This window comes from Georgenia sp. AZ-5 (assembly GCF_043952095.1).
Classification (GTDB): domain Bacteria; phylum Actinomycetota; class Actinomycetes; order Actinomycetales; family Actinomycetaceae; genus Georgenia.
Genome location: NZ_JBINOU010000001.1, coordinates 1,972,494 through 2,029,409 on the forward strand (window position 1 = coordinate 1,972,494; position 56,916 = coordinate 2,029,409).

Consider the following 56,916-nt stretch of genomic DNA (forward strand, 5'->3'; position numbering starts at 1 on the left):
CGCCGAGGGCTCGTCGAGCAGCAGCACCTCGGGGTCCATCATGAGCGCCCGGCCCATGGCGACCATCTGCCGCTCGCCCCCCGAGAGCGAGCCGGCCCGCTGCTTCCGGCGGTCGCCGAGGGTGGGAAAGATCTCCACGATCGCCTCGAACCGCTCCGCGAACCGCCTGGGGGACTGGAAAATCCCCATCTGCAGGTTCTCCTCGATCGTCAGGCTCGGGAAGACGTTGTTGTTCTGCGGCACGAAGCCGATGCCTCGCCGCACGAGGGAGTCCGCGCGGTGGTTCGTGATGTCCTCGCCGCCGAGCGTCACGGTGCCGGAGCGCACGGTGACGAGCCCGAACAGCGCCTTGAGCAGCGTGGACTTGCCCGCGCCGTTGGGCCCGATGATGCCGACCAGCTCGCCGGGGTGCAGCGCGAGGCTGCAGCCGCGCAGGATGTTCACGCCCGGCAGGTAGCCGGCGACGAGGTCGTCGGCGAGGAGCAGCGGCTCGCCGGCCGGGGCGCCCGCGTGCGGGTCGGTCTGGCTGACCGTGGTGCTCATCGGGGTGCCTCCTCAGTCTTCGAGCAGCGCGTCGGCGCCGAGGTCGGTGTCGTGGTGCGCGCCGAGGTAGGCGTCGACGACCGCCTGCTCGTGCATGACCGTGTGGGCGGGCCCCTCCGCGACGATGCGGCCCTCCGACATGACGACGACCCAGTCCGAGACGTGGCGGACCATGTGCATGTCGTGCTCGATGAACAGGACCGTCATGCCCTCGTCGCGAAGCTGCTTGATGTGACCGAGCAGGGACTGTTTCAGGGCGGGGTTCACGCCCGCCATGGGCTCGTCGAGCATGAGCATCCTGGGGTCGGTCATGAGGGCCCGCGCCATCTCGAGGAGCTTGCGCTGGCCGCCCGACAGACTGCCCGCGTAGTCGTCCTTCTTGGCGTCGAGCTTGAAGCGCTCGAGCAGGGTCATCGCCTTGTCGGTGATCTCCTGCTCGCGCCGCCGCCACAGCGCGGGCACCAGCGCGGTGGCGAACCGCTCGCCCTGCTGCCCGGTCGCGCCCAGCCGCATGTTCTCCAGGACGGTCATGCGGTTGAGGGCCTTGGTGAGCTGGAAGGTGCGGACCATGCCCGCGCGGGCGGCCCGGGCGGCGCTGAGCTTGTCGGCGGGCTGCCCGTCGAACGTCCAGCGCCCGGATTCGGCCTTGTCGAAGCCGGTGAGCAGGTTGAAGAGGGTGGTCTTGCCGGCACCGTTGGGCCCGATGAGGGCCGTGATGGCGTGGCGCGGGATCTCCAGGTGTGCGACGTCGACGGCCTTGATGCCGCCGAAGCTGCGGGTGACGTCGTCGGCCACGAGGATCGGGTCGGCCTTTGCCGCGCCGGGCAGGTGCTCGGCGTTCTCGAGGCGCGGGGCAGGCGCGACCCCCGCGGCGGGCGTGGTGTCAACGGGCATCGATCGCCAGCTCCTTCTTGTCGCCCATGATGCCTTGCGGCCGGAAGATGATGAGCAGCATTAGCGTCACGCCGACGACGATCCAGCCGAAGGCCTCGATCTCACCCACCGTCATGACTTCTGGCGGGACGGCCACCCGCATGACGGACTTGATGAGCATGAGGCTGGCCCAGAAGATCATCGAGCCGAGGATGGGCCCGAAGACCGTGGCGGCGCCGCCCAGCAGCAGGATGGTCCACACCCAGAAGGTGGTGGGCCGGCCCAGCGCGTCCGGCTGCACCGCGCGTGGCAGCACGAACAGGATCCCGGCCAGCGCGCCCAGCACGCCGCCGAGCACGAGGGCCTGCATCTTGTAGGAGAAGACGTTCTTGCCCAGCGCGCGTACCGCGTCCTCGTCCTCGCGGATGCCCTTGAGCACCCGGCCCCAGGGGCTCTTCATGAGCCGCCACACCAGCAGGCAGGCCAGCGCGACCAGCGCCCAGGCGACGAGGCGCAACCACCAGCTGTTGGAGGTGTTGAGGGCGTAGGTGAAGGGCCCGAGGGTGAAGTTGCCGTCGGGGAAGGGGGAGGCGCCGGAGAAGGTGTGCTTGAAGGAGTTGCCGAGCAGGCCGTTGGAGGCGCCGGTCAGGTCCGTGAGCGCCGTTGACCGCCCCACCAGGCGCACGATCTCCGCGGCCGCGATGGTCACGATGGCCAGGTAGTCCCCGCGCAGCTTGAGCGTGGGGACGCCAAGGATGACGGCGAAGACGACGGCGCAGGCGATCGCCACGGCGACCGCGGCCCACAGGGGCCAGCCCGCGATGGTGGAGATCGCGAAGCCGTAGGCGCCCAGCAGCATGAACCCCGCCTGGCCCATGTTGAGCAGCCCGGTCAGGCCGAAGTGCACGTTCAGGCCGATGGCGGCCAGCGCGAACGCGGCGGTCGTGGGCGCGAAGAGCTCCCCGGCGACGTTCGTGAGCAGGTTCGACAAGTCCATGTGAGCCCTTCCGCTAACCCACGCGCTCGGCCCGGCCGAGGATGCCCTGCGGCCGCAGCAGCAGCACGAGGATGAGGATCACCAGCGCCGCGGCGTACCGCATGTCGCTCGGGATGAACAGCGTCGACAGCTCGACGACGAGGCCGATGACGAGGGAGCCGACCAGCGCGCCGAACGCGGTGCCCAGGCCACCGAGCGTCACGGCGGCGAACATCAGCAGGAGCAGGGCGGTGCCCATGTTCCAGCGGGTGGCGCTCAGGTACAGGCCGAGCAGCACCCCGCCCAGCGCGGCCAGGCCGGTCCCGGCCGTCCACACCAGCCGGATGATCCGGTCCACGCCGATGCCCGACGCGGCGGCGAGCGCGGCGTTGTCCGACACCGCCCGGGTGGCCCGGCCCACCCGGGTGCCGGTGAGGAAGTACGCGACGCCGATCAGCACGAGGCTCGCGATGACCACCGAGACGGCGGACTGCAGCGTCAGCCGGACCGGTCCCAGCTCGACGATCTGCGGGTTGGAGGTGACGATGCGGAGCACGCCGCCGCCGGCGAAGAGGTTGAAGGCGTACTGCAGCGCCAGGGCGAGGCCGATGGTGACGATGATCTGCTGGGTCAGGCCGATCCCCCGCCGGCGCAGCGGCCCCCAGATCGCGCGGTCCTGCAGGTAGCCCGAGACGAGGCCGGCGACGACGGCGAGGCCCCCCGCGACGGGCAGCGACAGTCCCATGGGCTGGGCGAAGAGGTATGCCAGCAGCGCGCCCAGGGTCACCTGCTCGCCGTGGGCGAAGTTGCTCAGCCCGGTGGTGCCGTAGATGAGGGACAGGCCGACGGACGCGAGCGCCAGCAACAGCCCGAAAATCAGGCCGCTGACGACGAGCTGGGCCACGCGCTCGCCGGTGGACGCGCCGGCCGCGGCGGCGCTCTCGGCGGACACCACCGCCTCCCCGCCACCCGCCTCCGGCTCCGCACCGCCGGCGTCCGCGCCGGTGCCCTCCCCCGCGGGGGTGGTGCCGGCCGGCGACGGCGCCGCCCCCGTCGGCGCCCCCAGCGGGAACAGGGCGCCCGCGCTGCTGCCCAGCTCCACCGTCACGGTGCGCGGGTTGTTGGCCGGGTCCCGGAGCCTCTCCCCGGCGGGCAGGGTCGCCTCGTCCAGGGTCACGGTGTACTCCCCGGCGGCGGTCATTGCGGCGGCCCACCGTCCGGCGTCGTCGGTCGTCGCCCGCACCGTGCCGCCCGGACCCTCCACCGTCAGGACCACGCCGACGGCGGGCTGCCCGGCGGCGGTCCGAATCGTGCCGCCCAGGCACGCCGTGGCCTCACCTGGCGTGCAGGCCCCCTGGGCTGCCGCCCCGGCCGGGCCGGCAGCCCAGGGCGCGAGGACGAGGAGCGCGGCGGCGAGCGCCGCCACGAGGACCGCTGTCGCGCCGCGCCGGGCGCGGGCGGGGGTGGCACCGGATGTCACCGGGAGCCTCCGTCCTTTCGGCTGCTCGTCGCACCCGCGGCCTCACGGGGCGCCGGAGTGGTCCTGAGCCTAGAGGACGAAAGGTTGCCAGAGTGTGACCGTCGCCACACCTTTACGGCTTCGTTATCGGGGCGTGACCCTCGTCAGCCCGTGCGCGCCTCGAGCAGCATGCAGGTCAGGCGCGCCGTGCAGACGCGTCGCCCGTCGTCGTCGACGATGACGATCTCGTAGCTCGCCGTGCGGCGGCCCTCGTGCAGCGCCGTCGCCGTCGCGGTGACCCACCCGGCGGTCGCGCTGCGGTGGTGCGTGGCGTTGAGCTCCGTGCCCAGGGGCACGCGGTCCGGGCCGGCGTGGATGGTCGCGGCCATGGAGCCGGCGGTCTCGGCGAGCGCGGCGGACGCGCCGCCGTGCAGCAGCCCGAACGGCTGGGTGTTGCCGGCAACGGGCATGCGGGCGACCACCCTGCCGGGCACCGTCTCGACCAGCTCGATGCCCAGGCGCTCGGCGAGGGTGCCGTGCAGGGCGCCCTGGAGGGTGTGGAGGAGGTCCGTGTCGATCATGTGCCTAGCATCTCAGGCCTGGGCCGGGTCTCCCGGTCCCGGGTCGGTGCCGGACCCCTCGCGCCGGCGGCGCTCCGCGGTAGTCTCCAGCTCCTGGAAGACCGTCACGGTCAGGCCGGCCGGCCCGGCCACGCGCGCGTTCAGCGACCGCCACGGCGTCGGCGTGGGCGGGGCGATCCCGGCGGCGCCCGCGCGCAGCAGGTCGGCCGTCACCGTCGCGGCGTCGTCCACCTCGAGGGCGAGCCGGATGGCCGGGCCCTCGCCAGACCCGGTCTCGAGCTGGTCCACCACGCGGCGGTGCAGCGGGTTCGCCAGCTCCAGCGTGGCGCGGCCGGCGTCCAGGATCGCGACGCGCTCGTCGTCGTCGCCGCGGTAGGCGAGCTCCTCGGGCATGCCCAGCACGTCCCGGAAGAACGTCAGTGCCGCGTCGTAGTCCTCGGCCTCGACGACGAGCCGGAGCTGCCGGACCCGTGGGCCCTGTGATCCCTGCGGCGACATGGGGTTCCTCCCCGGAGCTGGACCGGTCACGGCGCGCCCGTCGAGCGTGGACGGACGCCGGCGACGTCGCTCTCGCGACGGGCGACGTCGGCGACGTCGATGATGCCCGCTACGGGGCGTGCGGGCGAGGCCGCACGCCGCCGGCTCCGCCGTCTTCGCCGTTGTGGGCGGGGCAACTTAGGGTGTCCCCGTGACCCAGCCCCCGCGTCTCCTCCTGATCGACGGCCACTCGATGGCCTTCCGCGCCTTCTACGCCCTGCCCGTGGAGAACTTCTCCACCAGGACCGGTCAGGTCACGAACGCGGTGTACGGGTTCCTCTCCATGCTCATCAAGCTCCTCGCCGAGGAGCAGCCGACCCACCTCGCGGTGGCCTTCGACGTCTCCGACCAGACCTTCCGCACCGAGGAGTACGCGGAGTACAAGGGCACCCGCGACGCCACGCCGCAGCCGTTCAAGGGCCAGGTGCCGCTGATCCAGGAGATCCTGCACGCTATGAACGTGCCGGTCCTGGAGAAGGAGAACTACGAGGCCGACGACATCCTCGCCACGCTGTCCACCCAGGCGTCGTCCGCCGGGCTGGAGGTGCTCATCTGCTCCGGCGACCGTGACACGTTCCAGCTCGTCGACGAGCAGGTGACCGTGCTGTACCCGATCCGGGGCGTCTCGACGCTGACCCGCATGACCCCCGAGGCGGTGCTGGAGAAGTACGGCGTCGGCCCGGCGCGGTACCCCGACCTCGCGGCGCTGGTGGGGGAGACCAGCGACAACCTGCCCGGCGTGCCCGGGGTGGGGCCGAAGACCGCGGCGAAGTGGGTCAACCAGTACGACGGCCTGGACAACGTCGTCGCGAACGCCGACCTGATCGGTGGCAAGGCCGGCCAGAGCCTGCGCGACAACCTCGACCAGGTGCTCCGCAACCGGCGGCTGAACCGCCTGCTGACCGATCTCGAGCTCTCCGTGGGCGTGGACGACCTCGCCCGCCGCCCGCTGGACCGCGAGGAGATCCACCGGGTCTTCGACGCGCTCGAGTTCGACACCCTCCGCCAGCGGCTCTTCGAGACCCTGCCCGAGGAGGCCCCGGCGCCCGAGGAGGGCATCGAGGTCGAGGTGGTGGACGTCGCCGGGCTCGGCGGCGGCCTGCTGGCCTGGCTCGACGCCCGGCGCGGCCGGCTCCTCGGGGTGGACGTGACCGGCACGGCCGTGCAGGGCACCGGCGACGCGTGGGCGCTCGCGGTCGCGGACGACGAGGGGCACGCGGTGTCCATGGACCTGACCGCGCTCGGCGAGGAGGACGAGTCGGCCCTCGCCGCCTGGCTCGCCGACCCGGACGCCGCCAAGGCGCTGCACGAGGCGAAGAACGCCTGGCACGCCCTGGACGGGCGGGGCCTGCGGCTGGAGGGGGTCACCTTCGACACGGCGCTCGCCGCCTACCTGTGCTACCCGGACCAGCGCCGGTACGCCCTGCCGGACCTCAGCGTGCGCCACCTCAAGCGCGAGCTGCGCGACGACGACGAGAGCGACGGGCAGGGCGTGCTCAGCCTCGAGGGCGAGAGCGCCGACACCCGCGGCGGCGTCCGTGCCAGCGCGGTGGTGGAGCTGGCCGGCGTGCTCCAGGCCGAGCTGGCCGACCGCGGCGCGGGCGAGCTCTTGGGCGGGCTGGAGCTGCCGGTCCAGCGCGTGCTGGAGCGGATGGAGAAGGCCGGCATCGCGGCCGACGTGGCGAACCTGCGCGAGCTGCAGGCGGGCTTCGACCACGCCGTCGAGCGGGCGGCGTCGCTGGCCTTCGAGGCCATCGGGCACGAGGTGAACCTCTCGAGCCCCAAGCAGCTGCAGGAGGTGCTGTTCAGCGAGCTGGACATGCCCAGGACCAAGAAGACCAAGACGGGCTACACCACCGACGCCGACGCCCTGGCGGACCTGTACGCCAAGACGGAGCACCCGTTCCTCCAGCACCTGCTGGAGCACCGCGACCAGATCCGGCTGCGCCAGACCGCCGAGGGCCTGCTGCGCGCGGTCTCCGCCGACGGGCGCATCCACACCACGTTCCACCAGACCATCGCCGCGACCGGCCGGCTGAGCTCGACCGACCCGAACCTGCAGAACATCCCGGTGCGCACCGAGGACGGCCTGCGCGTGCGCGAGGGGTTCGTCGTGGGGGAGGGCTACGAGTGCCTGCTCACGGCCGACTACTCGCAGATCGAGATGCGGATCATGGCGCACCTGTCGGACGACGCCGGGCTCATCGAGGCCTTCCGCTCCGGGGAGGACCTGCACTCCTTCGTCGCGTCCCGGGTGTTCGACGTGCCCACCGACCAGGTCACCCCGGCCCAGCGCAGCAAGATCAAGGCGATGAGCTACGGCCTCGCGTACGGGCTGAGCGCCTTCGGCCTGTCCCGCCAGCTCAAGATCGACGTCTCCGAGGCCAAGGCGCTGATGGAGGGCTACTTCCAGCGGTTCGGTGGCGTCCGCGACTACCTCCACGGCGTCGTCGACGAGGCCCGCCGGACCGGCTACACCCAGACGATCATGGGCCGGCGGCGGTACCTGCCGGACCTCACGAGCGACAACCGGCAGCGCCGCGACATGGCCGAGCGGATGGCGCTCAACGCGCCGATCCAGGGCTCCGCGGCGGACATCATCAAGGTGGCCATGGTCGACACCGCCAACGCGCTGGACGACGCCGGCCTGCGCTCGCGGATCCTGCTGCAGGTGCACGACGAGCTCGTCCTCGAGGTGGCGCCCGGCGAGCGGGAGCGGGTCGAGGCGCTCGTGCGCGAGCGGATGGGCGGTGCGGCGGACCTGAAGGTGCCGCTGGACGTCTCGGTCGGCACGGGCCGCTCCTGGCGCGACGCCGCCCACTAGCGATCCTTGGTCACCAGCCGAATCCGGCTGGAGACCAGGGATGGGTCGCCCGGCGGGCTGGCCGAGGGCAGCTGGCTGGATCGACGCCGTCGGCGCGGACGGGGTCGAGTACAGCGCGCGAGCTGGCTCGGCGTGCGCGGCCCGACGACGGGCTCGACCGGGTGGGACCGCTCGAACCGGGGGAGACGGCGACCGTCGCCCCTGTGCCACGCCGTGCCGGCCGCGCCGTTGACGGCGGCCGCCTGTGGCGTCCGGGCCTTGGGGAGGGCGCGTGGACCGCGTTCCGGTCACAATCGCATAACGGCAGGTCACGGCCCCGGCCCAGACACCAATAAATCGGGCGTGCACCAGATGCAACTTTTGGCAACCGGTTGTCCCCCCGCTCGGGCCCTGGCGTACTGGTCCACACGTGCGAGCCAACGGAGTACTCGCACGATCCGGCCGTCCCCGCGGCCTCAAGCGAAGGATTGACGATGAAGTCACGCACTCTGGTAGCGGCCGTCGCCACAGGTGCTCTCCTCCTCACCGCCTGCCAGTCCGGGGGGGCCGACCCCGAGGAGAGCTCTGACACGCCCGGCCTTCAGCAAGGCGCCAAGGGCGACACGCTGCGCCTCGGGATCGTCCAGGAGCCGCTCTCGTGGGACCCCGCGCAGGCGCACGTCGGCCACACCCTCCAGCCGTACCAGCTGGCGTACGACACGCTGCTGCTGCGTGAGCCGGACGGGACGCTCTCCCCGATGCTCGCCACGACGTGGGAGTACACGAACGAGGACAACACGGTGCTGAGCCTTGAGCTGAACACCGACGTCACGTTCTCGGACGGCGAGGCCTTCAACGCGGAGGCCGTGAAGGCGAACATCGAGCACTTCAAGGCGGACAACGGCCGGCAGGCGTCCCAGGCCGCTGCGATCGAGTCCGTGACCGCGGTCGACGAGGACACGGTCGAGATCAACCTCTCGCGTCCGGACCCCGCGCTCGAGTACTACCTCAGCCAGGCGCTCGGCCTGATGGGTTCGCCTGCCGCCATCGGCACGGACGAGGTCGACCGGGTGCCGGTCGGGACCGGCCCGTACGAGATGGTCCCGGACGAGTCGGTCGTCGGCTCCCAGTACGTCTTCACCGCGAAGGACGGCTACTGGAACGAGGACCTGCAGGACTGGAACCGCATCGAGCTCCGTTTCCTGGCGGATGTCACCGCCCGGGTGAACGCCATCGTCTCGGGTGAGATCGACGCGGTGCTCCTGGACGGCCCGACGATGGAGCAGGCGCAGGGCGCGGGGCTGGAGCGCCTCGACTACACGACGGACTGGATGGGCGTGCTGCTGCTCGACCGTGCCGGCCAGGTGAACGAGGCTCTCGGCGACGTGCGGGTGCGCCAGGCGATCAACTACGCCTTCGATCGCGAGGCCCTCCTGCAGGAGCTGCTGCAGGGCAACGGCGAGATCACGAGCCAGGTGTTCGGTCCGGAGACGGCCGGGTACGACCCCGAGCTCGACACGTACTACACGTACGACCCGGAGCGGGCCAAGGCGCTCCTGGCCGAGGCGGGCTACGAGGACGGCCTCACCATCGAGATGCCGGTCCTCACGCCGGGCGCGGAGACGATCATGACCTTCGTCCAGCAGCAGCTCGCCGACGTCGGCATCACGGTCACGCTGACCTCGGTCCCCGGCGCCGACTTCCAGGGCGAGCTCGGCCAGGGCAAGTTCGCGGCCGCGTGGTTCAGCCTCTTCCAGGGCCCGGACTGGGTCGCCGTGTCGCAGATGATCCTCCCGGACGTGCTGTACAACCCGTTCGACTCCAGCACCCCGGAGGTGCAGGGCTGGATCGAGGCGATCCGTGCCGGTGGCGACGACGGCGACGCCGCCGCGAAGGGGCTCAACCGGTTCCTCGTCGAGGAGGCGTGGTTCGCGCCGTGGTTCCGCCCGAGCCAGATCTACTTCTACAACCCGGACGTCGTGCAGCCGGAGCCGCAGGTCCAGATGGCCGTTCCGTCCATCTACAACTACCACCCGGTCGGCTGAGCGCGATCGTGTCGTGAGCCGGGGGCGGGTCTTGTCCCGCCCCCGGCGCCGCCTCCCCACCCGTAGGAGCTGTTTCATGCTCATGCACATCGCTCGGCGACTCGTCTCGGGGGTCGTCGTCCTGATCGTCGTGGCCTCGCTGGCCTTCGTCCTGCTCTTCATCGGCTCGAGCAACATCGCCCGCAACATCCTGGGCGACCAGGCGACCGAGGAGGCCGTGGCGCTCAAGGCCGCCGAGCTCGGCCTCGACCAGCCGATCCTCAGCCGGCTGGGCGACTGGATGCTCAACGCGGTCCAGGGCGAGCTCGGGCGCTCGTGGTTCAGCAACCAGGACGTGTTCGAGGCGATCCTCAGCCGCCTCCCCATCACGCTCGTCATGGTCTTCGCGTCAATCACGCTCATCGCCGTCGCCGCGACGGTGCTCGGTATGGTCGCCGCGGTGCGGCGCGGCTGGGTCGACCGTGTCGTCCAGGTCGGCGCCGTCCTCGGCAGCTCGCTGCCGGGCTTCATCATCGGCGTCTTCCTCGTGACGATCTTCGCGGTCCAGCTCGGCTGGTTCGACGCCGTCTCGCGCATCCGGCCCGGGGCGGGGGCCTGGGTGTGGGTGAGCTCCCTCACCCTCCCGGTCGTCGCGCTGCTCATCAACGGCGTAGCCGGCACCGCGCAGCAGATCCGTAGCGCGTTCATCAAGCAGCTCGAGCAGGACTACGTCCGCACGCTGCGCAGCCGGGGGATCCCCGAGCGGGAGATCCTCTTCAAGCACGTGCTGCGCTCCGCTGCTCCCGCGGGCCTTACGGTCCTGAGCCTGCAGTTCATCGGGCTGCTCGGTGGTGTCGTGATCATCGAGAGCATCTTCGCGATCCCCGGCATGGGCAAGCTCGCGGTCGACGCGACCACGCAGTCCGACCTGCCGCTCGTCATGGGGGTCGTCATCTACACGGTGATCATCGTGATCATCGTGAACCTGCTCGTCGACATCCTGAACGGATGGCTCAACCCGAAGGTGCGTGTCTCATGACGGAGGTCACCGCGTCCGTGGGGCAGGCCCCGCCGGCAGCCGCCGTGCTGCGGTCCTCGCCCTGGCGCCGTCTTCTCAAGAACCCCATGGGCCTGACGGCGATCGTCATCCTCGCCGGCACGGTCCTGGCAGCGGTCCTCGCCCCGCTGCTCGCCCCGCACGACCCTACGTTCGCGAACCTCTCGACCGTCCTGCTGACGCCCGGCGGGGACTACCCGCTCGGGACGGACAGCGCCGGCCGGGACATCCTGTCCCGCCTGCTGTTCGGTGCCCGCGTCACGCTGGTCTCCGCCGCCATCTGTGCGGCGGTGGCGATTGCGATCGGCCTGCCGTCCGGCCTGGTCGCCGGCTACTACGGCGGCAAGTTCGACGGTCTGGCGAGCTGGGCGACGAACGTCCTGCTGGCTCTCCCGGGCTTCATCGTCCTGCTGGCCGTGCGCGCGGCCGTCGGGCCCTCGACGTGGATCGCGATGATCGTCTTCGGACTGCTCGTGAGCCCGGGGTACTTCCGGCTCACTCGCACCGCCGTCCAGTCGGTCCGCAACGAGCTGTACGTCGACGCGGCGCGCGTGTCGGGCCTCTCCGACGCGCGCATCATCGGCCGGCACGTGCTCACCGTGGTCCGGGCGCCGATCATCATCCAGACCGCCGGCGTCTGCGGCGTCGCGATCGCCATCCAGTCCGCCCTCGAGTTCCTCGGCCTCGGTGACCCGACCGTCCCGACCTGGGGCGTCATGGTGAGCGACGGCTTCCGGTCGATCTACCGCGAGCCGCTGAACCTTCTGTGGCCCACGCTGGCGATCTCGATCGTCATCGGCGGCTTCGTCCTCCTCGGCAACGCCCTGCGCGACTCGCTCGAGGACCTCGAGGTCATCAAGGAGAAGAAGCCGGCGAAGGCGGCCCCCTCGGTCCAGCTGTCACACCGCGCCGAGGTCGAGGCCGCCGAGGCCGCGGCCCAGCCGCACCTGCTCTCCGTGAAGGACCTGCGGATCGCGTACCCGCAGGCGGGGGGCGTGCGCAAGACGGTCGTGGACGGCGTGAGCTTCCACGTGGACCGCAACGAGGTCGTCGGCCTCGTTGGCGAGTCGGGCTCGGGCAAGACGCAGACCGCGTTCGCGATCCTCGGGCTTCTGCCCGCCAACGCGATCGTCGCGAGCGGCTCCATCGTGTTCGACGGCGTCCAGACCGTCCGCACCGGCGAGGGGAAGATCGACCAGGAGGTGCTGACCCAGCTGCGCGGGAAGCGGATCTCGTACATCCCCCAGGAGCCGATGAGCAACCTGGACCCCGCCTTCACGGTCGGCGCCCAGCTGGTCCGGCCGATGGTCAAGGTGCTGGGCATCTCCAAGGAGGAGGCACGCAAGCGGGCGTACGACCTGCTCGCGAGCGTCGGCATCCCGGACCCGAACCGCACCCTCGCGGCCTACCCCCACGAGATCTCGGGCGGTATGGCGCAGCGCGTGCTCATCGCGGGCGCGATCTCCTGCGAGCCGGACCTGATCATCGCCGACGAGCCGACCACGGCCCTCGACGTGACCGTCCAGGCGGAGGTGCTCGACGTCCTCCGCAACCTGCAGGCCCGGCTCGGCATGGGCATCATCGTCGTGACGCACAACTTCGGCGTCGTGGCCGACATCTGCGACCGGGTGCTCGTCATGCAGGCCGGCAAGATCGTCGAGGCCGGCGACGTCCGGGAGATCCTCCGGACGCCCGAGCACCCGTACACCTGGATGCTGCTGTCCTCCATGCTGGAAGGGAAGGAACCCATGACCCGGCTCCTCACGGACGACGACACCGCGGCGGTAGCACCGTGACCGCGGGGTACGCGCCGGTCCCGACGACGACCCGCCGCAAGGACCTCCTCACGGTCGAGGACCTGGTCGTCGAGTATCCGGGCAAGGGCCTGTTCGCCAAGCCGTTCCGCGTCCTCCACGGCGTCTCCGTGGAGATCGCCGAGGGCGAGACGCTCGGCCTCGTGGGTGAGTCCGGCTCCGGCAAGACGACCCTGGGGCGCGCGGTCCTGGGCCTGGCGCCCGTGACCGGCGGCACGATCACCTTCCAGGGCAAGGACATCAGCCACGCGTCGCGCAAGCAGCGTCGTGAGCTGAGCCAGGACCTGCAGGTGGTCTTCCAGGACCCGTACACGTCGCTCAACCCGTCCATGACGGTGGGGGACATCCTGGCGGAGCCGCTCGGCATCCAGGGGATCTCCGGCCAGCAGGCGCGTCGGCGCGTGCAGGAGCTCCTCGACCGCGTAGGCATGCCGCTGGACGCCATGGGCCGCCTGCCGCGTGAGTTCTCGGGTGGTCAGCGTCAGCGCATCGCCATCGCGCGGGCGCTCGCGCTCAAGCCGCGGCTCATCGTCTGCGACGAGCCGGTCAGCGCGCTCGACCTCTCGACGCAGGCCCGCGTGCTCGACCTGCTCCTGGAGATCCAGGCGCAGACGGGTGTCTCGTACCTGTTCGTGTCGCACGACCTCGACGTCGTCCGCCACGTCAGCCACCGCGTCGCGGTGATGTACGAGGGCCAGCTCGTCGAGCAGGGCGACGCACGCCAGGTCACCCAGGAGCCGAGGCACCCGTACACGCAGCGTCTGCTGCTGGCCTCCCCGGTGCCCGACCCGGACCGCCAGGCGGCGCGCCGGGAGGCGCGCCGTGAGCTCGCGGAGCAGCACGCGACCGTCACCGCCTGACCTGGCTCAGCCGCCCGACCGGTGCGTGACGAAGATGGCCGTGCCAGGCAGCAGGGCGCCGCGCTCGGGCCCCCACCCGCCCCACACCGCCCTGTTGTCCGGCGGCCACTCCGGCTCCACGAGGTCGTCGACCACGAGGCCGGCACCGACGACCTCGCGCACGTGGTCGCCCAGGGTGCGGTGGTACTCGGCGTAGACGGGCGCGCCGGTGTCGTCGGTCTCCACGTACGGCGTGCGGTCGAAGTAGGAGCGCACCACGGTCAGCCCCTGGCGGGTGGGGTTGTCAGGGAAGGCCCACCGCACCGGATGCGTCACCGAGAACACCCACCGTCCCCCGGGGCGCAGTACGCGGGCGACCTCGGCGTGCACGCGGCCGGCGTCGGGCACGAAGGGGATGGCACCGAAGGAAGTGAAGGCGACGTCGAAGGACGCGTCCGCGAAGGGCAGCCGCCGGGCGTCGGCGAGCACGGTGGGCACCACGATGCCGGTGCGGGCATCAAGTTCGACGGCGAGGGCGAGCATCCCGGGCGCGACGTCGGTGGCCACGACCGGCACGCCCTGCCCGCGCAGCCACCGCGCGCACTGCGCGGCGCCACAGCCCAGCTCCAGGACGCGCCGCGCGCGCAGGGCGCCCGGGTTCCCGAGCAGCTGGGCGTCCCGCTCGCGCAGGCCCTCCGGGCACCAGCAGAAGTCCGCGTCACCGAGGAACGCGCCGTGCTCGGCCAGGTAGGCGCCCGCCTCCGCGGACCACCAGGCGGCGTTCGCGCGGGCGGCGGCCGCGCCATCAACCTGCTCGAAGCCGGCCCGGGTCGGCCCGGTCGAGGGCGGTGGAGGGGCCGGGAGCCTGGAGTCGGTCGGCGCGGTCGGCACGCGTGCGTCGTGGTTCGTCACGGCACCACTCTGCCTCTGGTCGCGTGTGCGATGTGCAATGGCTGGACCTCGGCCCTGCATGAGAACGCCGTAGACAGACAGGTGTGAGGGCTGCCTCACGCACTCGGATGGCGGTGTCTCGGGGCCTCACTCCCATGGCGCGGTCGACCGTCGACCCCTGGGGCGGCGTTGCCCAGCGTGGGCGCGAGCGGCTGTTCGACGATGAAGGCGAGCAGCACCGCCGCGAGCAGCGCGAGCGGTGCGATGAGCAGGAGCACCGGGGGCAGCGCCTCGGTGTAGGACGCCACCACAGCCTCCCGGGCGCGCTCGGGCAGGTCGGCGACCATGGCTGGGGTGAGCGAGCCCGGCTGGGAGCCCGGCAGCCGCTCGCCGAGCAGGGTGACGACGCGGGAGGCGAAGACGCTGCCCACGACGGCCGCCCCCACCGACGCTCCGACTTGACGGAAGTAGTTGTGCCCGGCCGTCACCGTCCCGACCAGGGCGTGCGGGAAGGCATTCTGCGCCACGAGCACGAGGATCTGCATGCCCGGGCCGAGGCCGGCGCCGAGGAGGCCGAGCTCGGCGCTGATGACCCACACGGGCGTGGCCGGCGTCGTCGCCGACAGCAGGGCGAGCGCCCCGGCGACTGCCACGGTGCTGACCACGGTCAGGGTGCGGTACCGGCCGGTCCGAGCCACCAGGTGCCCGGCGGCCATCGATGTCACCAGGAGCATGCCCATCATGGGCACCATGAGCAGGCCAGCGACGCTTGCGCTGGCCCCGGTCGCCATCTGGAGGTAGGTGGGCATGTAGCCGAGCGTGCCGAACATGGCGACGTGGGTGAGCAGCCCGCCGAGGGTGGTGAGGACGAAGTTGCGGTTGCGGAACAGGTGCGGCGGGAGGACGGGCTCGGCGGCGCGCCGCTCGACCATGACGAACAGCACCGCGGCGATGAGGGTGGCCGCGGCGGTCGCGAGCAGCGTGGTGGAGTTCCACGCGTACGTGGTGCCGCCCCAGGTGCCGACCAGCACGGCGCCGGTGGTCGCCGCGGTGAGGAGCGCCATGCCGAGATAGTCCACGTGGACCCGGGTGCGCGCCCGTGCGGGTACCCGCACGAGGACGAACGCCGCGAGGACCGCCACCGCGCCCAGCGGGAGGTTGACCCAGAACGCCCAGCGCCATCCGGGTCCTTCGGTGAACCACCCGCCCAGGAGTGGCCCGGCAACCGAGGAGACGGCAAAGACACTGCCCATGATGCCCATGTACTTGCCGCGGTCCCGTGCGGGGACGACGTCGGCGAGCAATGCCTGGGAGAGGATCATCAGGCCGCCGCCACCGAGCCCCTGCACGACCCGCGCCACGATCATCGCGTCCATCCCGGTGGCCAGCGCTCCGATGACCGAGCCGGCCATGAACAGGACGATCGCGGCGACGAGGAGGCCCTTGCGCCCGATGGCGTCGCCGAGCCGGCCGTACACGGGCATGGCGACGGTCGAGGCGAGGATGAAGGCGGTGACCGCCCACTGCATCCGGTCGACGCCGTCAAGCTCGCCGACCATGGTGGGCAGTGCCGTCGCCAGGACGGTCTGGTTCAGCGCCGAGAGCAGCATGGCGAGCATGAGCCCGACCATGAGAAGCGGCAGGTTGGTGCGCTGCCGCGCCGCGTCACCGGCGCGCGGCGCGGCGGCGGTCACAACAGGTCTTCGTAGCCGAGCGCGACGAGGTTGTCGCGGGAGATCTTCAGGCAGTCGTACGGGTCGCGGCCGTACTGCTGGTCCTGCTCGATGAGCAGGTACTCGGCGCCGGAGGTCAGCGCCTGGTCGATGATCTCGGTCCACTCGAGGTTGCCCTCGCCGACCTCGCCGAACTGCACCACCGCGGCAAACGCCTGCATGAACGTGGCGTAGTCCCCGGTCTGGAGTGCCTCGAAAGCGGCCGGCTCGATCTCGCCGATGCGGTAGTCCTTCAGGTGCACGAGGTCCACCAGGCCGGAGTACTTCTCCAGCGTGCGGACGGGGTCCTTGCCGCCGCGCTGGACCCAGTGCACGTCGATCTCCAGCCGCATCGTGGGGGCCTCGGCCCGGATGATGTCGAGCAGGGTGCTGCCCCCGCGCTTGGCGAACTCGACGTGGTGGTTGTGGTAGTAGAGGCTGATGCCCTCGGCGGCGAGGCGGGTGGAGACCGTCTCGGCCTGGCGGCAGAAGTCGAGCAACGCCTCGTGTGACGCCAATGCGGAGAACGGCATCATCCCGATGCGCAGCCGGGTGGCGCCCAGGTTCCGGGCGTCGTCGACGATCTTGTCGAAGTCGTCCAGCAGGGAGTCGTTCGGCCCGCCGTCCAGACTGGCGGACAGGGCGCCGAAGTCGGTGCCGAGCTCGTCCTTGGCGCGGCGCATCTCCGCCACGTTCTCCGGGGTCATGGCGATCTGCGAGACCTCGACGGCGTTGAAGCCGGAGTCCTTGAGGCGCCGGAGCACCTCGTACGGGCCGGTCTCCTCGACCTTGTTCTTCAGCATCATCATCTGGACGCCGATCCTGGGCATGGGAACTCCTTCGTTGGGTGGATATGGCCGGCTTCGTACGGGCCCCGGTGGCGATGGGTGGATGTCAGCGTGCGGGGGTGGCGAGCCGGGGCTGGTCGACGCCGCTCTGGGCGTAGACGTCCTTGAGGATGCGCAGGGACTTCATCGCCTCACGCGGGGTGATCCAGAACGGGGCCTCGTCGCCGAGCCGGGCGTAGAAGTCCCGGATGAGCATCTCGTGGGAGACGCCCCAGTAGGAGCGACCGCCCGAGGGGGCGCGACGCTCGGGGACGACCTCGACGCGGCCGTCCGGGTGGGTGACGGTGAGGTCGCCGCGAATGGACAGGCTCCCTCGCTCGGCGGTGACGTCGATCGTGACGGGGGCGTGGACGACGTTGGCGAGGGAGGCGTAGACGATGCTGCGGGCTCCGCCGTGGTGGGTCAGGAGCATCTCGGCGGTGTCCTCGACCTCGATGACGTCCCCGTAGAGGCGGGTGGCCGCGTGGCCGCTGACCTCAACGACGTCGCCGACGAGCCACTGCACCAGGTCAAGTGTGTGGATGGCCTGGTTGATCAGCAGTCCGCCGCCGGCGGTTCTCCACTTCCCGCGCCATGGCTTGGCGCGGTAGTAGTCCGGGGTGCGGGTCCACATCACGGTCGCGGTGGCCCCCAGGACGGCGCCGAGCTGGCCCGAGTCGATGAGCTGGCGGGCGGCCTGTGATGTGGCGTTGTATCGGTTCTGGAAGCACACGCCGATGCGCGCGGAACTGTGCTCGGCGGCCTCGACGAGGCGCTGGGCGTCCTCGAGGGTGTGCGCGAGCGGCTTCTCGATCAGCACGTGCACGCCTGCGTCGAGGAGGTCCAGCGCCACGGGCACGTGCTGATGGTGCGGGGTGCAGACATGGGCGACGTCGGGGCGCACCGCAGCGAGCATCTCGTGGTGGTCGGCGAAGCCTGGCACGCCGTACCTCTCGACGGCGGCGGCGCGGGGCGCGGGGTCGGTGTCGACTACTGCGACGAGGTCGATCCCCTCGATGGCGTCGACAGCCTCGAAGTGGACGGTCGAGACGTCTCCGCCCCCGATCACTGCTGCTGTGGTCATGTCTTCTCCTTCAGGCGAGGACCGGCGCGAGGACGGGCGTTGCCCATTCGTACGCGCGCTGGTAGGCCTCGTACACGGAGCACCAGCTCGGACGCGCGATCTCGACAATGAGGTCCCCGTCGAAGCTCGGCGGCAGCGCCGCGAGCATGCGCTCGAACTCGACGACGCCGTCCCCCGGCACGGCCCACACCCGCCCGGTGCCGACGAGTTGTTCGTAGCCCTTCCCGCGCCCGCGCCGGGTCGGCTGGGCGTAGTCGGGAAAGACGTCAGAGAGGTGGACCGCGCCCACGCGGTCCGCGAAGCGGGCCACCATGACGGCGGGGTCCATCCCCGCCCAGCGAAGGTGGCCGGTGTCCGGGCCGAAGCCGATGACGTCCGGCCCGAGGGTCTCCAACGTCGCGACGACCTCCGCCTCGGTCTCCACGAGCCCGCTCACGCGGGGATGCAGCAGGGGCCGTAGCCCGCCTCCGGCGAGGACCCGGGCGGTCGCGCCGATCTCGTCGACGGCGCGCGCGAACCCGCCTGGGACGTGCGCGGCGCCGACCGCGGGACGGGCCATCCGGGCGGGGACCGGGTCGGCGAGGAGCATCACCCGGTCCAGGCCGAGCGTGGTGTGCTCGGCGGCGGTGCGCCGTGCCCGCTCCAGGATGTCCGGCAGCTCTTCCTGGCCGTCGAAGGTGGCGGCGAAGATGCCGACCGCCGGGGCGAGCCCGTAGATGCCTAGCCAGTGGGCGTAGTCATCCAGCGGAAGACCGTCGGGAACGTCGACCCGCACGGCGGTGAAGCCGATGTCGTGCAGGTCCGCGAACGCCTGGGCAAGCTGTTCCAGCGGGGTCTGACTGACCGAGCCGCGAACGTACCCCAACGGGCTGGCGGCGAGCCTTGGCCGCGCCGTCGTCGTGGTCATCGGTAGTCGATGCCCTCGTCTTTCAGCAGCGTGGTGAATGCCTGCCACGCTTCGGTGAACAGGTCCGGGCCAGAGAAGCCGCCGAGGCTGTGCGCCTGGGACAGGTGCGGCTCGAGGGAGAAGAAGCCGTCGAAGCCGTCCTCACGCAGCGCGCGGATCGTCTCCACAACCTCGCCGTCGCCGCGGCCGGCGGCCACCACCTCGCCGTTGCTCAGGTGCGCGTCCTTGATCTGGACGTACTCCAGGTGCGGGCGGATGGCGGCGAAGCCCTCAGTGAAGGGGCGGACGCCGACCTGGACGAAGTTGGCGGCGTCCCACGCCGCGCGCAGGTGCGGCGAGCCCACCGACTCGAGGATGTCGACACAGCGGCGCGGGATGTCGCCGTAGATGTCCTTCTCGTTCTCGTGCAGGAGGATGACGCCGCCCTCCTCGGCCACGTCGGCCAGCGCCCGCATGCGGCGGATGACCTCGTCGCGGTGGTCGTCCGGGTCGTCGTCGGCGCGGATGAAGAAGGAGAAGATCCGGATGTACGGGGCGCCGAAGTGGTGGGCCACGTCGACGGCGTGGCGGGCCCGGTCCAGGTGCGCCTCGAAGTCCTCGTCGACGAAGATCTTCCCGATCGGGGACCCGATGCTGGAGACCTTCAGGCCGTGGGCGTCGAGGATCTGCCGGGCCCGGGTCAGCTGGTCGTCGTCCAGGTCGAGCACGTTGGTGCCCCAGGCGCTACGGAACTCGAGGTAGGACATCCCGAGCTTCTTGACGAGGGAAGTCTGCTCCTCGAGGTCGGGTGAGATCTCGTCCGAGAATCCCGAAAGTGTCCACATGGGTGCAGCTCCTCACTGAGCGTGGCCGGTGATGTCGCAATTACCGTTCACCTTCGTGTGGCTCTCCGGAGGTTGGCTACGAGTTGCCAGATGTTGCCTTTTCCGTGCTCTAGCCGGCGCAGGTAGCCCTCCATGCCGCCATGTGGCCAGATGTCAGCGCATCGACGTGTCTCCTGCAAGGCATCAGTCGCCAGCATCTTGGACATAGGCAACTTTTGGCAACTGCTTGGTCGGTGGGGGGATCGACCACAGTGTTGGGCGCACGCAATGGTGCCGTCCCGCCAGAGCAAAGCAGCGATGGAAAGAGGGAACCCGTCTATGGCTAAACGACGGAGCGCTTGAATTCAGTTTGTCGGCTCGCCCCTGGTATTGCTCGCGGAAGCCAAGTCAGCGTCGGCGAGGACGCCTGGGTGCCACCGCTCCGCCGCCCGCTTGCCGACTGCCCAGACCCATTACGGCGGGCAACGCAGCAGCGACTGATCAGTAGGTGAAGGGCTCGTTTCCCGAGTCCACGAACGAACGGAGAACCGCCTGTGTCTGACAACAAGGTCAGGCTCGGCATCATCGGCCTGGGAGCGCAGGGGTCGATGTACGCCAGCTTCATCAAGGATGGCATGGTCCCCAACATGGAGATCGGCGCCATCGCGGACATCGACCCCGCCAAGCGGGAGGTGGCCGCCGCGAAGTACGGCGTGCCGGTGCACGCGGACTATCAGTCCCTGCTCGCCAGCGGTGACGTGGACGCCGTCGTGACCACCGTGCCGCACTACCTGCACCCGGAGATGGGGATCGCCGCCCTCAAGGCGGGCATCCACGCGCTGGTGGAGAAGCCGGCCGGCGTCTACACCAAGCAGGTCAAGGAGCTCAACGAGGTTGCCGCTCAGCACCCCGAGCTGACTTTCGGGATCATGTTCAACCAGCGCAACAACCCGCTCTACCAGCGCATCAAGGAGATCGTCGACGCCGGCGAGATCGGGAAGATCCGCCGCACGAACTGGATCATCACGACCTGGTGGCGGCCCCAGGGCTACTACGAGCAGTCCGCCTGGCGCGCCACTTGGGGCGGGGAGGGCGGCGGCGTCCTGGTCAACCAGGCCCCGCACCAGCTCGACCTGTGGCAGTGGATCTGCGGCGTGCCCAAGTCGGTCTACTCCAAGGTGGCGTACGGGTTCCGCCGTGACATCGCCGTCGAGGACGAGGTGACCGCCGTCGTCGACTACGGCGACGGCGCCACCGGCACCTTCGTGACCGCCGTCCACGATCTCGTCGGAACCGACCGGTTCGAGATCCTCGGCGACAAGGGCAAGATCGTCGTCGACGGCTCCAAGACCGCCACCGTAACCCGCCTGATGGAGGACGAGCGTGAGCTCTCGGACTCCATGGGCATGGAGGACGTGCGCAAGCTCTTCATGGGCGAGATGGACCCGACCACGTACTACTCGCAGGAGGTCGTGGAGTTCGACTCCGCCTGGGGGGCACAGCACTCTGGCGTGCTGGAGAACTTCGCGGCGAACATCCTCGACGGCACCCCGCTCCTCGCCCCCGGCTCGGACGGCATCAACGGCGTGCGCCTGGCCAACGCCATCCACCTGTCCAGCTGGCTCGGCCAGGAGGTGCCGCTCGACTTCGACGAGGACCTCTACCTCAAGGAGCTGAACCAGCGCATCCGAAGCGAAGGCACGTTCCCCGAGCGGGAGGCGCAGACCGTGGGCGCGACGGCGGGAGACAGGAAATGACCATGGGTACGACCAGCACCGCGACCGGCGCGACCCAGACGGCCGTCCGCAAGCCCCTCACTCTGCGCAACTACCTCGCCTACGCGGCCGGTGACGCCGCGAACAACCTGTCGTTCACGATGGCGGGGATGTTCCTCATCCTCTACTACACGAACGTCGTGGGGATCGAGGGTGCGGTCATCGGCACGATGTTCCTCCTCGTGCGGTTCATCGACGCGTTCACCGACCTCATCGCCGGCCGGCTCATCGACGCGAAGAAGCCTGGGAAGCTGGGCAAGTTCAAGCCCTTCATCCTGTGGTTCTCCCTGCCGCTGCTCGTGACGAGCATGCTCATCTACTCGGCGAGGTTCTTCTTCCCCGACATCTCCGGCACCGCAGCCGTCGTGTACATGTACGTGACGTACCTTCTCATGGGGTCGGTGTTCTACACCCTCGTCAACATCGCCTACGGCTCGATGGCCCCGGCGATCACCCAGAACCCGGTCGAGCGCGGCAAGCTCGCCGCCTTCCGCGGGTACGGCGCCTCGGTCGCGGTGCTCGCGCTCGCGTTCATCATTGCCCCGCAGATCCGCGGCAACGCCGACAACCCCGAGGCGCTCCAGACGTCGCTGTTCTGGACGACGGCGGCCTTCGTCGTCGCCGGCATGGGCCTGTATCTGTTCCTGGTCTTCAACACCCGCGAGCAGGTCGTGCGGTCGGCGAACCCCGTCTCGTTGCGGGACAGCCTCAGGACGTTGACGACGAACAAGCCGCTCGTGTGGCTCTCGGCCGGAGCGGTCCTGTTCCTCACGGGGGTCACGGCGTTCAGCACGCTCGGGTCGTACATCGCCATCTACGTCCAGGGGGACGCCCAGTACATCGCGTGGAACACGCTCGCCCAGACGCTCGCCCTGTTCGTCGTGGGCCCGCTGATCCCCACGATCGTCCGCACGATCGGCAAGCGCTCCGGGTATCTCCTCTTCGGCGTCGTCGGCGTCGCCGGTGCGGCGATCCTCGGGCTCGCCCCGCTCCAGACGGCACCGTGGCTCGGCCTGGTCGCCTTCTTCTTCCTCGGCGCCGGCCTCAACGGCGTCAACACCCTCATGTGGGCTCTGGAGGCGGACACGGTCGAGTACGGGGAGTGGAAGACGGGCACTCGCACCGAGGGCACGACCTACGCCGTCTTCTCCTTCACCCGCAAGATGGGACAGGCTCTCGGGGGGTTCGTCGGCGGGCTCGCGCTCACCTGGGCCGGCTTCAGCGCGGCGACCGCGTCCAGCGGGGGGCAGCAGGCCGAGGGCGTCGCCGCCAACATCCAGCTGTGGGCGGGCGGGCTCACCGCCGGGTTCTTCCTGCTCTCGCTGCTCGTCATGGCGCTCTACCCGCTCACCGAGGCGAAGTTCCGGGAGATCTCCGAGGAGATCGCCGCCCGCCGGGCCAGCGTGGGCTGACCGGACCCTGGTACCGACCCGCAGATCGACGACGAACGCCCCGCCCTCCAAGCGGGGCGTTCGTCGTCCCCGGGGCCTACGGGCCCGGTTCCTCCTGCCGGGAGAGGGCGCCCAAGATCGGCCAGCAGCGGTTACTTCTACGGTGAGCGGTCAAAGATCGGCCAGCAGCGGTAACTTCTACGGTGAGCGGTCACTCTTTCGGTGAGCGGTCACTTCTTCGGCGGTGCGGTCTTCGGTAAGCACAGGCTGGCTCAGCGAGCAGTCGCGAAACAGTGTGGGACCGGCGTCAGGAGAGCAGGTAGCAGGCGGCGACAACCGTCAGCAGGAGAACGAGCCGGTCGAACACCGACTGCGACAGGTGCCGCACCAGCCGCCGGCCCGCTAGGTGTCGCCGCGGACGCCGCTCGGATGCCGCGTGCTCACGAGCAGACAACCGCTCTGTGGCGTCTCTGAAGTGGTGCGACGTCTCCGCGTCCTTCACGATCCGGTCAGCGGTCTTGGTCCCAGTGTGCCGGGCGTCCCGCACCCGCTTGTTGCCCGGCCGAGTCGCCGCTCGGTAGGATCGCCCGAGGCGCACGTGTGCTCTGGCACCGTGCCGCCCGGAAGCACGACCAACATGTCCGCACTATCCCTGTCCGCATCGGAGTCCACAGCTCAATGACCACCACTACGCCCACGCAGCCGACGTCCCCGCAGGTTGCCGTCAACGACATCGGCTCGGAGGAAGACTTCCTCGCCGCCGTTGACGAGACCATCAAGTACTTCAACGACGGGGACATCGTCGAGGGCACCATCGTCAAGGTCGACCGGGACGAGGTCCTCCTCGACATCGGTTACAAGACCGAGGGCGTCATCCTCTCGCGCGAGCTCTCCATCAAGCACGACGTGAACCCCGACGAGGTCGTCTCCGTCGGTGACCACATCGAGGCGCTCGTCCTCCAGAAGGAGGACAAGGAGGGTCGTCTCCTCCTCTCCAAGAAGCGCGCCCAGTACGAGCGCGCCTGGAGCACCATCGAGAAGGTCAAGGAGGAGGACGGCGTCGTCACCGGCACCGTCATCGAGGTCGTCAAGGGCGGCCTCATCCTCGACATCGGCCTGCGTGGCTTCCTCCCCGCCTCCCTGGTGGAGATGCGCCGCGTCCGCGACCTCCAGCCGTACGTGGGCAAGGAGCTCGAGGCCAAGATCATCGAGCTGGACAAGAACCGCAACAACGTCGTGCTCTCCCGCCGCGCCTGGCTCGAGCAGACCCAGTCCGAGGTCCGGTCCCACTTCCTGCAGACCCTGCAGAAGGGCCAGGTCCGCCACGGTGTGGTCTCCTCGATCGTCAACTTCGGTGCGTTCGTGGACCTGGGCGGCGTCGACGGCCTGGTGCACGTCTCCGAGCTGTCCTGGAAGCACATCGACCACCCGAACGAGGTCGTCGAGGTCGGCCAGGAGGTCACCGTCGAGGTCCTCGACGTGGACATGGACCGCGAGCGGGTGTCGCTGTCCCTCAAGGCCACCCAGGAAGACCCGTGGCAGGCCTTCGCCCGCACCCACGCCATCGGCCAGGTCGTGCCCGGCAAGGTCACCAAGCTGGTGCCGTTCGGCGCGTTCGTGCGTGTCGAGGACGGCATCGAGGGCCTCGTGCACATCTCCGAGCTGGCCCAGCGCCACATCGAGCTGCCGGAGCAGGTCGCGAAGGTCGGCGACGAGGTCTTCGTCAAGGTCATCGACATCGACCTCGACCGTCGCCGGATCTCCCTCTCGCTGAAGCAGGCGAACGAGGGCGTCGACCCCACCAGCGAGGACTTCGACCCGTCGCTGTACGGCATGGCCGCGGAGTACGACGAGCAGGGCAACTACAAGTACCCCGAGGGCTTCGACCCGGAGACCAACGAGTGGCTCGAGGGTTACGAGGCCCAGCGCGAGGCGTGGGAGGCGGAGTACGCCAAGGCCCACGCTCGCTGGGAGGCCCACAAGAAGCAGGTCGCGGCGGCCATCGACGCCGACGCCGAGGCTGCGGAGACCGGCACCCCGGGTGCCGGCACCGCCGGCCCGACCTCCTACACCTCGGCCCCGGCCGAGGCGCACGGCACCCTGGCCTCCGACGAGGCCCTGGCCGCCCTGCGCGAGAAGCTGACCGGCCACTGAGCCTGACGGTCTGACAGCACGAGGCCCGCCGCCCCTCCGGGGGCGGCGGGCCTCGTCGATCCGGCGGGCTGGTCCGGCGGTCAGGCCAGGTTGGCCGTGAGGGTGATCTCGGTGCCCGTAAGGGCCTGGCTGACGGGGCAGCCGACCTTGGCCGACTCGGCGACGCGCTGGAAGTCCTCCTCGGCGATCCCGTCGACCTGCGCGTCGACCGTGAGGTGGATCCCGGTGATGCCCTCACCGACCACGAAGGTCACCTCCGCGCTGGTGTCGAGCTGGGTGGGCGGGGTGCCGTTCTTCGCCAGCTGGCTCGAGAACTCCATGGAGAAGCAGGTGGCGTGCGCCGCGGCGATGAGCTCCTCGGGCGAGGTGGTGCTGTCGTGGCTCTCCGAGCGCGCCTTCCAGTTCACGTCGAACGTGGCGAGCCCCGAGCTCATCAGCGAGGCGCGGCCCTTGCCGGAGACCAGGTCGCCGTTCCAGACGGCGCTGCCCTTGCTCACGACGGGTCTGGGCATGGTGATTCCTCCTCTGTGGCGTTTCACTGCCCGGCCGGGCCGGGCACGCTTGCCCACCCATCCTGCCCGCCGCCACCGGTCGCCGCAGCCGCAGGCCGGGACGCCCCTCGGCGCGGGGCCGCAGCGGAGCCACACCCCACGGCGCGGGGCCGCAGCGGAGCCCCACCCCACGGCGCGGCCGCAGCACGGTAGCGCACCGGACGGCCTCGGCGTGTCGGCTAACCTGCCGCAATGACCACGAACCCCACCCCGCCCGCCGCCCTCGCCCGCGAGCGGGTCCGTCATCCGCTGACGGTGAGGCGCCTGCGCGTGCTCCGGCGTGCGCGGCTCAGCGCCCGGATGCTCCGCCTCACCGTGGGCGGCGAGGAGCTGGCCGGGTTCGCCGCCGAGGGTCCCGAGGACCACGTCAAGCTCTTCGTCCCCGACCCGGTCACCGGTGAGCTGCACGTGCCGGAAGCCGGTCCGGACGGCCTCGTGCGCCCGGCCGTCCCGCCGACGGTGCGGGATTACACCCCGCGTGCGGTGCGCCCGGGCGAGCTCGACCTCGACGTCGTCCTCCACGACGACCGTGGCGCGGTGTCCCGGTGGGCGGGCGACGCCCGCCCGGGGGACGAGCTCGCCGTCGGCGGACCGCGCGGCTCGGTGCTGCCCCCGGCCGGCGCGGACCACCTGCTGCTCGGCGGCGACGAGACGGCGCTGCCGGCCCTCGCCCGCTGGCTCGAGCTCGCCCCGGCCGGCACGCCGGCCGACGTCCTCGTCGAAGTCTCCGACCCCGCGGACGAGGCGTACCTGGCCCCGCGCCCGGAGCACACCGTCCGATACCTGCGGCGCGGGAACGCGGCGCCCGGCACCACGACCCTGCTCGCCGACGCGGTCCGCGCGCTGCCCCCTCGGGACGGCGTCGGCTACGCCTGGTTCGCCGGCGAGGCCGGCTCGCTGGTGCCCGTGAGGCGGTGGCTGCGCGCGTCGGGCTACCGGAACAACGTCAAGGTCGACGGCTACTGGAAGCGGGGCGTGGTGGCCCTGGACCACCACGCCCCGATCGATCCCGACGACGCCGGCTGACCGCGCCTCAGCGATCCTGCCGGCCGCTCGTACCCCTCGGCCATGACTTCGGGCGACAAGCGGTGCAGCACCTCCTGGCGGCACTGCGCCGGCTCGATCGCGCGACGGCGTCGATGGCCACGTGCATCCCGTTGTCGGGCGAGCAGCGGCCGAGGAAGAGGACCCAGTCCGCCCTGTCGGGCCGGTAGGTTAGCTCGGCCGGGTCGACGGCGTTGTGGACGGTGCCGGCCCAGTTCGGATCAGCGCGGCACGACGTCGCAGGGGCAGGGTTCCGGACCCGGCTCGAGACCCGCCGGCAGCCCCCTGAGGCGCGGGCGCCCGTCGCGCAGCTCGAGGTCCACCCGGGCGTCCGCCAGGGGAACCCCGGTCAACCGCAACTCGCCGGGCAACGCGGGCAGCGGGTCCAGGCGCAGCCGGCCGTGCGGCACGCACGGGCGCGCGCCGAGGAGCACGCGGAGCAGCTCGACCGGCGTGGCCGACGCCCACGCCTGCGGCGAGCACGCGGTGGGGTAGGGGATGGGCCGGGCGTACGCCAAGCGGTCGAACCCGCAGAACAGCTCGGGCAGCCGGCCGTCGAAGGCGCGCGCCGCCTGCAGCACCGCGCCGGCAACCCGCGCCGCCTCGGCGTCGTGGCCGTAGCGCCGCAGACCCGCCGCGATCACGGCGTTGTCGTGGGGCCACACCGACCCGTTGTGGTAGCTCATCGGGTTGTACGCCCCCATGGACGTCGCGAGGGTGCGCACCCCCCACCCGCTGAACATCTCGGGGGAGAGCAGCAGCGCGGCCACCGCCCGGGCCTTGTCGGCGTCGGCCGCCCCGGTCCACAGCGCGTGGCCCATGTTGGAGGTGAGGGCGTCCACCGGCGTCTTGTGCCCGTCGAGGGCGAGGGCGTACCAGCCACGGCCGGAGAGCCAGAACCGCTCGTTGAACGCGCGGCGGAACCGCGCGGCCCGCTCCTCCCAGGCGCGGGCGGCGCCGTCGCCCTCGAACACCGCCGCCAGCAGCGCCCGGGCCCGGTAGGCGCCGTAGACGTAGGCCTGCACCTCGCACAGGGCGACCGGCCCCTCGGGGATGCGGCCGTCGGCGAAGGAGATGCCGTCGAAGGAGTCCTTCCAGCCCTGGTTCACGAGGCCGCGGTCCGTGGCCCGCTCGTACTCGACGAACCCGTCGCCGTCCGCGTCCCCGTACCTCTCGACCCACTCCAGCGCGCGGTCGACGTGCGGCATCAGGCCGTGGACCCGCTCGCGGTCGTAACCCCAGCGCAGCAGCTCGGCGACGAGCATGACGAACAGGGGCGTGGCGTCCGCGGTCCCGTAGTAGACGTTGCCGCCCAGAGAGGCCGTCGCGTCCACGCCGAAGCGCAGCTCGTGCGGGATGCGGCCGGGTTCCTCCTCCGAGACCGGGTCGACCTTCTCGCCCTGGTGCCGGGCGAGCGCCTGGGCCGTGCCGAACGCCAGCGCCGGGTTCATGCCGACCGTCATCAGCGCGGTAAGGAGGGAGTCGCGGCCGAACAGCGCCATGAACCACGGCGCCCCGGCGGCGACCGCCACCTCGCCGGGATGGGCGGGGTCGTCGATGCGCAGCGACTCCAGGTCCTCGCTGCTGCGCGCGAGCGTGCGGCGCAGCGCGTCGTGAGCGTGCAGGCGCGGCGTGTCGCCGAGCCAGGCGGAGCGGCGCACCGCCGGCCCCGCCCGCTCGACGGGCTCGTCCGCGGGGAACGTCGTCGGCGGCTCCTCGCCGTCGGCCACCGGCGCGAGGTGGATGGTGGCGCGCCAGGTACCGCGTGCGGGCACGACGGCGCGGAAAGTCAGGATGTCCGGCCCGGTGGTGGCGGCGTCCGGGGCGCTGACCCGGAGCTCGCGGGTGTGGTCCTGCCAGCTGCGGGACAGCCGGATCTCGCCGTCGCCGTGCCCGATGGAGTGGCGACCGCGCGGGCGCACCCGGCCCTGCTTGACCTCGAACAGGTCACCGAAGTCGGCCGCCACGTGCACGGAGAGCACGCACGCCGCCGGCTCGCGGCCGAGGTTGCGCAGCACCAGGTCCTCGCGCATCCCCGCGCCGACGAACCGGTGCCGCTCCACCAGGAGCGTGCTGTCGGCGAGGCCCGCCCGGGGCCGGCTGCGCCCCACGAACGTGCAGCGGTAGGACCCTTCGCCCAGCACCGTCAGCGGCTCGACCGGCTCGTCGTCGATGCGCAGCTGCCAGCTCGACAGCACCCGGGTGTCCCGCACGTACAGCCCCTGAGCCGAGCCGGGCAGCACGTCCCCGCCCTGGTCGCTGAGACAGAAGGAGGAGCCCGAGAGCACGGTCACGGTGGGGCCGACCACGTGCGCCGGCTCACCCGCCTGGGTCCACGCCTGAGTCACCAACCACCTCCACACGTCGGTCCGAGAGCTCCGGTCGCCGCGCTCCGGGCGTGGCGACCGGATCCGTCGGGAAGTTTAGTCCGGACGGCTCAACTCCGCGCACACCGCCGTCCGCTTCTGGGTCGCGGCGGTAGGCTCCGGGCGTGCTGAAGATCGGGCTCACCGGCGGGATCGGCGCGGGCAAGTCCACGGCCGCCCGCGAGCTGGCGCGGCTGGGCGCCGTCGTCATCGACGCCGACCGGATCGCGCGGGACGTCGTCGAGCCGGGGACGCCGGGGCTGGCGGCGGTCGTGGCGGCGTTCGGTCCGGGGATCCTGCGCGCCGACGGGTCGCTCGACCGCGCCGCGCTGGGGCGCCTGGTGTTCGCCGACCCCGACGCGCGGCGCCGGCTGGGCGAGATCACCCACCCGCTCGTCGGGCGGGAGAGCGCCCGCCGCGAGGCGGCCGCGCCTCAGGAGGCGATCGTGGTGCACGACGTGCCGCTCATCGTGGAGAACGGCCTGGCCGGGCGCTACAACCTCGTGGTGGTCGTCGGTGCGGACGAGGACGTGCGGGTCGGGCGGCTGGTCCGCGACCGCGGCATGACCCGGGAGGAAGCGCTCGCCCGGGTGCGCGCCCAGGCGACCGACGAGCAGCGGCGTGCCGTCGCCGACGTCTGGCTGGACAACTCCGGCACGCCGGAGGAGCTGGTCCAGCAGGTGCACCGGCTGTGGGAGGAGCGGCTCGTGCCGGAGAACGAGCGGCTGCTCGCGACACGGAACTAGCGCCGACAGTGCGGCCCCACCGTCGGCGGCGTCGCCCTGGCCCGGCCGGCGGCGGTCACTCCTGGTGCGGTCGGCCGCGCAGCCGCTCCCGGAGCCGGCGGGAGGCGTCGCTGGCCTCGATCGGCCAGTTCGGAGGCGTGTCCGTGCCGCCGAGCTGCCCGACCACGGCGGAGACCAGCCGCTCGCGCACCATGGCCCGGCGAATTCGTTCCGCGGCCTCGTGGTCCGCGCGCAGCGAGCGGAACAGGCCCACGCACATGGCGATCATGATGACGCTGAACGGGGCGGCCACGAGAATCGCCATCGTCTGCAGCGACGCCAGGCCGCCCTCGGTGCCGCCCGTGCCGAGAAGGACAGCGGCGATCGCGCCGGAGAGCGCCGCCCACACCAGCCGCACCCAGAGCTGCGGGCTGGGGTCGCCCCCTGAGGAAAGCATCGAGACCACGTAGGAGCCGGAGTCCGAGCTCGTGACGAAGAAGATCACGATGATGAGGATCGCCAGGCCGGAGAGCGCCGGGCCGCCGGGCAGGGCCTCGAGGACCGAGAAGAGCGCGGTGTTGTTGTCCACCGCGCCGTCGGCGCCGATGAGCCCGCCAGCGCCGAACAGCTCCCGGTACAGCGCCGCGCCACCCATGATGGAGAACCACAGGAACGTCACGAGGGTCGGGACGAGGAGCACCCCGGCGATGAACTCGCGCACGGTGCGGCCGCGGGAGATCCGGGCGATGAACACCCCCACGAACGGTGACCAGCTCATCCACCAGCCCCAGTAGTAGGTGGTCCAGCTCGCCAGCCAGCTCTCGCCCTCGGCGCCCTGGTAGGGCAGCGTCGCGAAGGACAGCCGCATGAAGCGCTCGAGGTACGCCCCGATCGACTGGACGAACTCCCGCAGCAGGAACAGTGTGGGCCCCAGCGCCAGCACGGCCAGGAGCAGCAGCCCGGCGAGGAGGAGGTTGGCGTTGGACAGCCACTTGATGCCGGCGTCGAGGCCGGTCGCCACGGAGATCATGGCGAGGCCCGCAATCACGGAGATCAGCACGACCAGGGCCGTCCGGGACAGGTCCATCACGCCGAGGTGGTCCAGCCCCGCGCCGACCTGCACGACCCCGAACCCCAGTGACGTGGCGATCCCGAACATCGTGCCGACGATCGCTACCACGTCGATCGCGTGGCCCCAGCCGCCTTCGACCCGTCGGGTGCCCAGCACCGGCTCGAGCGTCCAGCGCAGGGAGACCGGCCGGCGCCGCCTGTGCACGACGTACGCGACAGACAGGCCCACGACGATGTAGATCGCCCAGGCGTGCAGCCCCCAGTGCAGGAAGGTGTAGGTCATCGCGCCCTGCGCGAGGACCTCGGGGGAGCCCTCAGCCCGCGGCGGCGGGGTCGCGAAGTGGTTCAGCGGCTCGGCGACGCCCCAGAAGACGAGGCCGATGCCCATGCCGGCCGCGAAGAGCATCGCGAACCAGCTCCGGACGCCGTACTGGGGCTCCTCGTCGTCGCGGCCCAGCTTGATGCTGCCCAGCCGCGAGAATGCCAGCGCCAGCGAGAACACCACGAACCCGGTGACGATGAGGACGTAGTACCACCCGAGCGAGTTGACCACGACGTCGTTGGCCGCGGTGATGAGCCCGCTCAGCCAGTCCGGGAAGGCCACGGCGACGAGCACGAACGCGAGCACGAGCGCCGCGGCCGGGTAGAACACGCGCCGGGCGACGCCGTGGGAGGTGTGCACCGCCCTCGGCGTCGCGGTGACGGCGTCGAGCGCGAGCGCCGGCTCGGGCACGCGGTCGCCGGGGTCCTGGCTTGCTTCGGTCGTCATGTCGTCCCTTCCTACACGTACACGTCGGCGGCCGGTGCACCCGGTGCCCCGCGGGCGGGTGAGTCGCCCGCCGGGCCGCCGTCACGGGGCGCGCCGTGGCCCGGTGACCCGTGCGCCGCCCCCACCATCTGCGGAACCTGGACCGGGCGGTCAATGCCGGCGGCCGCGTATGCCTCGGCCTCGTCGAGGGTCTCGCGTTCCATCAGCGCCCGCACGATGGACTCGTGCTGGGACGCGTGCTCACGCAGCAGGCGACGGGCCTCGGCGTAGCAGGCGTCCAGCAGCGCGCGGACCTCGTCGTCGACCGCCTCGAGCAGTCCCTCCGAGGCGCCGTTCTGGCGGGCGTCGCCGTCGGCCGGGTAGACCTGGACGGGCCCGATCTTCTCCGACATGCCCCAGCGCCCCACCATCTGCCGCGCGATTGCCGTCGCGGTGGACAGGTCCGACTCGGCGCCCGTGGTGATCACGCCGAAGATCTCCTGCTCGGCCGCCATGCCGCCGAGCGCCCCGATGATGCGGCCCTTGAGGTACTCGACGTCGTAGCCGTACTTGTCCGTCTCCGGCGTCGACAGGGTCACGCCGAGCGCACGGCCGCGGGGGATGATCGAGATCTTCCGGACCGGGTCGGCGCCCGGCTGCAGCATGCCGAGCAGGGCGTGCCCGGCCTCGTGGTACGCGGTGCGCAGCCGCTCCTCCTCGGGCATGACGACGGCGCGCTCGGCGCCGAGCTGGACCTTCTCCAGCGCGTCGGCGAAGTCCTTGGCGGTCACGTGGTCCCGCTCGCGCCTGGCGGCGAGCAGCGCGGCCTCGTTGACGAGGTTCGCCAGGTCGGCCCCGGTCATGCCGGGGGTGGACCGCGCCACGCGGCCCAGGTCCACGTCCGGTGCCAGCGGGACGGACCTGGTGTGCACCCGGAGGATCTGCTCGCGGCCGTGCGCGTCGGGCGGCGAGACCGTGATCTTGCGGTCGAAGCGCCCGGGCCTCGTGAGGGCGTCGTCGAGCACGTCCGCGCGGTTGGTGGCGGCGATGACGACGATGCCCTCGGTGCCCGTGAAGCCATCCATCTCGGTGAGGATCTGGTTCAGGGTCTGCTCGCGCTCGTCGTTGCCGCCCATGGACCGGGCGCCGGAGCGGGACCGGCCGATGGTGTCGATCTCGTCGATGAAGATGATGGCGGGCGCGACCTTGCGCGCCTCCTCGAAGAGCTCGCGGACCCGGGAGGCGCCGACGCCGACGATCATCTCGATGAACTCCGAGGCGCTGGCCGAGAAGAACGGCACGCCCGCCTCGCCCGCCGTCGCGCGGGCCAGCAGGGTCTTGCCCGTGCCGGGGCCGCCCTCGAGCAGCACGCCCTTGGGGGTGCGGGCGCCCAGCCGGCGGTACTTCTCGGGGTTCTCGAGGAAGTCGACGATCTCGGAGATCTCCTGCTCGACCTCGTCGATGCCGGCGACGTCGTCGAAGTTCACGCGGACGTCCTGCGGGTCCACCCTGCTGGGCTTCTTCTTGCCCATCAGGCCGCCCATGCCCTTGGTCTGACGGCGGAAGAACCACACGTAGAAGCCGACCAGCAGCGCGATGGGCAGGAGCGAGATGAGCAGGTTGGGCAGCAGGCCCCGTCCCTGCGCGACCGGGGTGGCGCGCACCACGGCGCCCGAGGCCTCCAGCTGGGACAGCAGGTCGTCCTGGGCGAACGCGGGGCGCTCGGTGGTGAAGTGCGTGTACGTGGCGCCCTCGCCGGCGGGCTGCTCCGCCCCGGCGGCGTCCTCGTCCACCGGCACCTCGGCCTCCTCCCGCAGGACGCCCTCGATGGTCTGCCCCTGCGAGTAGACCTCCGCGACGTTCCCGGCTCGCACCTGGTCGGTGAACTCCGTGTAGGGGACGGAGGCGACCCGCGAGGAGGAGAGGTCTTGCAGCGTGGTGAGCACGAAGAACGCGAGCCAGCCGATGAGGACCCACGCGGCGATCTGGCCCCACCTCGGCTTCTTCGGCCCGTCCTGCCGGGGCAGGCCCTCGGTGCGCCACGGGCGCTGGCCCGGCGGGGGTGTCGGTGCCGCGGCACGCTGGCGTCCGGCGGCACGCTGGCGCCCGGCGGCGCGCTGGCCGCCCCTGGGCGGCCGCTGCTCCTGCCGTGCGTCCTTCTCGGGGGTCCGGGGGGCGTCCCCGCCGTTGTTCTCGACCATGGGTGCTCCTTCGGCGAACGGCCGGACAGGTGGTTGGTCGGTGCCAACCATACAAGAGGTCAGGGCCGCACCCCGAGGCATTGGTTGGTGTAGCCTCACCAATATGTCCGAGCTGGATGAGCGGAGGTCCGCGGGGCGGCGGCCCGCGCGTGGTGACGCCGCGCGCGCGGGGTCCGGTGCGCCACCGGTCCCGGACGCCGTCGGCGACCGCGACGTCCCTGGGGTCCCGGCCCCGGCCGAGGGTGACGAGTCGGCCGAGCGCATCCAGCGGGCCGTCGTCGCGCTCCTGCGGTGGGCGAGCCGCTCGACCGTGCGCAGCCGGCTGTGGGCCGGCGAGGGCGTCGACCTGACGGCCACCGACACGTGGCTCGTGGAGGCGCTCGCCGCGCACGGACCCATGCGGCTGACGAGCCTCGCCGCCTGGCAGGGGGTCGACAAGTCCACCGTCACCCCGCAGGTGCGCCGCCTCGAGCGCGCCGGCCTGGTGGAGCGGGCGCCGGACCCGCAGGACGGGCGGGCCTCCCTGCTGAGCCTGTCCGAGCGCGGCCGCGACGTGCTCGAGATGGTCCGCTCCTCCGGCGGCCGGCTCCTGGTGCAGCCCCTGGAGTCGTGGAGCGCCGAGGACCGCCGCGCCTTCGCCGAGCTCCTCACCCGCTTCGCCCGGGGGCTCGAGGACGGGAACGGGGAGCACGCGCGAACGAGGTGAGGTGGGTCGCGCGGGTGCCCCGGTGTCGGTGGCGCGACGTACCGTTGGGGCATGCGCCCAGTGACCGACCTGCAGCGTTCGGTGGCTCCGTTCGAGGTCGTCTCCGAGTACCGGCCGTCCGGTGACCAGCCCACCGCGATCGCGGAGCTCACGGAGCGTCTGCGGGCGGGGGAGAAGGACATCGTCCTGCTCGGCGCCACGGGCACCGGCAAGTCGGCCACCACGGCATGGCTCGTCGAGCAGGTGCAGCGGCCGACGCTCGTGATGGCACCGAACAAGACCCTCGCCGCGCAGCTGGCGACGGAGTTCCGGGAGCTGCTGCCCAACAACGCCGTCGAGTACTTCGTCTCCTACTACGACTACTACCAGCCCGAGGCCTACGTCCCGCAGACGGACACCTACATCGAGAAGGACTCGTCGATCAACGACGAGGTGGAGCGCCTGCGCCACAGCGCCACCAACTCGCTGCTGACGCGTCGGGACGTGGTGGTGGTCGCCTCGGTGTCGTGCATCTACGGCCTGGGCACCCCGCAGGAGTACGTCGACCGGATGGTCCAGCTGCGGGTGGGCCAGGAGATCGACCGGGACGAGCTGCTCCGCAGGTTCGTGCAGATGCAGTACGTCCGCAACGACATGGCCTTCACGCGCGGCACGTTCCGCGTCCGGGGAGACACGATCGAGATCATCCCGGTGTACGAGGAGCTGGCCATCCGCATCGAGATGTTCGGCGACGAGATCGACTCCCTCAGCACCCTGCACCCGCTGACGGGTGACGTCGTGCGCACCGAGGACGCCGTGCACCTCTTCCCGGCCACCCACTACGTGGCCGGCCCGGAGCGGATGGAGCGCGCCATCGGCGGCATCGAGGCCGAGCTCGCCGAGCGCCTGGACGAGCTCGAGCGCCAGAACAAGCTCCTCGAGGCGCAGCGCCTGCGCATGCGGACCACCTACGACATCGAGATGATGCGCCAGATCGGCACGTGCTCGGGCATCGAGAACTACTCGCGGCACATCGACGGCCGCGGCCCCGGCACCCCGCCGCACACGCTGCTGGACTACTTTCCGGAGGACTTCCTCCTCGTCATCGACGAGTCCCACGTGACCGTGCCGCAGATCGGCGCCATGTACGAGGGGGACATGTCCCGCAAGCGCACCCTGGTCGACTTCGGCTTCCGGCTGCCCTCGGCGATGGACAACCGGCCGCTGCGCTGGGAGGAGTTCCTCGAGCGGATCGGGCAGACGGTGTACCTCTCGGCCACGCCCGGCCCGTACGAGCTGAGCCAGTCCGACGGCGTGGTCGAGCAGATCATCCGGCCCACGGGACTGGTGGACCCCGAGGTGGTGGTCAAGCCCACGAAGGGCCAGATCGACGACCTGCTCGGGGAGATCCGCGCGCGGGTCGAGCGGGACGAGCGCGTGCTGGTGACGACGCTGACGAAGAAGATGGCGGAGGACCTCACCGACTACCTGCTGGAGCGCGACGTGCGGGTGCGCTACCTGCACTCCGACGTCGACACGCTGCGCCGCGTCGAGCTGCTCCGCGAGCTGCGCCTGGGCCAGTACGACGTGCTGGTCGGCATCAACCTGCTGCGGGAGGGCCTGGACCTGCCCGAGGTCTCGCTGGTGGCGATCCTCGACGCCGACAAGGAGGGGTTCCTGCGCTCCTCGACCTCCCTGATCCAGACCATCGGCCGCGCGGCCCGCAACGTCTCCGGCCAGGTGCACATGTACGCGGACACCATCACGCCGTCCATGGCGCACGCCATCGAGGAGACCAACCGCCGGCGGGAGAAGCAGGTCGCCTACAACACCGAGCACGGCATCGAGCCGACGGCGCTGCGCAAGAAGATCGCCGACGTCACCGACATGCTCGCGCGCGAGGACGTCGACACCGCCGAGCTCCTCGAGGGCGGGTACCGCGGCGCGGGCAGGGGGCCGGGCGGCAAGGACCGGAAGAGGGCGGGGGAGTCGGTCCGCGAGAAGCTCGCCGGGGCGGCGGCCAGCGACCTGGCCCAGCTGATCCAGGACCTGTCCGGTCAGATGCACGCCGCCGCCGAGGAGCTCCAGTTCGAGCTGGCCGCGAGGTTGCGCGACGAGATCGCCGACCTGAAGAAGGAGCTGCGCCAGATGACCGCGGCGAACGCCTGACCCCCTACGCGTCCGGTATGCCCGATACGCCGGAGTCGAATCTCACGGCGTGTGGGTCTCGCGACCCCGCGGGGCGTGACGTAGGGTTCGGGGAGCGGAGGGGAGTATTCCCCGAACAGTGGTGCCGTCATCACGGTGGGTGACGTTGCTCGCTCGGTGCCACCGGCCCGGACCATGACGGTCATCCTTGTCGAGGACGAGGATTGCCCGGACCAGGCGGAAGAGACCTCCGGTACTTGTCCCTACGTACCGGAGGAGAGCCGTGGAAGTCCACGCCCTTGGGTGGATCGTGCTCATCGCGATCATTCTCGTCATGATCACGGTCGACATCGTCGGCCACGTGCGCACGCCGCACGCGCCGTCGATGAAGGAAGCCGCCTGGTGGTCGGTCGCGTACGTCGCGATGGCGATCATCTTCGGCCTGATCATCTGGGCCGCCTACGGCTCGCAGTACGGCGGGGAGTACTTCGCCGGCTACATCACCGAGAAGAGCCTCTCGGTGGACAACCTCTTCGTCTTCGTCATCATCATCGCGGCCTTCCGGATCCCCCGGAAGTATCAGCAGGAGGTCCTGCTCGCCGGCATCATCATCGCCCTGGTGCTGCGGGCCGTCTTCATCGCGGTCGGCGCCGCGGTGATCGAGAACTTCTCCTGGGTCTTCTACCTCTTCGGCGCCTTCCTGCTGTGGACGGCCATCTCGCAGGCCCGGCAGGGCGTCGAGGAGCCGGACGAGCACGAGGAGTACAAGGAGAACGGCTTCGTCCGCATGGTCCGCCGCTTCGTGCCCGTGACCCCGGGCTTCGTCGGCGGCAAGCTGGTGCACCGCCACCACGGCAAGACGTTCATCACCCCCATGCTGCTCGCCATCCTCGCCATCGGCAGCGCCGACATCCTCTTCGCGGTCGACTCCATCCCGGCGATCTTCGGCCTGACCCAGGAGCCGTACCTGGTCTTCGCCGCCAACGCGTTCTCGCTGCTCGGCCTGCGACAGCTGTACTTCCTCATCGACGGCCTGCTCGACAAGCTCGTCTACCTGCACTACGGCCTGGCCGCCATCCTCGGCTTCATCGCGGTGAAGCTGCTCATCCACGCCCTGCACACCAACGAGTTGCCCTTCATCAACGGCGGCGAGCCGTGGCACGGCCTGCCCGAGCCCACCACCGCCGTGTCCCTGGGCTGGATCGTCGGCGTGCTGGCGATCACCGTCATCACCAGCCTGCGGAAGAACAAGAAGACCGCTGCCCTCGCCGCCGCGGAGCCCAAGACCCTGGACGCCGGCGAGCCGGCCGCCGGCGGCATCCCGGCCGCGACCGACGGCGCCGGCCGGGAGGCCGGCGAGGTCGACCCCTTCGCGGACGACCGCGAGTCGGCCGGCCGCACCAGCGAGTGACGGCGTGGTGACGCCCGGGGCCCGCTGATACGCACCGCCCGGCCCGTCGCACCGACCAACCGCCGGCCCCGGCACACGCCCTCTCGCGCGTGGTCCGGGGCCGGCGGCGTCACGGGGCAGCCCCCGGCCGTGGGCCGGGCCGCCAGGGGTGCCGGCCGCTAGCATGCCGGGATGGAAGATCGCGACAGGGGCCGGCGGATGCCCCCCGCCCGGCCGCCCGCCGGAGCCGTCCGGACCGGCGGCGCCCGGGCCGTCGGTGCCGAGGCCCGGGCCGCGGGTGCCGAGGCCCGGGCCGCCGGTGCCGAGGCGCGCGCCGCCGACGGCCCAGAGCCGGCGCGCGGCGCGGAGGTCATCCGGTCACTGGAGCGCGGTCTCTCGGTCATCCGGGTCTTCGACGCCGGCCACCCCCGGCTCACGCTCAGCGAGATCGCGAGCCGGTCGGGGATGACGCGGGCGGGCGTGCGCCGGGCCATGAACACCCTGGTGGACCTCGGGTACGCGGCGCAGACCGGCCGGGAGTTCTCGCTGCGCCCCCGCCTGCTCGACCTGGGCTTCGAGCAGCTCGCGGACCTCACCCTGGCCGACGTCATCACCCCCCACCTGCAGGCGCTCTCCGCCCGCGTGGGCGAGTCCGCGTCCGCCTCAGTGCTCGACGCGGGGCAGATCGTCTACATCGCCCGGGTGGCCACGCGGAGCATCATGCGCGTGCGCATCAGGACCGGTACCCGGTTCCCGGCCGAGTCGACCTCCATGGGCCGGGTGCTGCTCGCCTCCCGGTCGGAGGACTGGATCGACGGGTTCATCGCCTCGGTGCGGGTCGAGCGGCGGTCGAGCTACACGACCACCGACACCGCGCAGCTACGGGCGATCCTGGCCAAGGTGCGGCGGCAGGGCTACGCGCTGGTGGACCAGGAGCTGGAGGAGGGGCTGCGGTCCCTGGCCGTGCCGGTGCACGACCGGGACGGCAACGTCGTCGCGGCGATCAACGTGGCGACGGCCGTCGTGCCCGGCACGCCCGGCGACCTCGTGGAGCGCGTCTTGCCGGAGCTGCGCCGCACCGCGGCGGCGATCGACGCCGACCTGCGGCCGCTGGGGCACCTGGAGGTCTGAGCCCCCCGCCGGGGGGCGGCGCGAGCCCCGGCGAATGCCGACGACGGCGACCGGCGCCCGCGCGGCGGCGTAGGCCCGCGCCGGTCGGCGCAAGCCCGGCGGTGGGCATGGGGCCGCACCGTTCGCCAGCCGATGCAGTCGTGCGCTTGCCGAACGGTATGCTCGGGGCGGGTCCTTGTGGCGCCGCCACGGCGCCCGCGTTCCCTCGCCGCGCCGGGGCGTGGAGCCGGCGCTGGGCACAGCGGCGGCGACGGAGCTGGAGGAGACATGGAAGAGGGTCAGGGCGCCCCCGAGGAGCTGCAGTCCCTCGCGCGTGGCCTCGCGGTGATCAAGGCGCTCGCCGGCTCGGAGGAGCCGCAGACCCTCGCCCAGGTGGCGCAGGCGGCCGGCCTCAACCGTGCCGTGACCAGGCGGGTGCTCCTCACCCTGGTCGAGGTCGGCTACGTGCTCGCGCGTGGGCGTGAGTTCAGCCTCCGGCCGCGGGTGCTGGAGCTGGGGGAGGCGTACCGGTCGAGCCTGCGCGTGCCGAGCCTCGCCGCGCCGTCCATGGCCCGGCTGGTCCAGGTCACCGGCCAGTCGTGCTCCATGGCCGTGCTGGACGGCGCCGACATCGTCTACGTCCAGCGCATCCCCGGGCGGCGCATCATCGACGCCGTCCTGCACGTCGGCACCCGCCTGCCCGCGCACGCCACGGCCATGGGCCGGGTGCTGCTGGCGGCGCTGGGCGAGGAGGAGCTCGCGGCCGCTCTCGAGGACTCCGACCTCGGCGCGCTGACCGAGCGGACCATCACCGACCGTGCCGCGCTGGTCGCCGAGCTCGCCCGGGTGCGTGAGCAGGGCTACTGCCTCATCGACCAGGAGTTCGAGCGGGGCCTGACCACGCTCGGGGCGCCCGTGCGCGACGCCCGGGGAGACGTCGTCGCCGCGATCAACCTGCCGCTGAGCTCCTACACGCTCGGCGGGAACGGCGTGCCGGCGGAGTTCGTCGACGCGCTGCTGCGCACCGCGGAGGAGATCAGCGGGGCGGTCGCCCGCCACGAGCCGACCTCGCGGCGCCGCTGACGGGCCGCGGCGCCGCTGACGGTCCCGGCCGGGCGTCGCCGCGGCACCCCGGGCGGGCGTGGCCCGCCCGGGGCCCGAGAAGGCAGGCGGAGCTCAGGCCTCCAGCACGACCGCCAGGCCCTGGCCGACGCCGATGCAGATCGCGGCGACACCGACGCCGCCGCCGCGGGCCTTGAGGGCGTGGGCGAGGTGGCCGACGATCCGGCCGCCGGAGGCGCCGAGCGGGTGGCCGATGGCGATGGCGCCGCCGTCGACGTTGACCTTCTCCGGGTCCAGGTCCGGCCACTGCTTCAGGCAGGCCAGGGACTGCGACGCGAAGGCCTCGTTGAGCTCGACGAGGTCCACGTCGTCCCACGTCTTCCCTGCGCGGCGCAGCGCGATGTTGGCCGCCTCGACCGGGCCGGCGCCAAACAGCTGGGGCTCCAGCGCCGAGACCCCGCGGGAGACGACGCGGGCCAGGGGCTCGCCGTCGAAGCCCTCGCCGGCGAGCAGGACCGCCGACGCGCCGTCGTTGAGCGGCGAGGCGTTGCCGGCCGTGACCGACCCCTCGTCCGCCGGCCGGAAGGCGGGCTTGAGCTTGCCGAGGGCCTCCATCGAGCTGTCCCGGCGGATGTTCTCGTCGCGGTCGAGGTCGACCCCGGGGACCGGCACCAGCTCGGCGTCGTAGCGTCCCTCGTCCCACGCCTTCGTCGCGAGCTGGTGGCTGCGCAGCGCGAAGGCGTCCTGCTCCTCGCGCGAGATCCGGTACATGTCCGCGAGGATCTCGGCCCCCTCGCCGAGGGGGACGGTCCAGTCCTTCGGCATCCTCGGGTTCACCAGCCGCCAGCCCAGCGTCGTGGAGACGAGGGTCTGGTCCCCGGCGGGGAAGGGCCGGTCGTTCTTGAGCAGCACCCAGGGGGCGCGGGACATGGATTCGGTGCCCCCGGCGAGGATCACGTCGGCGTCCCCGGTCTCGATGGCGCGCGAGCCCTGGATGACCGCCTCCACGCCGGAGCCGCAGAGCCGGTTGACGGTCACGCCCGGCACGGACACGGGCACGCCGGCGAGGAGCGAGGACATGCGCGCCACGTCGCGGTTCTCCTCGCCCGCGCCGTTGGCGTTGCCGAAGATGACGTCGTCGATCCGCGCCGGGTCGAGACCGGGGTTGCGCTCGAGCACGGCCTTGATCACGGTGGCGCCGAGGTCGTCGGGGCGCACCTGTGCCAGGGCCTTGCCGTAGCGCCCGAACGGCGTGCGGACGGCGTCGTAGATGAAGGCTGCCATGGGGGCTCTCTCTTCTCGGGGCGGTGCGTCAGCGCACCGGGACGGTGGCGTCGATCAGGGGCAGGCCGGTCGTCTCCCGCAGGGACTCGACGGTGTCCTCGCCGAAGACCTCGGTGACGGCCACGCCGTCGGGCGTGATGTCGAAGACGGCGACGTCGGTGTAGACCCGGCTGACGCAGCCCAGGCCGGTCAGGGGGTAGGTGCAGCTCTCGACCAGCTTGGACTCGCCCTTCTTGGTGAGCAGCTCCATCATCACGAAGGTGCGCTTGGCGCCGATCGCCAGGTCCATGGCGCCGCCGACGGCGGGGATCGCGCCCGGCCTGCCGGTGTGCCAGTTCGCGAGGTCGCCCGTGGCCGAGACCTGGAAGGCGCCCAGCACGCACAGGTCCAGGTGCCCGCCGCGCATCATGGCGAAAGAGTCGGCGTGGTGGAAGTAGGCCGCCCCGGGCAGCTCTGTCACCGGGATCTTGCCGGCGTTGATGAGGTCGAGGTCGATCTCGTCGTCGTGCGCCTCCGGGCCCATGCCCAGCATGCCGTTCTCCGTGTGCAGGGTCACCTGCCGGTCCGCCTCGAGGTAGTCCGAGACCTTGGTGGGCATGCCGATGCCGAGGTTGACGTAGGCGCCGCGCGGGATGTCCCGCGCCACGCGCTCCGCGATCTCGTCGCGGGTCAGGCGCTCGCTCACTGTCCGACCTCCTCGTGGGCGGGCGCCGGCGTGACCCGCACGACGCGGTCGACGTAGATGCCCGGGGTGATGACGTTCTCGGGGTCGATGGCCCCGGTGTCCACGATCTCCGAGACCTGCGCGATCGTGGTGGTCGCCGCGGCGGCCATGATGGGCCCGAAGTTCCGGGCGGTCTTGCGGTAGACGAGGTTGCCGACGCGGTCCGCGCGAAGCGCCTTGACGAGGGCGAAGTCGCCGCGGATGGGGTATTCGAGGACGTAGTCGCGCCCGTCGATGCGGCGGGTCTCCTTGCCCTCGGCGAGCAGGGTGCCGTACCCGGTGGGGGTGAAGAAGGCACCGATGCCGGCCCCGGCCGCGCGGATCCGCTCGGCCAGGTTGCCCTGCGGGACGACCTCGAGCTCGATCTCGCCGGCGAGGTACCTGGCGTCGAAGTGCCAGGAGTCCTTCTGCCGGGGGAAGGAGCAGACGATCTTCCGGACCCGGCCCAGCCGGATCAGCTCGGCGAGGCCGACGTCGCCGTTGCCGGCGTTGTTGTTGACGACGGTCAGGCCGGTGGCGCCCTGCGCGATCAGCGCGTCGATCAGCTCGACCGGCTGCCCGGCGGTGCCGAAGCCGCCGATCATGACGGTGGCACCGTCCGGAATGCCGTCGACCGCCTCGGCGATGTCATCGGTGATGTGCAGCATCCGCGCCGCTCAGCTCCCTGTGTTCGGCATGCGCACACGTGCGCGTAATTGATGCCCATGATCCGTTGGCGGGCCGGGGGTGTCAAGGAGACGGGTCGCCCGTGGGCGCGCGGGGGCGATCAGGTCGCCGACCCTCTCAATAAGGTGGGCAAAAGGTATTTGCGCGACCTAGTGAGCGCTCCCTACGATCGCGGAACAGTCGTGGCACGCATCACACGCGACACGGACCGAAGGGGAAGCGATGGAGCTCCGGCACCTGCGGTACTTCGTGGCGGTGGCGGAGCTCCGGCACTTCGGCCGGGCTGCCGAGCACCTCCACATCTCGCAGCCACCGCTGTCGCAGCAGGTGCGCCAGCTCGAGAAGGAGCTCGGCACACCGCTGCTCACGCGGACCACGCGCCGGGTGGAGCTGACCGAGGCCGGCCGTGCCTTCTACGCGGACGCCGTGGCGATCCTCGCCGACCTCGACGCCGCGCGGGCCCGCGTCCGCGCGCTCGCCGAGGGCTGGTCCGGGCTGCTCCGCGTCGGCTTCACCGGCTCGGCGTCCTACCGGCAGCTGCCGCAGGTGGCCCGGCTCAAGCAGACCTACCTGCCGGACGTCGAGCTGCAGATGCACTCGGAGATGCTGACGCCCGCGCAGGAGCACGCGCTCGTGGAGCGGCGTCTGGACGTCGGCGTGCTGCGCCCGCCGGTGCGGGTGCCGGGGGTGAGCACCCGGTCGCTGTCGGTGGAGCCCCTGGTCCTCGCCGTGCCCGCGGCGCACCGCCTCGCCACGGCGCCGGCCGTGCGCGTGACGGACCTGGCCGGGGAGGTGCTGCTCACCTACCCGGGCGGAGCCCGGTCGGTCGTCGGCGCCGAGGTGGACGCCGCGCTGCGCCGCTCGGGGACCGCGGTGGCGCGCTCCCACGAGGTGGAGCAGACCTCGAGCATGATCGCGCTCGTCGCCGCCGGGCTGGGTGTCGCGCTCGTGCCGGACTCCGTCCGCGCTCTCACGCTCGACGGCGTGCGCTACCGCCCGGTCGACGGCGTCGGCACGGTGGAGCTCGCCCTCGCGTGGCGGGCGGACGACATCTCGCCCGTCACCGCCCGGTTCGTCGACATGCTGGCCGAGCACCTCGGCGGCACGGCCCCGGCCGAGGAGGTGGCATGAGGATCACCCGTATCGAGGCGGTCCCGTACTCGATCCCGTACCGCAAGCCGCTGCGCTTCGCCAGCGGCGAGGTGCACGAGGCGGCCCACGTGCTCGTTCGCGTGCACACCGGCGACGGCGTCGTCGGGGTGGCCGACGCCCCGCCGCGCCCCTTCACCTACGGCGAGACCCAGCCGTCCGTCGTCGCCGCCGTCTGCACGCTCTTCGAGCCCGCCCTCATCGGGCTCGGCCTGCTCGAGCGGGAGAAGATGCATGCCCGGATGAACCGCACGGTCGGGAACCCGGCGGCCAGGGCCGCCGTCGACATGGCGGTCTGGGACGCCCTGGGCCGGCACCTGGGGCAGAACGTCTCGGCCCTCCTGGGCGGGTTCGCCGACGGGATGCGCGTCTCGCACATGCTGGGCTTCGACACACCCGAGCGGATGGTCGAGGAGGCCTGCCGAGTCCGGGCGGAGCACGGGGTCACCACCTTCAAGGTCAAGGTGGGTCGCCGCCCCTTCTCCCTCGACGTCGCGGTGTGCCGCGCCCTGCGCGAGGAGCTCGGGGACGGCGTCGACCTCTACGTCGACGGCAACCGCGGCTGGACGGCCGAGGAGTCGGTCCGCGCGCTGCGGGCGATGGCGGACCTCGACCTGCTCTTCGCCGAGGAGCTCAACCCGGCCGACGACGTCCTGGGCCGGCGGCGGCTGGTGCGCCAGAGCCCGGTGCCCGTCGTCGCCGACGAGTCCGCGACCCGGCCCGGCGAGGTGACGCGCGAGCTGCTGGGCGGCTCCGCCGACGCGATCAGCATCAAGACGGCCCGCACCGGGTTCACCGGCTCCCAGCGCGTGCTGTTCGAGTGCGAGGGGCTGGGCGTGCCGGTGATCATCGGCAACCAGATCGACGGGCAGCTCGGCACCGCCTGCTCCGTGGTGTTCGGCGCCGCCTACGAGGCGACGACGCGGCACGCCGGCGAGCTGTCGAACTTCCTCGACATGAGCGACGACCTGCTGACCGACCCGCTCGTCATCTCCGGCGGGCGCCTGCCGGTGCCCGCCGGGCCGGGCCTGGGCGTCGCGATCGACGAGGACAAGCTCGCGCACTACCGCCTGGACTCGCCAACAGGCCCTACCCCCGGGGCGCGCCCCGCCGACCGTCGCCCGGGCGCCGCCTCGCCGACCACCGCATGACCGCAGCACCGCACCGCCCGCCAGGAACAGGACGAAGGAGTTCATCGTGAGCCACACCGACGCCCCCGCGGCCGCCGCCTCCGGCGCCAGGGCCACCGACAAGTTCCGCCACAAGGAGGTCAGGGCCGACACCCCGCCGGAGCGGCTGTCCGCCATCATCAACGACACGCTGCAGGGACTGTTCGAGGTCATCCGCAGGCACAAGATCACCTACGCCGAGTACGACGCCGTCAAGGCGTGGCTGATCAAGGTCGGCGAGGACGGCGAGTGGCCGCTGTGGCTCGACGTCTTCGTCGAGCACGAGGTCGAGGAGGTCAGCACCGCGCACCGCCAGGGCTCGAAGGGCTCCATCGAGGGGCCGTACTACGTGCCCGGCGCCCCCGAGCTGCCGGCGCGGGCCAGGATGCCGATGCGGCCGGACGAGAAGGGCACACCGCTGCTGTGGAAGGGGCAGGTGACCTCGGTCGAGGGCACGCCGCTGGGCGGCGCCCAGGTCGAGCTGTGGCACGCCGACGACGACGGCTACTACTCGCAGTTCGCCGAGGGCATGGGCATCCCCGAGTGGAACCTGCGCGGCACGATCGTCACCGACGAGGAGGGCCGGTTCGAGATCCAGACGATGCAGCCCGCCCCGTACGCCATCCCCATGGACGGCGCGACGGGCCAGATGACGGTGGCGGCGGGCTGGAGCCCCTTCCGGCCGGCCCACCTGCACGTGAAGGTCTCCGCGCCCGGGCACGAGCAGCTCACGGCCCAGCTGTACTTCCGGGGCGGGGAGTACACGGACGACGACATCGCCTCGGCGGTCAAGCCCGAGCTGCTCCTGGACCCCCAGCCGCGCACCGACGGCGGCGCCGGCAAGGAGGTCACCTACGGCTTCGTGCTCGACCCCGTCGCGTAGCGCGACTCATCGCGCGATCTCGGGCGGCCGTCGCAGGCAGGCGGCGGCCGCCCGTTCGCGCCCCGGGAGCGGCGCTCAGGCGATGGAGCCGATGGACGGCTGCCACGCGCGGGCGCTGCGCTTGGTGATCAGGTGCGCCCGGTGGAAGGGGTCCGGGTCCAGGGCGGCCATGACCGCTTCGTGGCTGTCGCCCCGCACCAGCAGCAGCGCGCCGGGCGCCGCGGCGTCCATCCACGGCCCCGAGGCGATGAGCATGCCGGCCTCGTGCAGCCCCTTGAGGAACTCGCGGTGCTTGGGCCGGAGGGTCTCGATGTCGCTCGTGCGGCTGATGTCGTACCGGTACTCCACGGCGAAGATCGTCGTCATACCGGCAGGGTAGTGCCGCGCGGGGGCGGGCCGGGGAGGTCTCGCCACCCGACTCCGACACCGGCGCCGGGTCAGGAGCAGAAGTCGAGCACCGCGGCGGTGAACTCCTCGACCGCCTCCCGGTTCGAGATGTGGGCGGCGTCGAGCTCCACGTAGCGCGCCCCCGGCACCGCCTCGGCGATGCTGCGCGTGGCGGTGGGCGGCGTGGGGAGGTCTCCGCTCGCGCCGATCGCGAGCGTCGGGGCGGTGATGCCCGCGATCCGGTCGCGCACGTCGCCGGCGGCGAGGGCGTGGCAGGTGGCCGCGTATCCCGCGTCGTCCGTGCCGAGGAACATCTCGGTGAGCTCCCGCAGGGCCTCGGGGTGCCGGGCCGCGAAGCCGGGCGTGAGCCACTTGGCGACGACGCCCTCGGCGATGGCGCCCAGGCCGGAGTCGGCGACGGTCTGCGCGCGCTCGTGCCAGGCCTCGGGCCGGCCGATCCTCGGAGCGGTGTTGGCCACCACGAGCCGGTCGACCCGCTCGGGGTGCTCCACGGCGAGGTACTGCCCCGTCAGCCCCCCGACCGAGATGCCGACGAAGTGGGCCTTGTCGATGCCGAGCGCGTCCAGGAGGGCGACGACGTCCCCGGCCAGGTCGGTCATCGAGTACGGCCCCTCCGGCGTCGAGGACCCGCCGTGGCCGCGGCTGTCGTAGCGGACGACGCGGAACCGCTCTCGCAGGGCCGGCAGCTGGGGGTCCCACAGCGACAGGTTCGTGCCGAGAGAGTTGGACAGGACCAGCGGGGGCAGCCCCGCCTCGGCCGTGTCCTCATAGTTCAGCGTGCCGCCGGGGACCTGGATGGTCGGCATGTGCGGTGTCTCCTTGGGCGCTTCGGGTCTTGCGGGCGGGCGGGGGCTACCTGATCGAGGAGCCGTGGGTCGCGAGCGGGGTGACGCTGATGGTCATGTAGGGGAAGAGCGGGAGGTTGCTGAGGATCTCGTGGAGCTCGTCGTTGCTCGCGACGTCGAACACCGAGTAGTTCGCGTACTCGCCGACGACGCGCCAGATGTGCGCCCACTTCCCCTGCCGCTGCAGCTCCTGCGAGTAGGCCTTCTCGCGGGCCTTGACCGCCTCCGCCTCCTCGGCCGGGACCGTGCCTGGGATGTCGACGATCATGTGGACCAGGAACAGCATCGGTGTCTCCTCCTCACGGCCGGGACGCCGTGCCGGTCGGTACCGGGTGTGCGCCATCCGTACCGGTGTCTGGGTGTCGAACGGATGTTATGCCCCTCACACCGCCCGGTTCCAGCCGGCGGCGGGGCGGGCGAGCGGCACGACCGGGAGTGCGGGTGAGCCGGCGTGGCCGGGAGTGCGGCTCGGGCGAGCCGGCGTGAGCGGGCGCGCGGCCCGGCCGCGGCGCGGGTCAGCCCAGGACCTTGAGCCCGATGACGCAGCCGACGATCCCGGCGAGCAGCAGGATCTTGACGGCCGACACGGCCTCGGCGCCCGTCGCCATCGCGTACAGCACGGTGAGCACGGCACCGAGGCCGACCCAGACCGCGTAGGCGGTGCCGACGGGCAGCTCCCGCAGCGCGTAGGCCAGCCCGGACATGCTCAGGGCGAGGGCGACGAGGAAGACGACCGACGGCCCGAGGCGGCTGAACCCCTCGGACCTCTCCAGGGCGGTGGCCCACACCGCCTCGAGGGCGCCGGACAGGACGAGCACGAACCAGGACATGACAACCTCCACGGGCCGTCTTGTCGCGCACCGGGTACGGCACCACCTCGTCCGGGAGCCTGTCGGGCTCACCCCCAAGATCGCAACGCCCGCCCCGGGGAGTCAACCGGAGGAGGGGTGATCCCCACCTCCCGCCGTCACCAGCCGCGCGCCCACCACTCCTCCAGGTGGGGCCGCTCCCGGCCCAGGGTGGTGTCGTCCCCGTGCCCGGGGTAGACGCGCGTGTCGTCCGGGTAGCGCTCAAAGATGCGCTCGACGACGTCGGTCATGAGGCTGCGGAAGTCCTCCGGCGAGGTCGTGCGCCCGACGCCGCCGGGGAACAGGGAGTCCCCGGTGAACAGGTGCACCCGTCCAGGGCGGGGGCCGTCGTCGGGCTCGGCCAGGGCGAGGGCCACCGAGCCGGGCGTGTGCCCGCGCAGCGCGATGATCTCCAGGGACAGGCTCCCGGCCGCCACCTCGTCCCCGTGGCGCAGCGCCCGGTCCACGGCGACGGGGAGCGCCGGGGCGTCCGGGGCGCCGGCCAGCGCCGCGGCGCCCGTCGCGGCGACCACGTCGGCCAGCGCCCGGTGGTGGTCCCAGTGCTGGTGGGTGGTGACCACCGCATCGAGCCGGCCCGTGCCCTCCGCGACGAGCGCGAGCAGCCGCGGGGCGTCGTCGGCGGCGTCGACGAGGACCTGCGCGCCGTCGGGCGCGGTGAGCAGGTAGGCGTTGTTGTCCTGGGCGGAGACGCTCGCCTTGCGGACGGTCACCGCGCCCAGGTCGTGGACCACGGACGGGCCACCGGGGGAGACGTGCGCGCCGGGCAGGTCGGTGCTCATGCGCTCATCCTGCACCGCTTCCCGCCCGGAACCGTGGCGCGACGGCGGTGCCCCGCCCCAGGATGAGGGCATGGTGGAGCTGACCGAGCTGCTCGTCCCCGACGCGGCGGCCTGGCACGCCTGGCTGGCCGAGCACCACGCCTCCTCGCCCGGGGTGTGGCTGGTGCTCCACAAGAAGGGCGGCGACCGCACCACGCTGACGTACGCCGAGGCGCTCGACGAGGCGCTGTGCTACGGCTGGATCGACGGGCAGACCAGGTCCCGCGACGACGGCTCCTACCTCCAGCGCATGACCCCGCGCCGGCCGGGCAGCAGGTGGTCGGCCCGGAACGTCCAGCACGTCGCCCGGCTCGAGCGCGAGGGCCGCATGCAGGAGGCGGGCCGGGCGCAGGTGCGCGCCGCTCGGGCGGACGGCCGCTGGGACGCGGCGTACGGCGGGCGGGGCGAGACCGAGGTGCCGGAGGACCTCGCCGCCGCCGTCGCCGCCGAGCCACGCGCGCAGCAGATGTTCGACGTGCTGACCGCGGGCAACCGGTTCGCCGTCGTGTACCGCGTCACGTCGGTCAAGCGGCCCGAGACGCGGGCGCGCAAGATCGCCGAGCTCGTCGAGATGCTCGCCCGCGGGGAGACGGTCCTCCCGCAGAAGCGACGGCCGGAGGGCTGGGACTGACGGCTGCGCCGCGGGCAGCGAGCGGTGCCGCCGCGTGGGGCGTGACAACCGAGCGGTCGAACACATGTGCGGCGTGTCGGCGCGCCCCCTTATCATCTTCCGGTGAGCGATCACCTTCTCGTGCGCGGGGCACGCGAGCACAACCTCCGCAACGTCAGCATCGACCTCCCGCGCGACCAGCTCATCGTATTCACGGGCCTGTCGGGCTCCGGCAAGTCCTCGCTGGCCTTCGACACGATCTTCGCCGAGGGCCAGCGCCGGTACGTGGAGTCCCTGAGCTCCTACGCCCGCATGTTCCTCGGCCAGATGGACAAGCCGGACGTCGACTTCATCGAGGGCCTCTCCCCGGCCGTGTCCATCGACCAGAAGTCCACGAACCGCAACCCGCGGTCGACCGTGGGCACGATCACCGAGGTCTACGACTACCTCCGCCTGCTCTACGCCCGCGCCGGCACGCAGTACTGCCCGGTGTGCGGGGAGCGGGTCACGGCGCAGACCCCGCAGCAGATCGTCGACCGGCTGCGCGAGATGCCCGAGGGCACCCGCTTCCAGGTGCTCGCCCCCATGATCCGTGGGCGCAAGGGCGAGTACGCCGACCTCTTCCGGGACCTGCAGAGCCAGGGCTTCGCCCGCGTGCGGGTGGACGGCGAGGTGGTGCCGCTGTCCGACCCGCCGCAGCTGGAGAAGAAGCTCAAGCACACCATCGAGGTCGTCGTCGACCGGCTCGTGGTCCGGGAGAACGTGCGCCAGCGCCTCACCGACTCCGTCGAGACCGCGCTGCGCCTCGCGGACGGGCTCGTCGTCGCCGACTTCGTCGACCTCGACCCGAAGGACCCGAACCGGGAGCGCCGCTTCTCCGAGAAGCGGGCCTGCCCGAACGACCACCCGCTCACGCTCGAGGAGATCGAGCCGCGCACCTTCTCCTTCAACGCCCCCTACGGCGCCTGCCCCGAGTGCGACGGCATCGGCTCGCGCCTCGAGGTCGACCCCGAGCTGGTCGTCCCGGACACCGAGCTCAGCCTCGCGGAGGGCGCGGTCGTCCCGTGGGCCTCCCAGTCCGAGTACTTCCTGCGCCAGCTGCGCGCGCTCGCCGAGCAGCTCGAGTTCTCCGTGGACGCGCCGTGGCGGGCGCTGCCCAAGCGCGCCAAGGACGCCGTGCTGTACGGCAACGACTTCGAGGTCAAGGTGCGCTACCGCAACCGGTGGGGGCGCGAGCGCGCCTACACCACCGGCTTCGAGGGGGCCATCCACTTCATCGAGCGCAAGCACGCCGAGACCGAGTCGGAGTGGTCCCGGGACCGGTACGAGGGCTTCATGCGCGAGGTGCCCTGCCGGGTGTGCAAGGGCAAGCGGCTCAAGCCCGAGGTGCTCTCCGTGCGGGTGGGCGAGCTCAACATCGCCGAGCTGTGCGACCTGAGCATCGCCGACGCCAAGGCCTACCTCGACGACCTGACCCTCGGCGTGCGCGAGGCCGCCATCGCCGGGCAGGTGCTCAAGGAGATCCACGCGCGCATGGGCTTCCTGCTCGACGTGGGGCTGAGCTACCTCACGCTCTCCCGGGCCGCCGGGACGCTGTCGGGCGGCGAGGCCCAGCGCATCCGGCTGGCGACGCAGATCGGCACCGGCCTCGTCGGCGTCCTCTACGTGCTCGACGAGCCGAGCATCGGGCTCCACCAGCGGGACAACCGCAAGCTCATCGACGCCCTCACCCGCCTGCGGGACCTGGGCAACACCCTCATCGTCGTCGAGCACGACGAGGACACCATCCGCGTCGCGGACTGGATCGTCGACATCGGGCCGGGCGCCGGCGAGCACGGCGGCAAGGTGGTGCACTCCGGCGACCTCGCCGGCCTGCTCGCGGCCGAGGAGTCGGTCACGGGCGCGTACCTGTCGGGCCGCCGGCACATCCCGACGCCCGTGAAGCGGCGCCCGGTGGACAAGAAGCGGCAGCTCACGGTGGTGGGCGCGCGGGAGAACAACCTCAAGGACGTCACCGTCTCCTTCCCGCTGGGCTGCTTCGTCGCCGTGACGGGCGTGTCCGGCTCGGGCAAGTCGACGCTGGTGAACCAGATCCTGTACCAGGTGCTCGCCAACGAGCTCAACCGTGCCCGCGGGGTGCCGGGCCGGCACACGCGGGTCACCGGCACGGACGGGCTTGACAAGGTCGTCCACGTCGACCAGTCGCCGATCGGCCGGACCCCCCGGTCCAACCCGGCCACGTACACCGGCGTGTGGGACCAGATCCGCAAGCTCTTCGCGGAGACCACCGAGTCGAAGGTGCGCGGGTACGGGCCGGGCCGGTTCTCCTTCAACGTCAAGGGCGGCCGGTGCGAGGCCTGCAAGGGCGACGGCACCATCAAGATCGAGATGAACTTCCTGCCGGACGTCTACGTCCCGTGCGAGGTGTGCGCCGGGGCCAGGTACAACCGCGAGACGCTCGAGGTGCACTACAAGGGCAAGACCGTCAGCGACGTCCTCCACATGCCCATCGAGGAGGCGGTGGACTTCTTCGGGCCGGTGCAGCGCATCACCCGGTACCTCCAGACGCTCGTCGACGTGGGCCTCGGGTACGTCCGCCTGGGCCAGCCCGCCCCGACCCTCTCGGGCGGCGAGGCGCAGCGCGTGAAGCTGGCCGCCGAGCTGCAGCGCCGGTCCTCCGGCCGGACCGTCTACGTGCTCGACGAGCCGACGACGGGCCTGCACTTCGAGGACATCCGCAAGCTGCTCGACGTCCTGCAGGGACTGGTGGACAAGGGCAACACCGTCATCGTCATCGAGCACAACCTCGACGTCATCAAGAACGCCGACTGGGTCGTCGACATGGGACCCGAGGGCGGCTCGGGCGGGGGGACGGTCGTGGCGACCGGGACGCCCGAGAAGATCGCGTCCGTGCCCGGGTCGTACACGGGGCAGTTCCTCGCCGAGGCGCTCGAGGGCCGCGGGGCGCTGCTCGCCGCCCGCTGACGAGCCGCCGCCACCCGCCGACGGCCGCCACCCGCCGACGGCCGCCACCCGCCGATGGCCGCCACCCGCCGGGCGGCGGGCCCGCCGGCCGGCCGTGGTCGCCTGGTCGGCCGGGCGGGGCCGGCCCGTCAGTCCTGCGCGAGCGCCAGCACCGCGGGCTCGACCCGCACCGGGAAGCTGACCGAGCGGGCGATGTGGTTGTGCTCGCGCGCCTCGTGGTGCAGCCGCGCGGCCAGCTCGTCGCTGACGCTCGGGTCGGCGTAGGTCACGCGGGGCCGCAGCACCACCTCGACGAAGGGCCCCGACCCCGCGCCCTCGACCCGCTGGGTGCCGGTGGCCTTGTCCGCGTACCCCAGCACCACGACGTCGTGCTTGGCGGCGGTGCGCAGGAACCACAGCATCTGCGCCTGGGAGATGGAGCCCACGAACAGCTCCTCCGCCCGGTACCGGCTCACGTCCGAGCGGACCTTCAGGTCCGACGTCGCGAGGAGCGTCGGCTTGCCCTCCACGCGCACCTCGTGGTCCCGCGAGTAGCTCGTGTAGCTGGCGGTGCCGCGCTCGTCGGCGCCCGTCCAGTCCACGGTGACGCTGTACGTCTGGAGTCCGCCCATGGCCCCACGCTAGCCGTGGCCCGGGCCTGCGGGGAGGGGTTCACGCTGACGTAGGCTCGAAGCATGGCCGACCCGTCCACGTACCGACCGCGGCCGGGGGAGGTGCCCGACTCCCCGGGCGTCTACCGCTTCCGCGACCCGCACGGTCGCGTCATCTACGTCGGCAAGGCGAAGAGCCTGCGCAACCGCCTCGCCAGCTACTTCCAGGACCTCTCCGCGCTGCACCCGCGCACCCAGCAGATGGTCACCACGGCCGCGTCCGTGGAGTGGACCGTCGTGGGCACCGAGGTGGAGTCCCTCGCGCTGGAGTACGCGTGGATCAAGGAGTTCGACCCGCGGTTCAACGTCAAGTACCGCGACGACAAGTCCTACCCCTACCTCGCCGTCACGATGGGCGAGGAGGTGCCCCGCGTGCAGGTGTTGCGCGGGGCCAAGCGCAAGGGCACCCGGTACTTCGGCCCGTACACCCACGCCTGGGCCATCCGCGAGACGGTCGACCTGCTGCTGCGGGTCTTCCCGGTGCGGACCTGCTCGGCCGGCGTCTACCGCCGCGCGCAGGCGTCCGGGCGCCCGTGCCTGCTCGGCTACATCGACAAGTGCGCCGCGCCCTGCGTGGGCCGCATCTCTCCCGAGGACCACCGGGCGCTGGCCGAGGAGTTCTGCCGGTTCATGGAGGGCGAGACCGGGCCGCACCTGCGGCGCCTGGAGAAGGAGATGCGCGAGGCGTCCGCGGCGCTGGACTACGAGCGCGCAGCCCGGCTGCGCGACGACATCGCCGCCCTGCGGCGCGTGGTCGAGAAGAACGCCGTGGTGCTGCCCGACGGCACGGACGCCGACGTCTTCGCCCTCGCGGCCGACGAGCTCGAGGCCAGCGTGCAGGTCTTCCACGTCCGCGGAGGCCGGATCCGGGGGCAGCGGGGCTGGGTCGGCGAGCGGGTGGAGGAGCTGGACGACGCCGGCCTGGTCGAGCACCTGCTCCAGCAGGTCTACGGCGACGCCGAGCGCGACCCGGTCGCGCCCCGGAACACCGGGTCGGTGGGCAAGGCCCGCGCCCGTCGCGCCGACGGGCAAGCCACGAGCGTCGACGACCGGGCGCACACCCCGACCACCGCGGTGCCCCGCGAGATCCTGGTGCCGGTGCTGCCCTCGGACGCCGAGGAGCTCACCGACTGGCTGTGCGGCCTCCGCGGCGCCCGCGTGACCATCCGCGTGCCCCAGCGCGGCGACAAGCGGGCCCTGATGGAGACGGTGCACGCCAACGCCGAGCAGGCGCTGAAGCTGCACAAGGCCCGCCGCGCCGGCGACCTCACCACCCGGTCCAAGGCCCTCACCGAGCTGCAGGACGCCCTCGGGCTGACCGACCCGCCGCTGCGCATCGAGTGCTACGACATCTCGCACACGCAGGGCACCCACCAGGTCGGCTCCATGGTGGTGTTCGAGGACGGCGTGCCCAAGAAGTCGGAGTACCGGCACTTCGTGGTGCGCGGGGAGGACGGCGCGGGCGCCCGGGACGACACCGCCGCCATGGACGAGGTGCTCCGGCGCCGGTTCCGGCGGTACGTCGCCGAGCGCGAGGCCCTGGAGGCGGGGCCGGACGCCGTCGCGCCCGCCGACCCCGTAGCCGCGGCCCTGGAGGGTGAGGACCCCGACCACGCGGGCCCCGACCTCGACGCCCTGGACGACGACGGCGTCCCGCTGCGCTCGGGCCCGGTCGACCCGGCGACCGGCCGCGCCCGGAGGTTCGCCTACCCGCCGAACCTCGTCGTCGTCGACGGCGGCCCGCCGCAGGTGGCCGCCGCGCAACGGGTGCTCGACGACCTCGGCATCGACGACGTCGCCCTGGTCGGCCTCGCCAAGCGGCTGGAGGAGGTGTGGCTGCCGGGGGACGACTTCCCGGTCGTGCTGCCCCGCACCAGCCCCGCGCTGTACCTCCTGCAGCACCTGCGCGACGAGTCGCACCGGTTCGCCATCACCCACCACCGCTCCCGGCGGGCCAAGGCCATGACGCGGTCCGTGCTGGACGGCGTGCCCGGCCTCGGCCCCACGCGGCAGGCCGCACTGCTGAAGGCCTTCGGCTCGGTGAAGAACATCCGCGCCGCCTCGGTGGAGGAGATCGCGGCGGTCAAGGGCATCGGCCCCCGGACGGCGCGGGCCGTCCTCGACGCGCTCGGCGGCGCCGGGGACGGTGCGGGTGATCCCGCGCGGGAACCCACCGCCCCGGGGCGGGCGACGGACGCCGCCGGGCCCGGCGCCGGGGCCGCCACGGCGGCGGACGCCCGGACCGCGCAGGCCTCCCACCTGGCATCCTGATCGTTATGGACACCGAGGGCGCGGACCGCAGGCCACCCACCGTCCCGGAGGGCATCCCCCTCCTGGACGACCAGGCGCGCCTGCCCGAGGCCAACCCGCCCGAGCTGCTGATCATCACCGGCATGTCGGGCGCGGGCCGCTCCCGGACCGCCGCGGCGCTGGAGGACCTCGACTGGTACGTCGTGGACAACCTGCCGCCGCGGATGCTGGCGGCGCTCGCCCGGATGATGACGCCGACGGGCGGGGGCGTGCACCGCCTCGCCGCCGTGGTCGACGTGCGCAGCGGCGAGTTCTTCGCCGAGCTCGTCGCCGTCCTCGACGAGCTGCGCCTGCAGGGCACCGACTACCGCATCGTCTTCCTCGACGCCGACGACGACGTGCTGGTGCGCCGCTACGAGTCCGTGCGCCGCCCGCACCCGCTGCAGGGTGACGGCCGCCTCCTGGACGGCATCACCGCCGAGCGCCGGCTCCTCGCGCACCTGCGCCGGCGTGCGGACGTCGTCATCGACACTTCCGACCTCTCCGTCCACGACCTGGCGCGCAAGGTCCGCGAGCTGGTCGCGGGGGAGTCGGACCGGCCGCTGCGGCTGACTGTGGTCTCCTTCGGCTTCAAGTACGGCCTGCCCCTGGACGCCGACCACGTCGTGGACGTGCGCTTCCTCACCAACCCGTACTGGGTCTCGGAGCTGCGGCACCTGACCGGGCAGGACGAGCCCGTGCGTGACTACGTGCTCGGCCAGGACGGCGCCGAGCAGTTCGCCGAGCGCTACGTCGACGCGATCGCCCCGGTGCTGGACGGCTACATCAACGAGCTCAAGCCCTTCGTGACGATCGCCGTGGGCTGCACCGGCGGCAAGCACCGGTCCGTCGCCATGGCGGAGGCGATCGCCACGCGGCTGCGCGAGCGGGGCCAGTCCGTCCGCACGCTCCACCGGGACCTGGGCCGCGAATGACGGCGCCGCGCACCGGCGACGACGCGGCCCGGGACGACGTCCCCGGGCCCGGCCCCGGCGTACCCGCGGGCGACCCCCGCGCGGGGGACGGTCCCGCCGGGGCCCGGGCGGCCGCGCCGGTGCCCGACCCCCGCGAGGTCCCGCGGCTGGCGGCGGCGGACGCCGCGCTGGCCGCGCTCGTCGGGCGGCTGCCCGGGGCGCGCGGCGCGGGCGGCTCCCTGCAGCCCGGCGCCCGCGGCCCCGCCGTCGTCGCCCTCGGCGGGGGGCACGGGCTCGCGGCGACGCTGGGCGCGCTGCGGCACATCTCGCAGAACCTCACCGCCGTCGTGACCGTCGCCGACGACGGCGGCTCCTCCGGCCGCCTGCGGGAGGAGCTCGGCGTGCTGCCCCCGGGCGACCTGCGCATGGCCCTGTCAGCGCTGTGCGACGACGGCGAGTGGGGACTGACCTGGCGCGACGTGCTCCAGCACCGGTTCACCTC

48 protein-coding genes and 1 riboswitch (2 of these 49 running past the window's edge) are annotated in these 56,916 nt (G+C 72.1%); of the genes, 23 read left to right on the top strand and 25 right to left on the bottom strand.

All coding sequences use genetic code 11. The annotated features are described in order from the left end of the window. From ACF0H8_RS09320 to ACF0H8_RS09345, 6 genes are all read right to left on the bottom strand, one after another. Nucleotides 1-543, bottom strand: partial view of an ABC transporter ATP-binding protein gene (locus ACF0H8_RS09320; RefSeq protein WP_395288661.1) — the 5' portion only. 279 nt of this gene lie to the left of the window's left edge; only the first 543 of its 822 coding nucleotides appear in the window; the start codon lies at nt 541-543; its stop codon lies off the left edge, out of view. Between the two features lie 12 nt (nt 544-555). Next, nucleotides 556-1,437, bottom strand: coding sequence for an ABC transporter ATP-binding protein (locus tag ACF0H8_RS09325; protein WP_395288662.1), 882 nt, complete (start codon nt 1,435-1,437; stop codon nt 556-558). Next, the gene (locus ACF0H8_RS09330; protein WP_395288663.1) at nt 1,427-2,413 is read right to left on the bottom strand and encodes a branched-chain amino acid ABC transporter permease; all 987 of its coding nucleotides are present in this window, start codon (nt 2,411-2,413) and stop codon (nt 1,427-1,429) included. Before ACF0H8_RS09330 ends, ACF0H8_RS09325 begins: the two co-directional genes overlap by 11 nt. A 13-nt stretch (nt 2,414-2,426) precedes the next feature. Continuing rightward, entirely contained in the window at nt 2,427-3,872 is a 1,446-nt protein-coding gene (locus ACF0H8_RS09335; RefSeq protein WP_395288664.1) for a branched-chain amino acid ABC transporter permease, read from the bottom strand. Nucleotides 3,873-4,015: 143 nt separating this feature from the next. Then, complete coding sequence (locus tag ACF0H8_RS09340; protein WP_395288665.1) at nt 4,016-4,432, bottom strand: PaaI family thioesterase; 417 nt, start codon at nt 4,430-4,432, stop codon at nt 4,016-4,018. A gap of 12 nt (nt 4,433-4,444) precedes the next feature. Continuing rightward, the gene (locus ACF0H8_RS09345) at nt 4,445-4,930 is read right to left on the bottom strand and encodes a VOC family protein (protein ID WP_395288666.1); all 486 of its coding nucleotides are present in this window, start codon (nt 4,928-4,930) and stop codon (nt 4,445-4,447) included. Nucleotides 4,931-5,120: 190 nt separating this feature from the next. On the opposite strand from ACF0H8_RS09345, the gene polA reads away from it, so the two are divergent. From polA to ACF0H8_RS09370, 5 genes are all read left to right on the top strand, one after another. Further along, nucleotides 5,121-7,793, top strand: coding sequence for a DNA polymerase I (gene polA, locus ACF0H8_RS09350; protein WP_395288667.1), 2,673 nt, complete (start codon nt 5,121-5,123; stop codon nt 7,791-7,793). A gap of 473 nt (nt 7,794-8,266) precedes the next feature. Continuing rightward, a complete protein-coding gene (locus ACF0H8_RS09355) occupies nt 8,267-9,817 on the top strand; it encodes an ABC transporter substrate-binding protein (protein ID WP_395288668.1) in 1,551 nt (516 codons plus the stop codon). Between the two features lie 76 nt (nt 9,818-9,893). Beyond that, nucleotides 9,894-10,835, top strand: a complete 942-nt coding sequence (locus tag ACF0H8_RS09360) for an ABC transporter permease (protein WP_395288669.1) — start codon at nt 9,894-9,896, stop codon at nt 10,833-10,835. Next, a complete protein-coding gene (locus ACF0H8_RS09365; protein WP_395288670.1) occupies nt 10,832-12,649 on the top strand; it encodes a dipeptide/oligopeptide/nickel ABC transporter permease/ATP-binding protein in 1,818 nt (605 codons plus the stop codon). Before ACF0H8_RS09360 ends, ACF0H8_RS09365 begins: the two co-directional genes overlap by 4 nt. Continuing rightward, nucleotides 12,646-13,527: an ATP-binding cassette domain-containing protein gene (locus tag ACF0H8_RS09370; protein WP_395288671.1), complete on the top strand. Its 882-nt coding sequence runs from the start codon at nt 12,646-12,648 to the stop codon at nt 13,525-13,527. Before ACF0H8_RS09365 ends, ACF0H8_RS09370 begins: the two co-directional genes overlap by 4 nt. Nucleotides 13,528-13,533: 6 nt before the next feature. Here the strand turns inward: ACF0H8_RS09370 and ACF0H8_RS09375 are convergent, their stop codons facing one another. The 6 genes from ACF0H8_RS09375 to ACF0H8_RS09400 all read right to left on the bottom strand — a co-directional run bounded on the left by ACF0H8_RS09375 (nt 13,534) and on the right by ACF0H8_RS09400 (nt 19,751). Continuing rightward, complete coding sequence (locus tag ACF0H8_RS09375; protein ID WP_395288672.1) at nt 13,534-14,418, bottom strand: class I SAM-dependent methyltransferase; 885 nt, start codon at nt 14,416-14,418, stop codon at nt 13,534-13,536. Between the two features lie 95 nt (nt 14,419-14,513). After that, entirely contained in the window at nt 14,514-16,091 is a 1,578-nt protein-coding gene (locus tag ACF0H8_RS09380; RefSeq protein WP_395288673.1) for an MFS transporter, read from the bottom strand. Continuing rightward, nucleotides 16,088-16,939 carry a sugar phosphate isomerase/epimerase family protein gene (locus ACF0H8_RS09385; protein WP_395288674.1) on the bottom strand — a complete coding sequence of 284 codons (852 nt, stop codon included), beginning with the start codon at nt 16,937-16,939 and terminating at the stop codon, nt 16,088-16,090. The genes ACF0H8_RS09380 and ACF0H8_RS09385 overlap by 4 nt, the downstream gene beginning before the upstream one ends. 64 nt (nt 16,940-17,003) lie before the next feature. After that, complete coding sequence (locus ACF0H8_RS09390; protein WP_395288675.1) at nt 17,004-18,020, bottom strand: Gfo/Idh/MocA family protein; 1,017 nt, start codon at nt 18,018-18,020, stop codon at nt 17,004-17,006. Between the two features lie 10 nt (nt 18,021-18,030). Next, nucleotides 18,031-18,927, bottom strand: coding sequence for a sugar phosphate isomerase/epimerase family protein (locus tag ACF0H8_RS09395; RefSeq protein ID WP_395288676.1), 897 nt, complete (start codon nt 18,925-18,927; stop codon nt 18,031-18,033). Continuing rightward, nucleotides 18,924-19,751, bottom strand: coding sequence for a sugar phosphate isomerase/epimerase family protein (locus ACF0H8_RS09400; RefSeq protein ID WP_395288677.1), 828 nt, complete (start codon nt 19,749-19,751; stop codon nt 18,924-18,926). Before ACF0H8_RS09400 ends, ACF0H8_RS09395 begins: the two co-directional genes overlap by 4 nt. 533 nt (nt 19,752-20,284) lie before the next feature. Here ACF0H8_RS09400 and ACF0H8_RS09405 point away from each other — a divergent pair. From ACF0H8_RS09405 to rpsA, 3 genes are all read left to right on the top strand, one after another. Then, nucleotides 20,285-21,487, top strand: a complete 1,203-nt coding sequence (locus tag ACF0H8_RS09405) for a Gfo/Idh/MocA family protein (protein WP_395288678.1) — start codon at nt 20,285-20,287, stop codon at nt 21,485-21,487. Nucleotides 21,488-21,489: 2 nt separating this feature from the next. After that, nucleotides 21,490-22,917: a glycoside-pentoside-hexuronide (GPH):cation symporter gene (locus tag ACF0H8_RS09410; protein WP_395288679.1), complete on the top strand. Its 1,428-nt coding sequence runs from the start codon at nt 21,490-21,492 to the stop codon at nt 22,915-22,917. A gap of 657 nt (nt 22,918-23,574) precedes the next feature. Beyond that, nucleotides 23,575-25,050, top strand: a complete 1,476-nt coding sequence (rpsA, locus tag ACF0H8_RS09415; protein WP_395288680.1) for a 30S ribosomal protein S1 — start codon at nt 23,575-23,577, stop codon at nt 25,048-25,050. Nucleotides 25,051-25,130: 80 nt separating this feature from the next. On the opposite strand, the gene ACF0H8_RS09420 is transcribed toward rpsA, so the two are convergent. Further along, complete coding sequence (locus ACF0H8_RS09420) at nt 25,131-25,562, bottom strand: OsmC family peroxiredoxin (RefSeq protein ID WP_395288681.1); 432 nt, start codon at nt 25,560-25,562, stop codon at nt 25,131-25,133. A 231-nt stretch (nt 25,563-25,793) separates the two neighbouring features. Here ACF0H8_RS09420 and ACF0H8_RS09425 point away from each other — a divergent pair, with 231 nt between their 5' ends. Beyond that, nucleotides 25,794-26,627 carry a siderophore-interacting protein gene (locus ACF0H8_RS09425; RefSeq protein WP_395288682.1) on the top strand — a complete coding sequence of 278 codons (834 nt, stop codon included), beginning with the start codon at nt 25,794-25,796 and terminating at the stop codon, nt 26,625-26,627. Between the two features lie 239 nt (nt 26,628-26,866). On the opposite strand, the gene ACF0H8_RS09430 is transcribed toward ACF0H8_RS09425, so the two are convergent. After that, nucleotides 26,867-28,993: a glycogen debranching N-terminal domain-containing protein gene (locus ACF0H8_RS09430; RefSeq protein ID WP_395288683.1), complete on the bottom strand. Its 2,127-nt coding sequence runs from the start codon at nt 28,991-28,993 to the stop codon at nt 26,867-26,869. Nucleotides 28,994-29,136: 143 nt separating this feature from the next. Here ACF0H8_RS09430 and coaE point away from each other — a divergent pair, with 143 nt between their 5' ends. Then, nucleotides 29,137-29,757, top strand: coding sequence for a dephospho-CoA kinase (coaE, locus tag ACF0H8_RS09435; RefSeq protein WP_395288684.1), 621 nt, complete (start codon nt 29,137-29,139; stop codon nt 29,755-29,757). 55 nt (nt 29,758-29,812) lie between these two features. Here the strand turns inward: coaE and ACF0H8_RS09440 are convergent, their stop codons facing one another. Together ACF0H8_RS09440 and ftsH are read right to left on the bottom strand one after the other, a co-directional pair. Beyond that, on the bottom strand, nt 29,813-31,576 hold the full coding sequence (locus ACF0H8_RS09440; protein ID WP_395288685.1) for a BCCT family transporter: 1,764 nt from the start codon (nt 31,574-31,576) through the stop codon (nt 29,813-29,815). 11 nt (nt 31,577-31,587) lie between these two features. Next, nucleotides 31,588-33,756 carry an ATP-dependent zinc metalloprotease FtsH gene (ftsH, locus tag ACF0H8_RS09445; protein WP_395288686.1) on the bottom strand — a complete coding sequence of 723 codons (2,169 nt, stop codon included), beginning with the start codon at nt 33,754-33,756 and terminating at the stop codon, nt 31,588-31,590. A 103-nt stretch (nt 33,757-33,859) separates the two neighbouring features. Here ftsH and ACF0H8_RS09450 point away from each other — a divergent pair, with 103 nt between their 5' ends. The 5 genes from ACF0H8_RS09450 (at nt 33,860) to ACF0H8_RS09470 (ending at nt 40,172) form a co-directional block, all read left to right on the top strand. After that, nucleotides 33,860-34,462, top strand: coding sequence for a MarR family winged helix-turn-helix transcriptional regulator (locus tag ACF0H8_RS09450; protein WP_395288687.1), 603 nt, complete (start codon nt 33,860-33,862; stop codon nt 34,460-34,462). Between the two features lie 51 nt (nt 34,463-34,513). Next, the gene (uvrB, locus tag ACF0H8_RS09455; protein ID WP_395288688.1) at nt 34,514-36,610 is read left to right on the top strand and encodes an excinuclease ABC subunit UvrB; all 2,097 of its coding nucleotides are present in this window, start codon (nt 34,514-34,516) and stop codon (nt 36,608-36,610) included. 262 nt (nt 36,611-36,872) lie between these two features. Further along, the gene (locus tag ACF0H8_RS09460) at nt 36,873-38,000 is read left to right on the top strand and encodes a TerC family protein (protein WP_395288689.1); all 1,128 of its coding nucleotides are present in this window, start codon (nt 36,873-36,875) and stop codon (nt 37,998-38,000) included. Nucleotides 38,001-38,171: 171 nt separating this feature from the next. Further along, the gene (locus tag ACF0H8_RS09465; protein WP_395288690.1) at nt 38,172-39,110 is read left to right on the top strand and encodes an IclR family transcriptional regulator C-terminal domain-containing protein; all 939 of its coding nucleotides are present in this window, start codon (nt 38,172-38,174) and stop codon (nt 39,108-39,110) included. Between the two features lie 267 nt (nt 39,111-39,377). Then, nucleotides 39,378-40,172, top strand: a complete 795-nt coding sequence (locus ACF0H8_RS09470) for an IclR family transcriptional regulator C-terminal domain-containing protein (RefSeq protein ID WP_395288691.1) — start codon at nt 39,378-39,380, stop codon at nt 40,170-40,172. A gap of 93 nt (nt 40,173-40,265) precedes the next feature. On the opposite strand, the gene ACF0H8_RS09475 is transcribed toward ACF0H8_RS09470, so the two are convergent. Genes ACF0H8_RS09475 through ACF0H8_RS09485 form a run of 3 tightly spaced genes read right to left on the bottom strand, consistent with a single transcriptional unit; the run spans nt 40,266 to nt 42,806 of the window. Next, nucleotides 40,266-41,435, bottom strand: coding sequence for a thiolase family protein (locus ACF0H8_RS09475; protein WP_395288692.1), 1,170 nt, complete (start codon nt 41,433-41,435; stop codon nt 40,266-40,268). A gap of 28 nt (nt 41,436-41,463) precedes the next feature. After that, the gene (locus ACF0H8_RS09480) at nt 41,464-42,120 is read right to left on the bottom strand and encodes a 3-oxoacid CoA-transferase subunit B (RefSeq protein WP_395288693.1); all 657 of its coding nucleotides are present in this window, start codon (nt 42,118-42,120) and stop codon (nt 41,464-41,466) included. Then, nucleotides 42,117-42,806 (bottom strand): 3-oxoacid CoA-transferase subunit A, encoded by a 690-nt coding sequence (locus ACF0H8_RS09485; RefSeq protein ID WP_395288694.1) that lies wholly within the window; start codon nt 42,804-42,806, stop codon nt 42,117-42,119. The genes ACF0H8_RS09480 and ACF0H8_RS09485 overlap by 4 nt, the downstream gene beginning before the upstream one ends. A 241-nt stretch (nt 42,807-43,047) precedes the next feature. Here ACF0H8_RS09485 and ACF0H8_RS09490 point away from each other — a divergent pair, with 241 nt between their 5' ends. The 3 genes from ACF0H8_RS09490 to catA are packed head-to-tail and all read left to right on the top strand — an operon-like array spanning nt 43,048 to nt 46,026. Then, nucleotides 43,048-43,956: a LysR family transcriptional regulator gene (locus ACF0H8_RS09490; RefSeq protein WP_395288695.1), complete on the top strand. Its 909-nt coding sequence runs from the start codon at nt 43,048-43,050 to the stop codon at nt 43,954-43,956. Further along, nucleotides 43,953-45,125, top strand: coding sequence for a mandelate racemase/muconate lactonizing enzyme family protein (locus ACF0H8_RS09495; RefSeq protein WP_395288696.1), 1,173 nt, complete (start codon nt 43,953-43,955; stop codon nt 45,123-45,125). Before ACF0H8_RS09490 ends, ACF0H8_RS09495 begins: the two co-directional genes overlap by 4 nt. 46 nt (nt 45,126-45,171) lie before the next feature. Beyond that, nucleotides 45,172-46,026 carry a catechol 1,2-dioxygenase gene (gene catA, locus ACF0H8_RS09500; RefSeq protein ID WP_395288697.1) on the top strand — a complete coding sequence of 285 codons (855 nt, stop codon included), beginning with the start codon at nt 45,172-45,174 and terminating at the stop codon, nt 46,024-46,026. Between the two features lie 75 nt (nt 46,027-46,101). On the opposite strand, the gene ACF0H8_RS09505 is transcribed toward catA, so the two are convergent. The 5 genes from ACF0H8_RS09505 to ACF0H8_RS09525 all read right to left on the bottom strand — a co-directional run bounded on the left by ACF0H8_RS09505 (nt 46,102) and on the right by ACF0H8_RS09525 (nt 48,927). Further along, nucleotides 46,102-46,392, bottom strand: coding sequence for a YciI family protein (locus ACF0H8_RS09505; RefSeq protein WP_395288698.1), 291 nt, complete (start codon nt 46,390-46,392; stop codon nt 46,102-46,104). A gap of 71 nt (nt 46,393-46,463) precedes the next feature. Then, a complete protein-coding gene (gene pcaD, locus ACF0H8_RS09510; protein ID WP_395288699.1) occupies nt 46,464-47,240 on the bottom strand; it encodes a 3-oxoadipate enol-lactonase in 777 nt (258 codons plus the stop codon). 46 nt (nt 47,241-47,286) lie between these two features. Next, on the bottom strand, nt 47,287-47,565 hold the full coding sequence (catC, locus tag ACF0H8_RS09515; protein ID WP_395288700.1) for a muconolactone Delta-isomerase: 279 nt from the start codon (nt 47,563-47,565) through the stop codon (nt 47,287-47,289). Between the two features lie 229 nt (nt 47,566-47,794). Beyond that, on the bottom strand, nt 47,795-48,109 hold the full coding sequence (locus ACF0H8_RS09520; RefSeq protein WP_395288701.1) for a DMT family transporter: 315 nt from the start codon (nt 48,107-48,109) through the stop codon (nt 47,795-47,797). 9 nt (nt 48,110-48,118) lie between these two features. Beyond that, nucleotides 48,119-48,184, bottom strand: a riboswitch (guanidine-III (ykkC-III) riboswitch). Nucleotides 48,185-48,246: 62 nt separating this feature from the next. Next, on the bottom strand, nt 48,247-48,927 hold the full coding sequence (locus ACF0H8_RS09525; protein WP_395288702.1) for an MBL fold metallo-hydrolase: 681 nt from the start codon (nt 48,925-48,927) through the stop codon (nt 48,247-48,249). A 70-nt stretch (nt 48,928-48,997) separates the two neighbouring features. On the opposite strand from ACF0H8_RS09525, the gene ACF0H8_RS09530 reads away from it, so the two are divergent. Further along, complete coding sequence (locus tag ACF0H8_RS09530) at nt 48,998-49,597, top strand: YdeI family protein (protein ID WP_395288703.1); 600 nt, start codon at nt 48,998-49,000, stop codon at nt 49,595-49,597. A gap of 102 nt (nt 49,598-49,699) precedes the next feature. Further along, nucleotides 49,700-52,561 (top strand): excinuclease ABC subunit UvrA, encoded by a 2,862-nt coding sequence (uvrA, locus tag ACF0H8_RS09535; RefSeq protein WP_395288704.1) that lies wholly within the window; start codon nt 49,700-49,702, stop codon nt 52,559-52,561. Nucleotides 52,562-52,689: 128 nt separating this feature from the next. Here the strand turns inward: uvrA and ACF0H8_RS09540 are convergent, their stop codons facing one another. Beyond that, complete coding sequence (locus ACF0H8_RS09540) at nt 52,690-53,172, bottom strand: OsmC family protein (protein ID WP_395288705.1); 483 nt, start codon at nt 53,170-53,172, stop codon at nt 52,690-52,692. 63 nt (nt 53,173-53,235) lie between these two features. Between ACF0H8_RS09540 and uvrC the strand changes: the two genes are divergently transcribed. The 3 genes from uvrC to yvcK form a co-directional block, all read left to right on the top strand. Next, nucleotides 53,236-55,482 (top strand): excinuclease ABC subunit UvrC, encoded by a 2,247-nt coding sequence (uvrC, locus tag ACF0H8_RS09545; RefSeq protein ID WP_395288706.1) that lies wholly within the window; start codon nt 53,236-53,238, stop codon nt 55,480-55,482. Nucleotides 55,483-55,487: 5 nt separating this feature from the next. Next, nucleotides 55,488-56,435, top strand: coding sequence for an RNase adapter RapZ (rapZ, locus tag ACF0H8_RS09550; RefSeq protein ID WP_395288707.1), 948 nt, complete (start codon nt 55,488-55,490; stop codon nt 56,433-56,435). A gap of 167 nt (nt 56,436-56,602) precedes the next feature. After that, nucleotides 56,603-56,916, top strand: partial view of a uridine diphosphate-N-acetylglucosamine-binding protein YvcK gene (gene yvcK, locus ACF0H8_RS09555; protein ID WP_395290853.1) — the 5' portion only. Its footprint extends 721 nt past the window's final position; 314 of the gene's 1,035 nt are visible here — the first part of the coding sequence; it begins with the start codon at nt 56,603-56,605; its stop codon lies off the right edge, out of view.

What these genes read in the sequence shown, in the direction of transcription:
- ACF0H8_RS09325 (WP_395288662.1), bottom strand. Translation starts at nt 1,437, where the DNA reads ATGCCCGTTGACACCACGCCCGCCGCGGGGGTCGCGCCTGCCCCGCGC.
- ACF0H8_RS09330 (WP_395288663.1), bottom strand. Translation starts at nt 2,413, where the DNA reads ATGGACTTGTCGAACCTGCTCACGAACGTCGCCGGGGAGCTCTTCGCG.
- ACF0H8_RS09340 (WP_395288665.1), bottom strand. Translation starts at nt 4,432, where the DNA reads ATGATCGACACGGACCTCCTCCACACCCTCCAGGGCGCCCTGCACGGC.
- ACF0H8_RS09345 (WP_395288666.1), bottom strand. Translation starts at nt 4,930, where the DNA reads ATGTCGCCGCAGGGATCACAGGGCCCACGGGTCCGGCAGCTCCGGCTC.
- ACF0H8_RS09355 (WP_395288668.1), top strand. Translation starts at nt 8,267, where the DNA reads ATGAAGTCACGCACTCTGGTAGCGGCCGTCGCCACAGGTGCTCTCCTC.
- ACF0H8_RS09360 (WP_395288669.1), top strand. Translation starts at nt 9,894, where the DNA reads ATGCTCATGCACATCGCTCGGCGACTCGTCTCGGGGGTCGTCGTCCTG.
- ACF0H8_RS09365 (WP_395288670.1), top strand. Translation starts at nt 10,832, where the DNA reads ATGACGGAGGTCACCGCGTCCGTGGGGCAGGCCCCGCCGGCAGCCGCC.
- ACF0H8_RS09385 (WP_395288674.1), bottom strand. Translation starts at nt 16,939, where the DNA reads ATGCCCAGGATCGGCGTCCAGATGATGATGCTGAAGAACAAGGTCGAG.
- ACF0H8_RS09390 (WP_395288675.1), bottom strand. Translation starts at nt 18,020, where the DNA reads ATGACCACAGCAGCAGTGATCGGGGGCGGAGACGTCTCGACCGTCCAC.
- ACF0H8_RS09395 (WP_395288676.1), bottom strand. Translation starts at nt 18,927, where the DNA reads ATGACCACGACGACGGCGCGGCCAAGGCTCGCCGCCAGCCCGTTGGGG.
- ACF0H8_RS09400 (WP_395288677.1), bottom strand. Translation starts at nt 19,751, where the DNA reads ATGTGGACACTTTCGGGATTCTCGGACGAGATCTCACCCGACCTCGAG.
- ACF0H8_RS09410 (WP_395288679.1), top strand. Translation starts at nt 21,490, where the DNA reads ATGGGTACGACCAGCACCGCGACCGGCGCGACCCAGACGGCCGTCCGC.
- rpsA (WP_395288680.1), top strand. Translation starts at nt 23,575, where the DNA reads ATGACCACCACTACGCCCACGCAGCCGACGTCCCCGCAGGTTGCCGTC.
- ACF0H8_RS09420 (WP_395288681.1), bottom strand. Translation starts at nt 25,562, where the DNA reads ATGCCCAGACCCGTCGTGAGCAAGGGCAGCGCCGTCTGGAACGGCGAC.
- ACF0H8_RS09425 (WP_395288682.1), top strand. Translation starts at nt 25,794, where the DNA reads ATGACCACGAACCCCACCCCGCCCGCCGCCCTCGCCCGCGAGCGGGTC.
- ACF0H8_RS09440 (WP_395288685.1), bottom strand. Translation starts at nt 31,576, where the DNA reads ATGACGACCGAAGCAAGCCAGGACCCCGGCGACCGCGTGCCCGAGCCG.
- ftsH (WP_395288686.1), bottom strand. Translation starts at nt 33,756, where the DNA reads ATGGTCGAGAACAACGGCGGGGACGCCCCCCGGACCCCCGAGAAGGAC.
- ACF0H8_RS09450 (WP_395288687.1), top strand. Translation starts at nt 33,860, where the DNA reads ATGTCCGAGCTGGATGAGCGGAGGTCCGCGGGGCGGCGGCCCGCGCGT.
- uvrB (WP_395288688.1), top strand. Translation starts at nt 34,514, where the DNA reads ATGCGCCCAGTGACCGACCTGCAGCGTTCGGTGGCTCCGTTCGAGGTC.
- ACF0H8_RS09465 (WP_395288690.1), top strand. Translation starts at nt 38,172, where the DNA reads ATGGAAGATCGCGACAGGGGCCGGCGGATGCCCCCCGCCCGGCCGCCC.
- ACF0H8_RS09470 (WP_395288691.1), top strand. Translation starts at nt 39,378, where the DNA reads ATGGAAGAGGGTCAGGGCGCCCCCGAGGAGCTGCAGTCCCTCGCGCGT.
- ACF0H8_RS09475 (WP_395288692.1), bottom strand. Translation starts at nt 41,435, where the DNA reads ATGGCAGCCTTCATCTACGACGCCGTCCGCACGCCGTTCGGGCGCTAC.
- ACF0H8_RS09485 (WP_395288694.1), bottom strand. Translation starts at nt 42,806, where the DNA reads ATGCTGCACATCACCGATGACATCGCCGAGGCGGTCGACGGCATTCCG.
- ACF0H8_RS09490 (WP_395288695.1), top strand. Translation starts at nt 43,048, where the DNA reads ATGGAGCTCCGGCACCTGCGGTACTTCGTGGCGGTGGCGGAGCTCCGG.
- ACF0H8_RS09495 (WP_395288696.1), top strand. Translation starts at nt 43,953, where the DNA reads ATGAGGATCACCCGTATCGAGGCGGTCCCGTACTCGATCCCGTACCGC.
- ACF0H8_RS09505 (WP_395288698.1), bottom strand. Translation starts at nt 46,392, where the DNA reads ATGACGACGATCTTCGCCGTGGAGTACCGGTACGACATCAGCCGCACG.
- pcaD (WP_395288699.1), bottom strand. Translation starts at nt 47,240, where the DNA reads ATGCCGACCATCCAGGTCCCCGGCGGCACGCTGAACTATGAGGACACG.
- catC (WP_395288700.1), bottom strand. Translation starts at nt 47,565, where the DNA reads ATGCTGTTCCTGGTCCACATGATCGTCGACATCCCAGGCACGGTCCCG.
- ACF0H8_RS09520 (WP_395288701.1), bottom strand. Translation starts at nt 48,109, where the DNA reads ATGTCCTGGTTCGTGCTCGTCCTGTCCGGCGCCCTCGAGGCGGTGTGG.
- ACF0H8_RS09525 (WP_395288702.1), bottom strand. Translation starts at nt 48,927, where the DNA reads ATGAGCACCGACCTGCCCGGCGCGCACGTCTCCCCCGGTGGCCCGTCC.
- ACF0H8_RS09530 (WP_395288703.1), top strand. Translation starts at nt 48,998, where the DNA reads ATGGTGGAGCTGACCGAGCTGCTCGTCCCCGACGCGGCGGCCTGGCAC.
- ACF0H8_RS09540 (WP_395288705.1), bottom strand. Translation starts at nt 53,172, where the DNA reads ATGGGCGGACTCCAGACGTACAGCGTCACCGTGGACTGGACGGGCGCC.
- uvrC (WP_395288706.1), top strand. Translation starts at nt 53,236, where the DNA reads ATGGCCGACCCGTCCACGTACCGACCGCGGCCGGGGGAGGTGCCCGAC.
- rapZ (WP_395288707.1), top strand. Translation starts at nt 55,488, where the DNA reads ATGGACACCGAGGGCGCGGACCGCAGGCCACCCACCGTCCCGGAGGGC.